Origin of the sequence: Mucilaginibacter sp. 5C4, from assembly GCF_034345625.1 — a bacterium.
GTDB lineage: Bacteria > Bacteroidota > Bacteroidia > Sphingobacteriales > Sphingobacteriaceae > Mucilaginibacter > Mucilaginibacter aurantiaciroseus.
In genome coordinates, this window is record NZ_CP133775.1 from 1,149,860 (window position 1) to 1,207,530 (window position 57,671).

Genomic DNA, 57,671 nt, shown 5'->3' on the forward strand with positions numbered 1-57,671 from the left:
CGAGAAGATATGATCTTCGTAGAATAACAATGCGCCATGCTCGCCTTTTTTAATGATCAGGTATTTTGGTCCCATAGTCAGGATCTTGTTAGCGGCTTTAACCAAAGAATACTCACCCGATAGCTGGCGTGCCTCTGCATCGTTAATGGTTAAAACATCAACCATTTTAATGGTTTCCAGCAAGTCGTCCATGGCAATGTCCATCCAGAAGTTCATGGTGTCCATTACAATCAATTTAGGGCGGTTTTTAAGGCGTTTAATAACTGTTTGCTGTACTTGTGGGGTAAGGTTGCCCAGCATTAGGTATTCGCAGTCCTGGTAAGCCTCGGGGATGATCGGGTCAAAATCAGCAAGTACGTTCAGCTCCGTAACCAAAGTATCTCGGCTGTTCATGTCGTTATGGTACTTGCCGCTCCAAAAGAATGATTTTTCACCCTGTTTTATTTGCAGGCCTTCGGTATCTATATGGTGGTTATTAAAGTCTTTAATTCCTTCCGCGGGGAAGTCGTCGCCTACTACAGCAACGATCTTTATCTTGTCGTAAAAGTAAGAAGCGGCCAAACTTGCGTAGGTAGCAGCCCCTCCAACAATTTTATCTGTCTTTCCAAAAGGGGTTTCAATTGCGTCAAACGCCACAGTACCAATAACTAACAAACTCATGTAAATTTTTTTTAATTTTTTTTGTGCAAATATTGTGAAATTACACCAGAAATCATACTTTTGCACCACTCCAATACGGAAAAACACTCCTGAGTAGCTCAGCTGGTTAGAGCATCTGACTGTTAATCAGAGGGTCCCTGGTTCGAGTCCAGGCTCAGGAGCCAGAATGGGCAAGCACGAAAATCGGTCGCTTGCCCTTCTTTTTTCTCCTATATTTTACTGTTAATCAAGTAGATACGAGAGTGCAATTCGCTCGTCTGAGCGGTTCGATGTTGCAATTCCTCGAAAGTGAATTTTTGGGGGTACATCGAACCAATTAATTCCCGTTTTTCAGAAGTTGTTGATTTTGAATAGATTGTATCCAGTTGCGTTAATTTGATAATCCCCTTCCTAAGTATCGGTTCTATGTTTTCAGCCTTTGAATTTACTGCTGCCGCCTCTGCTAATTTTGCTTCCAATACGTTTATCTTATATTCATTTTCAGACTTGATGGTTTTATAATCTGCACCGTCTATGTCACCCTTCAAAAGTAACTCCCTGGCTTTTGCAAGACGGCTGTTCAGGTCGTTGATATCTTTAAGGAGTTCTGATCGGGAGATCAGTTGCGGTGTGTTTTGGCTTTTATACGTATCAGCTATTACTTCCGTAAACAGTTCTGCATAATTTTCCCCGATGGTAAATTCCTCTATCACTTCATCAAATACCTTGTTCACTTCCTCGGCCTTATATCTGCACCCACAGGCAGACGAACAATGATAATAGTAGTAGTAACCGTTACGACCTTTGGATGCGCTGCCGCATAAGATACGGCTGCACTTTGAGTGCCTGATAAAGCCCCGTAGAGGCAACATTTCTGGTGAATGTACCTTTGTCTTCTCAACTCTCTTTTTGCCGCTTAGAACGTCCTGAACATCATAAAAAAGCGATTCCGAAATGATACCTTCATGCAGGCCTTTAACGGTGTGTGCAGCCTCGTCCTTATATTTAACAATGAATATCCGTCCGCAGTAAACGGGATTACGCACAGCAACGTAAAAGTTGTTTCGTTTACACTTTAAACCCATTTCTGCTGCTTTTCATAAACTTGTTGGATGGAGTATATTCCTTTTGCTATTTCTTTAAAAGCCCAAACTATAATTTTTGCCTGCGGGGGATCGATTGCGATAAACTTTTTCCCTGATACATCATGGCGGTTATTATAGCCCATTGGTGCATGCGATACCCAACGACCCTCTTTTCGCGCACGACGTAAGCCAAAAAACGTATTCAACGCCCTGCGGTCGTTTTCAATCTCCGGTGCTGTAAGATAGATGGCCAGCATCATCTTATTTTCCGGAACCTCCATATCTAAGGGCTGTTCGATAGCCTGCGGTTCAACTCCTAATATTTTAAGGGCATTAATCATTTGGTAAGCATCGGGGGCATTACAGCTAAACCTATCCCATTTGGTGAACAAGACCAAGTCTACCTTGCCACGCTGTTTTCTTAGGCTTAATAACAGCCCCTGCCATTGCGGCCTTACAAAGATTTTGGCGGAATGATCCTCAAAGATGGTTTTCCTGATACTGATGTTGTTAATGGGAATGTTTTTAATAGAAGTGAAATAACTAAGAATAGCTATACCTCTATAGAAACCCTTGTGAATACTACAGTCGATTACTGAATTTTGTTTCCCGATGCGTTAATATACCTTGCTTTATTTCAACTATTTGGGTTAATAACTAAGTTTATAAAACATTATGTGCTACCCATTGTAGTTCTAATATCCTCTATCTTGGCGACCGATTTTTGAATGGTCAAAATCTCTCGCTTTCCCTGTCGGCTTTCATTTTAGTTATAATATAGTTATGAAAAAGATAAGCATCATTTTAATCGCAGTCGGGTTATTATTAATCATTGGTGGTAACGTTTTTTATAAAAGCCACCAGAACCCTGATGACAGCGGAGGTTCTGCATCTATTACAACGTTTAATGGTGGCTGGTCTGTAAAAATACCAGCATATTTTGGTGGTGTTATGCTATTATTTGGTTCTATTTTCCTTTATATTTCAGTGGATATTAAAAAAATAAAGGTAAAGCGCATACATTAAATTAAAGAAAGTCGTTTGATAATAGACATAATATCAAATAAAATTGATATTAAAGATTACATCTGAGGGGGGCAATATCTGGCTTATAGATGAGACAATGCTTAGTGAATTCTTGATTAACTACTTTTGATCAACAAATAAAATGAGCATTGGAATTCATTATTGAAATTCAAGATTTGATAGCACCTTGTGTTAATTTTAAAACAATTAAGATTGTTGAGATCCATTCAATAAAGGCAAGTATAAATATGCCTTAAGGTGATGTAAATCTTTCCTTTTATTATATTTTTCATTAGCCCATGGAAGCACAATTAGTTCAAATATCAAGACAGCTACCCTTTTGGTTATGGAATTCAATAGTAATCGCGTTTGTACTATTAGTTGGTTTAGTTTTTAAGAGTATTATTACATTTACTTTAAGAAGATATGGAAACAAGAACGACCCCCGATATTCATTTCCGCGCTCCATCCTTAACCATTTAAGTCGTCCGCTAAACCATTTTATACCACTGTTAACTCTACAAGTCTTATTACCTTTTATTGCCTTAAAAAACACTTACACAGTTTTCGCCGGCAAATGGTTAAATATTATATTAATCATTTCGTTTTCCCATCTTCTGATGAGAGCCTTCAGCGTATTCGAAGATTACATTTATCATCTATACGACTTAAACAAAAGCGATAATTTAAAAGAGCGTAAAATACGTACCCAAATGCAGTTTATACGCCGCATTATTGTTGTGGCGGTGGTGTTGGTAGCTTCATCAATAATATTGCTGACCTTCGATAACGTCAGAAAGTTGGGCGCTGGGTTGCTAACAGGTGTAGGGATAAGTGGAATCATTATTGGCTTTGCCGCGCAAAAATCCTTAGGCAATTTACTTGCGGGTTTCCAGATCGCCTTTACACAACCCATCAGGATTGATGATGTACTCGTTGTAGAAGGCGAGTGGGGGCGGGTAGAGGAAATTACGTTAACTTACGTCGTTCTTAATATATGGGACCAGCGGCGATTAATTTTGCCGATCAATTACTTCATTGAAAAACCTTTTCAAAATTGGACGCGTTCAACTTCTCAAATATTGGGTACCGTATTCCTCTACATGGATTATGCAGTCCCAATAGATTTGCTAAGGGATGCATTAAGCAAGTATTTAGAAAATAATATTCTCTGGGATAAACGAGTAGGTATCCTTCAGGTTACGGACAGTAAAGAGCATACGGTAGAGCTTCGGGCGCTTATAAGCGCCCGAAATTCTTCAGATGCCTATGACTTAAGGTGCATGGTTAGGGAACACCTTATTAAATTTGTACAGAATAACTATCCCAATAGTTTACCAACAATCCGATATAGTAAAACAGTAGCCATTTCAGGTGATGAAAATTAAGGTTTTTTGTCACTAGTCGGTTCTGTAGGATAGGAAATAATAGTATCCAAAAAGGATTGCACAAGATAAGGCGACTGAAGATTAAATTGGGCGAAAGACGCTTCCTGGCCAACTTTAATAGTACACGCATTTTCAACACCTGTTAACACTTTGAACATGTCTTCGTCGGTCTGATCGTCGCCAATACATAATATAAAATCATATTTCTCTTTTAACAATAAATCTAATGTGGATATTCCTTTACTTATACCCTTGTTTCTTACTTCTATAACTTTATGCCCATTCAATACGCTAAGCGGCATTGTAGATGTATGCTCAATTAGATACTCGTATAATTCTTTTGCCCTCAATTCACCTTGGGATATATCGGCATTTCTATAGTGCCAAGCTAAAGCAAATTCTTTTTTTTCAATAAATGAGTTTGGGCATTTTGAAACATATTTATTCATAATGGCTTGAATAGCATTCATCCAGTGTTGGTTGTCAGCATGAGTTTTATTTTCCCAGCTAAAATCCTTAAGGCGAATTTTAGCACCATGCTCCGCAATTAGTCCCATAGGCAATTTTCCCAGCCATTTTTCTAACGTTACGCTATCGCGCCCGCTTATTATAACAACTTCGTTTTCCGGAATTGCAGAAAGTTGGCTTAAAATTTCAATCACCTTGTCTGGAGGGAACGCTAACGCGGGCTGCTTAGAAAACGGAACCAAGGTTCCATCATAATCAAATAATAGTAAACGCTTTTTGGCCTTCGCGTAACTTTTTAGAATTGCTGCACGGGAAAAGCTATCTATCATTTTTACATTAAATTCCATTTGTAACTTTTTAGTTTCCTGTAGTTGGTCAAAGAAATTTGTGGCCCAGATCACAACATCATATTGTTTAATTCGGGTTTGCATTGCCTGCATACGTTGCGCCTGTTCATCCGTGTCCATTTCAATCGCCTGCTTTATCATCGCCGCAATCTCTGTAATATCATTTGGGTTAATTAGCAAAGCCTCAGTTAACTCCCTGGCGGCACCCGCCATTTCACTTAGAACCAACACACCTTTCTCATCTTTTCTACTGGCTACAAACTCTTTAGCAACCAAATTCATACCATCGCGTAGTGGCGTAATTAACGCAAGGTCGCAGGTCGTATAAAGTGCTATTAACTCTTCGAAACTCAAATGGCTATATTGGTAAATTATCGGCTGCCAGTTTATGGTGCCGATAGTGCTGTTGAGATTTGAGATAAACTCATCTATCGCCCTTTTTCTTTCAGCATATTTTTTGATTCCATCTCTTGAAGGGACTACAATAAGGGCAAATACTACTTTACCAATATAGTCAGTATTTTTATCCAGAAACGTTTTAAAGCCCCTTAGTCTGTTTTGAATCCCTTTGGTATAGTCTAACCGATCTACTGAGAAAATCATTTTCTTATCGCCTTTAAGCATTAAATAATTTTGCTGCATTAGTTTCACTTCGTCTCTTTCTGCTGCGTTATTAAACAGTTCAAAATCGATACTTATAGGAAATGCCTCCACCTTAATTTTTCTATTTTGCCAAGTAATTGTATTGCCGTCGCTTTTTATTTTCATGGACATCTCAACGGATGACAGAAAATACGACGAATATTCTACTGTGTGGAAACCGATAAGATCCGCACCCATCATACCAGACAAAATTTCGCGTTGCCAAAGTTTAGGAATAACACGAAATATTTCATAAGCCGGGAAAGGAATATGTAAAAACAATCCGATTGTAAGACCTGGCATAATTTCCCTTAACATGGCCGCCAGCGGTAATAAATGATAATCATGTATCCAAACAACGTCATTTACTGTAACCTTGCCCGCCAGCACAGATGCAAATAATTTATTAACACTCATGTAAGCATCAAAATCAGTTGTACGATATTCAGCAAACGATGGGAAATAGTGAAACAGTGGCCAAAGCAATGAATTTGAAAAGCCATTATAATACAGATCGTATTTTTTAGCATTGGCAAATACAGGCAAATAATTAAAATCTCCTGTTTCGTGAACGGGTTTAATGTCGTTCCATATGGCCTCATTGCACTCTGGCACACCAGCCCATACTTTTTCGCTAAAAGCATCTTTGCCGTTTCTACCCAAGTATGTCGTTATAGCCGATACCAACCCACCTGACGACGGTCTATAAGTGTATTGATGTTCGCTATGTTCGATGGTAATTGGTAGCCTATTGGCTACAATATATAATTTCTTTTTCATTTTTTTATTTTTTGCCACCTTCAGATAAGAGGGGGGCATCAGTAATGTACGTTAGCATTGTCGCTTCGGCAATACAGTTATTTCCAGCCCCCTCCGGTTGCACGATATAAGTTAATGGCATTCAAAAAAATATCTTTTTTAGTATTGGCTAATTCCAATTCAGCATCAAGTACATTTCGTTGGGCAGTAATAATTTCCAGATAGTTGGCACGTCCTACTAAAAAAAGATCATTAGCCACATCAACAGCATTTTTTAAGGATTTTACTTCCTGCTTTTTAAATTGATAGTAATGGTTATAATTATCTATTCCCTTTAGGCTATTAGACACCTCCATAAAGCCCCTAAAAATGACCTTTTGGTAATTATAAAGAGCTTGCTTGCCTTCTGCTACTGTTTTAGCGTAATTTGATTTTATCTTCTTTCGATTAAAAATAGGAGCGGTTATTCCACCTAATAATCCATATACAAGAGAAACCGGGTTAAATAATACCGCCGTACTGAAAGCATTATATCCTATGTAAGGCGAAATGGTTAGCGATGGCAGAAAAGCTTTTCGAGCTGCATCAATATCTGCATTCATCGCACCAAGTTCAAGTTCAGCCTCCCTGATATCGGGTCTATTTAGTAATAGCTGCGATGGAACGCCTGCACTGAATATCGTTGGAAGTTTAAGAGAAGATATAGATGTATCCCTTTTTATCGGCTCATTAAACTTACCTGTTAAAAATTTAAGCTTGTTTTCGGTTTCTGTAATTAGCTGGTTTGTAACATAACGCAAGCCTTGGGTGCGAGCCAGTTGCGCCTGAAATTGTTGAACTGCCAATTCCGTAGCGCGACCACCAAGTTTTTGGATTTTAATAATTTCCAGGGCATTTTTTTGCAAAGTAATATTTTCTTCGATAATCCGACTTTCATTATCCAATGCCAAGAGTTGATAGTACGAGGTCGCGACTTGGGCAGTTAGCCCTGTCATTGCGAGTTTATATGCACTTCGGCTGGCCAAAAACCGGGTGAATGCCGCTTTCTTCTTATTGTGAAATTTCCCCCATAGATCAATTTCCCATGAGCTTCTGAGTCCTACAAAATATTCTGGCGTTGGATTTGGTATATGTTGTTTGTCAGTTATGTTAGGTGATAAGTTTGTATCATAATTACCCACTCCATTCATCGTGTAGTCGCCAAATTTTTCTATCCCGGCAGATGCGTTAAAGCTAACTTCAGGCATAAGCCACGACCTACTATATTGTAAATTCGCCCCCGCTATTTCCACCCGTTGAAGGGCTGATTGAATATCAGGATTAGCAATTCTGGCTGTTTTTATTAATTGAAAGAGGCAGCTATCTTTAAAAAATTGATCGAGCTTTAAGTTTGCAACTGTGCCTGTATCTTGATTGCCCAAATATGTTTGTGGTACGGCAATGTTTGAATTCAAAATGTGTCCTTTATATGTTTTGCACCCGGTTAAGATGTAAAGCATTATTATTATAAATATACGTGGTTGAAGAGATTTAAAACTTAGCATAGTTTCTTGCTTTATTAATTGTTATCTGATATGTCGACTTCTATGACGACCAGTTGCGGCTGTTTTTTCTTATTGGCTTTTTTAGCAAACAGGACATAAAGTCCGGGTATGAGTATCAGTCCGAATATAGTACCGAAAAGCATCCCGCCAGCGGCTGCGGTGCCAATTGAGCGGTTACCCATAGCACCGGCACCACTTGCAATGCATAAAGGGATCAAACCAGCTATGAAAGCAAGCGAGGTCATTAATATAGGGCGAAGTCTGGATACAGCTCCTTCAATGGCTGCGTTAATCACCGTGGCTCCAGCTTTTTGACGCTGTATTGCAAATTCAATTATAAGTATTGCATTTTTTCCCAGCAGGCCAATCAACATTACTAAAGCAACCTGTGCATAAATATTATTTTCAAGGCCTAATATCTTTAAGAAAAAGAAGGCTCCAAAGATGCCCGTAGGTAAGGATAGGATTACCGGTAGTGGCAGCAATAGGCTTTCATATTGTGCTGCGAGTAGTAGATAAACAAACAGTAAACAGATGAGGAATATGTAAATAACCTGGTTTCCGGAATTTACTTCCTCTCTTGTCATACCAGACCAGGCGAAAGTGAAATTTTTTGGCAATTTATCTTTTCCGATGCGCTGAATAGCTTTTATTGCGTCGCCGCTACTGAAACCAGTTGCAGCATCTCCCGTAATCATTGCTGAGGTGTACATATTATATCGGGTCAGCTGTTCTGGCCCAAATACTTTTTCCATCTTAATGAATGTTGAAAAAGGGACCATCTCCCCATCGTCATTCTTTACCTGTAGTTTAAGAACGTCTTCGGGTTTTGACCGGAACTCCGGTGATGCTTGCACCATGACTTTATACATTTGCCCGAAACGGATAAAGTTTGATGCGTAATAACTTCCCATTAAGGTTTGCAATGTAGACATGGCGTTATCAATGGTAATTCCTTTTTGCGCAGCTATCTGTTGGTCAATGGAGATCATGTATTGCGGAAAATTTGGATCAAAACTGCTAAATGCACCGGAAATTTCTGGTGAGGCATTGAGCGCTTTTATAAATTCATTGGTAACTATAGCTGTTTTCTGCAAATCACCACTTCCTGTATGGTCAAGCACCCTAATCTCAAAACCACTGGAGTTACCAAAGCCCGGAACAGTAGGTGGCGGGAAATATTGGATAGTTGCATCAGCGATGTTTTTTGTTTTTTGTTCGAGCTCTTGAATAATTTCAGTTATGGATTCTTTTCTTTCATCCCATGGTTTCAAATTAATCATCGCCATGCCATAGGATGCCCCTGCGATATCGTTAATCAGGCTATATCCAGACAATGTTGAAACCGTTTCAATTGCGCTTATAGATTTGGTTTCTTTCTGAATTTGATTAATAACCTGTTCGGTACGTTCAACAGTTGCCCCCGGCGGAGTAGTGACGTTGACGTAGATCATTCCCTGATCTTCAGTAGGTATAAATCCTGAAGGGAGGATAAAACTCATTCCCCAGGTGGCCGCAAAGAAGAAAATAAGCAATATGACAGTAATCATTTTGCGCCCTGCTATGCGGCTAATTAGCGATGAATACCGATTCGAAAGAATATCGTACCGAAAATTAAATCCTTTAAAAAATATCTTTACCCAGCTTTTTTTGTCAGAAGTTGGTTCGTGCCTAAGCATTAGTGCACACAAAGCCGGTGTTAATGTTAAAGCATTGATACCCGAAATAACAATAGCAATAGCCAGAGTTAACGAAAACTGTCTGTAAAATACACCTACCGGGCCTGACATAAAAGCAACCGGAACAAATACGGCTGACATGACTAAGGTAATAGCCACAATCGCACCGCTGATATCTTTCATCGCACTTAGCGTGGCTTCCATAGGAGGCAAATGCTCTTCTTTCATTTTTACGTGAACTGCTTCTACCACTACAATAGCATTGTCTACCACAATGCCAATAGCAAGTACTAGTGCAAAAAGTGTCAGGAGGTTAATGGAAAATCCCAGTAACTGCATAAAAAATAACGTACCAACCAAAGCCACCGGAACAGCCAAAGCCGGAATCAGCGTTGATCTGAAATCTTGTAAAAAAAGATATACCACTATGAAAACCAGGATAAAAGCCTCAATCAATGTGCGCAGCACTTCATGAATTGATGCGTCTAAAAAACGGGATACATCATAGTTAACATTATAGGTCATCCCAGCAGGAAAAGATGTGTCTTTTAATTCAGCCATCCGCTTTTTGATGTTGGTAATTACCTCCCTGGCATTTGAACCAGGCCTTTGTTTTATGAGGATAGATGCGGAGGGCTTTCCATCAGTTTTTGATACCATACCATAGGTAAGTGCACCAAATTCCACGTCAGCTATCTCCTTTAATTTCAAGACAGAGCCTTTCTTATCGGAACGAATGATTAGGTTTTTGTACTGATCCGGTTCGAAGAACTTCCCTGAATATCGTAATACATATTGCAGTACTTGTGGCGCTTTATCAGAGCTTTGCCCTGTTTTCCCTGGTGCAGCTTCTACATTCTGACTTCGTATTGCCTTAATTATCTCATCGGTGGAAACGTGGTATGCCATCATCCTATCGGGCTTTAGCCAAATACGCATGGAATACTCTTTAGCCCCCATAATCTCAGCCCGTCCTACGCCGTCAATACGCTTCAGTTCCTGCAATACATTAATATCTGTAAAGTTGTAAATGAATTTTTCATCGAGCGTGCTGTCTTGACTCATAATATTTAAGTACATCAGCATGCTGTTCACTTCCTTTTCAGTCGTTACGCCTGCTTTTATCACCTCTTCCGGTAATTCATCTATAATAGTAGAAACACGATTTTGCACACTAACTGCAGCCTGGTCCGGGTCAACACCAACATTAAAGTTGATTTCAATTACTGTGATACCATCGTTGCTACAAACGGTTGACATATAGGTCATACCAGGCACGCCATTGATAGCACGTTCCAGTGGAGTAGCAACTGCTTTGGCGCATACCTCTGCATTTGCACCGGTATAGGTTGCGGTAACGGTTACGGAGGGGGGAACAATATCCGGAAATTGAGTAACGGGTAGGGTTATCAACGCGAGTATCCCTAGTAGCGTAATAACCAAAGAAATAACCAACGACAATACCGGCCGTTTTATAAACAGATTAAACATAGAATGATAATTGAAAAATGATTAATAGGATAAAGGATATGCATTGGATGATATCCTTTGTTACTCCTGGTTTTATTTTTTCATTGCGAAGAGTGGCTCCTTTAAAGGTTGGGGTTGAATAACCATGCCATCATGAGCATTTTGAATGCCCTCATATAATATCCTGTCACCAGAATTCAAACCTGCTTTCACAATGTAACTATGTGACAATCTCATTAGCGGGGTAAACGCCCTCATATGAAGCTTGTTTTTTAGATCGACAATATAGACGTAGCTTTTGTCTTGAATGTCAAAAACAGCTTGTTGTGGTACCAGAATCACACTATCCGCTTTATGTGTTAAAAAAATCTTACCTGTAGCACCATGCCTAAGGAGTTTTTTAGGATTGGGGAAACGTGCACGGAAATTAATAGAGCCTGTACTTTGCTCTATTTCTCCCTCAACAGTTTCAATATCTCCTGTGTATTGATATTTACTGCCATCGGAGAGTACTAGTTTTACTTTATCACTTCCTTTATTTTTTGCGATATTTTTGGTTCTTTCATATTGCAAGTACTCGTTTTCAGGAAAACTGAAATAAGCGTACACAGAACTGATATCTGATAAATGAGTGAGTAACATACCCTCATCAATCAGACTGCCAGCTTTTAGCGGAATCCGATTAATAATACCATCAAAGGGCGCGTGAATAGAAGTATAGGCAATGTGATTTCGGGCGTTCTCTACTGCGGATTGTGCCTCTTCAATTGTCGCTTTGTCTGCGTGAAGTTTCGCTTTGGCTACTTCCAGTTCTGATTTAGATATTACATTTTTATTGACCAGCATGGTTACACGGTCAACTTCAAGTGCGGTTGCTTTGGCATCAGCTACAGCATTGCTCAATGCAGCATTTGCCTTTGATAACATGGTTTTAAATTCCTCGTCGTTTAGTTTGAATAGAAGCTGTCCTTTTTTAACAGACATGCCTTCATCTATATAGATCTTCTCCAAAAACCCCCTTACACGAGTTCTTATTTCTATATTTTTGATAGCCTGTATGTCTGCTACGTAGTCAGAGCTTATAACGGTATCTCTCGAGTTCAGTGTTATCACAGGCAATTTTATCGGGTTTTCCTGGGCACTAGTATCGTGCGCTGTAGAAGTGCAGCCGAAATATAAAATTGCTGTCGCCGCACCAAAAAGGTGCATCATTCCTTTAAATTTTAACATGGTTATGTTTCCTTAAATAGATTAAGCTTCATACCAGATGGTATGAAGTAGAGTACTATTAACTTTTAGAATTGGGATTAACACGAAAAACAGTTAGTCCCTTAAAAAGGAAACTCGATCAAAAGGGGGTAAAACGGAAAAGAGTATTGTAATGGGCTGGTAAGAAGACTTTATTTAACCACTCTCTTCCGAGAAAAGTAAATAACTTATGGCAAATATTGTCAGCAAAAAACTCCTGTTTTACAGGTATCTGAATATTAAGATCAAGTGCACGATTATTTAAAAACCTTTTGGGAGTCTTGATTTTATGGTAGTGTTTGCCCGGCGCTTCTGTATGATTGAAATAGCCGGAAAAAACATCAAAAACGGTATTGTACTCACAACATGAGTTGCCGTAAGAATGTCCCTCTGGATTTAGGCTTGGATTAGTTGCGTGAAAACAAACAACTACACTAATTAGCCATACAGAAAGGATTATATTAATATATTTTTTCAGCATCAATAATTGCAAATTACAAAAAATTAATCGTTCAGTCTAAAAAAACGGCGCTATTGAAAGTTATAAGACAGTATATGAGACATGTACAAGTGTTAGGTAACAAGATTTTTGCATAGGCCTATTTTTGCGATATTTTACAATTTATATAGAAATCTGACAAAAGTTTTGTCTGTAGCCGATCTGTTAAAGAAAAGACGGCACAATTTTATTAAACATATTTAATGGCTATTGGATACGGTGGAAGATCATACTTTTACCGATCCATTTAAAATGCCAGTAACCTCTTACCTTTAGCAAACCGCTTTTTTCAATTGAGGCAGAGGCATTCCATTCTTTGCCATGCTTGGAATCATAGACCATGCCATTTTCCCAGGTGCCTTTATCTGAATTGTATTTAAGATCCCGTAAAATGCTCATACCTAAAATAGTTCGATTACGCAGTTTCGGGTCAGGATTCTTTTTGTCCTTCCAGTAACCCATCGGCTTGCCTTCCGTATCGCTGAACCAAATGACTTTTGCTTTAAACTCGCTATTTTCTGTGTAAACCAGTATCCGCAAAGTTTTAGCCTGGCTTTCCCATTTGCCACATATCCGTTCACTTGCAGGTATCCGCTGAGAATAGGCTCGGGGAGAGAGAAAAGGAACGAAAAATATTAAGCCAAAAAGTGTTTTATAGATTACTAACATATAAAAACAGACGTGATCCCTGATTAAAGGTTTAATTTTGATGGTGTGCTATAAGCCATTTGCAACGGAACTCTAACGATTTTTTGCAACGGAATATCTTTTATAAACAGTACCGCAAATTCAGCATTACGTATCATTCGCTGTGTGAAATTTCCGAAAAAGAACTCTTTAAAATTTCTTTTGGTGTTTCCCTCAACAACGATAAGTTGTGCTTTTTCGTTTTTAGATATTCCCATGATGTCTTTTGACGAATTTAAACTATAAACTGATTTTCTGGTTACAGATCCGGAAAATGTTTTTGCCCTTCGTTTGATACTTTCTGAAAAATCTCTAACTGTACTTAACAGGGGTAGATCTTGTTGTTTTACTATCCCAACTACCGAAACGGTTGCATTATTTTTTTCAATTAGGCTACGGGACATTTTCAGTTTCGTTATTGCATTTTCCTGAATCAAAACAGGGAAGATTATTTTTTTGAAATTGTTAATTTCCTTACCAGCAGGCACGGTTAATACATGGCTGGTAGTGTTCTGTAAAATTTTGTATGCCAGGCTATCATTCAGGTAAGATTGATCTGCTATATCAGGAGCTGTTCCTAAAACAATTACATCAATATCTAATTCCTTAGACTTTTCGGTAATTATAGTTGATCGATACCCTATTTCTACGTGTAGGAAACAATTGATTTGATGAGTGTAAAAAATAGATTGCACAATTTTTTCAAGTAGCAGTTTGTCCTTTTCCAACACTTCTTCCAGCATTGGTTCCAAGGGGGCCATTCGCCCCATTTTTGGATAATAATCCATTATATCCTGCGTGTATAACAAATGCAACTGGGCATTATGACGTTTTGCCATCCGCATAGCCGTATTTAACGCATTCAAAGATGTTTCTGATAAGTCGATAGGAAGAAGTATTCTTTTAATTTGAGTGTTCATAACAAGTCCTTATTAATGGTTTAACAATTGCGAATGATTGATCAATCATCCGCGGAAGTACTATAATATACAAAAAATAAACGGGAATTGCAAATAAAATACGGAATAGTATTTAAAATACAGAAATTTCTTTAGGCGATGGCGCGTTAAATACCTAACTGTTTTTCATCATATCTGTTAAAGGCACGCCACCTTTAATGCCAAAATCTATCGTACGAATAGGGAAAAGAATCATAATATTATTTGCGTCGTAAGCTTTTTTGATGCGCATGATGGCCTGGCTTTTCACTTCTAAAAAATTAATTTGTTCGGTTGTACATAAGCCGATTCCCATTACAGGCCCCATAATAGGTGAGATTAGTATGGCGCCTATAATTACGGCTGTAGAATTCACATTCAGGCCGATAGAAGCAATAAAAATGGCAAAGATCAGCGCCCAAAGATTTGCTCCGCGGAAATCGACATTTTTTTTTGATGGAATTAATAATGATCGCTTCTTCGGCTTTGTCCTCCTGGGGGTTAAAACGGTGGGTAAGAAAATATCGGATGCGGTAGATTATGTCGCTCATACTTTACCTTGCGTTTTAGCCTGTAATTTCTGAGCCAGTTTTCCGATGGTCAATCCCTGAACTAAAATAGAGAATACAACGATGATATAGGTAATTAGGACAAATTTATCCCGATGCATGTTTGCACCAAGCGAAAGCGCTAATGCAACAGATATGCCACCGCGCAGGCCTCCCCAGGTCAAAATTGCTATTGCATTATTTTCGAATTTGATTTTATAACGCAATAAGAGAACTGGGAATATCACCGAGATCCAGCGGGCCAATAACACTATCAGGATAGATATTCCGCCGATAATCATAACCGTCGTCTCAATTTTAATAATCAGCATTTCTAGACCGATGAATAGAAATAATACGGCGTTCAATATTTCATCAACCAGATGCCAAAACTTGCCGAGGTAATCTCTTGTTTCATCCGACATGCCACCATCTCTGGCCTTGTTGCCTGTAATAATACCAGCAACTACCATTGCCAGTGGGCCGGATACATGTAAATGAGACGCTAGGTTGTAACCTCCCATTACAATGGCGAGGGTAATTAGAACCTCTACCTTGTATTCGTCTATAGATCGAAGGGCTAGAAAACCCAAATAACCTAGCACAGCACCAAAAGCGAGTCCACCAACAGCCTCATGAAGAAAAAGCTTCCCGATTTCCACAATGGAAAAAGCGCCACCGGGCGACCGTGCAATCTGCGCTATACTAATAAATATTACAACAGCCACTCCATCATTGAACAATGATTCGCCGGCAATCTTCACCTCCAGCGATTCTGGTATTTTGGCTTGTTTTAGAATTCCCATTACAGCAATTGGATCGGTCGGAGAGATGAGCGAACCAAAAAGCAGGCAATAAATAAACGGAATTGGCATACCAAAAAACCTAAATAATAACCAAGTCATACCGCCCACTAAAAAGGTAGAAATTAAGATGCCGATGGTTGCGAGCAAAAGGACAGGCCAGCGTTCCGCCTTGAGTTTACCGGCATCAATATGAATTGCCCCCGCAAAAAGTAAAAAGCTCAACATGAAATTCATGAGCACATCCTGAAAATCAACAGAGTTAGCCAACTGTATAGCTTTTTCAGATAATAATGATTTTGAATTTCCCAATGCCACCAGTACCACAGAGCAGATCAGCGATAAGGCCATAATGCCAATAGTTGGAGGCCACTTAATTACCCGGTAATTGATGTATGCGAATAGAGCGGCTAAAACTATGGTAATGGAGATGATTTCTTGGGTATTCATGCAAGGATCGGTGTAATGGTGAACGGATTAATCTAAATAATTAACCTGCATTTTTGACATCAGATCGTCGGTAATGACTTTCTATTTGGTGATTCTTAGTTAGGCGTTTAAAACCTGTTATTCTTTTGTATTCGTAATATCTGAAGAATGATCACAGTTATGTTAACGACGATCAGCACAATTCCTAAATTTCTGTTCATAATACAATATCACTACTTAAAATAAATTCAAATTGTTTGATTGTTGGAACGAAGTGTTAAGAATCTGCTATATAAAATCCCCCGGTCGGCCTAACAATTTGAAATAACTGGCTACTATTTTAGTATGGTACCGCTTGATATCTCTTTCATCTTTAACGCAAGTCGTAATTGCCTTTCCTTCTATATAAATCAGTTTACCCTTGGTTAGTAACCGGCAGGCAAGGGCAACCATTTTATCGGGTATGACGATGTTATGAGATTCCATTTCCCAGCTATTCTCGCCATTTTTTGAAAAGGGCGAATCTGTAATAAGGCGAAATGACAGTTTCTCACTTCCATCATTAGAGATAATCTCAGGTTCATTGCCTAAATATCCTATAAGTATAACTTTATTTAATCCCGCCAAATTACCAGTATTTAATTTTCGCTATCAGGTTTCTTGCTACGGCTTTCTGTTACAAATCCCGGTGCAATATAATCCTTCGGCAAATAATCTGAAGGAATAGTAGTCGCATTTCCGTCCCGAAGTGCTTTGTAATGTGGTGACATGATCTCTACGCTTGCTTTATTAAAATGATCCTGAATATTTGCATGAAGTGCAGAGTAAATAGCGGCCTGCCTGTTAGGCTCTTTAGTGAAAGCATTTATGCGGTAGCTTACATAGTAATCATCTAAGCTGGTTTGTAATACGTAAGGTTTTGGTTCAGCCTCGATCATTGGGGTGGCCATTGCCGAGTCGATAAGTAATTGATGCACATCCCTCCAGGGAACATCATAGCCGATAGTAACGGTGGTGTGTACTATCAAACCGTTTACCGGCGCATCGCTGCTGTAATTAATAGTGTGGTTCCCCATCACGGTGGAATTAGGGATGGAAATGATTTCGTTTTGAATGGTACGCACCCGGGTTACTAATATCGTTTTTTCAATAACATCGCCAGTTACTTCACCGATCTTAACCCTGTCGCCTATTTTGAAAGCCCGCATATAAGTAAGCACTAATCCTGCCACTACATTGCCCAAGGCACCTGCAGACCCAAATGTGAATAACACGCCCATAAATACCGATACCCCTTTGAATACGCCCGAATCAGATCCCGGCAAATAAGGGAAGATAACAATCAGCATAAAGGCGAGCACCAATACCCGGATGATCTGGTAGGTAGGATTTGCCCAGTCCGAATAAAAACCGGGCACGTTAAGCTGCCCTTTCTCGATCTCGGTAGTGATGAACTTAAAAAACTTCAAAACATATCTGAAAACAATAACCAAAATCAAAATCGTCATCAGGTTAGGTATATAATCCCATATGGCATGTGCGATTCTTTTGAGTGGGTTGATCAGATAGTTAAGCAACATATCTGAAACATCTTTGGTAAATGGAAATATGCCAAATAGGATGGGCAAGGCCAGGTAAACTACCAGTAAAATAACAGCCCATTTGATCAATGTGAGCGCTTTTTTGATAGCAGCAAGTTCATTCTCAGCATTCAGTAATTCATAATTTTTGATGTGAATGCCTTTATTCAACCATCCGGTTTGTTTCATTAACCTAATTTGGAGCCAATTGAACAACTTTCGTATGCCATAGATCAGCAAAACGGTAACAACTATCACCAAAAGCGCTAAAAGGCTTTCTACTAAGATGGTTTGCCAGCGTGTTTCCTGCTGATGTTTAGTTACTGCGGCACCTATTTTCTTCCTGATCGATGCGGCAAGTTGCTCTCTGCTGGTATTTTGCCACAGCGCATCCTGGTCGGATATGGAGATGAGCAATTGATCACGAAATAATATATCTGTTGTTTGTTCAGCAGTTACAAGCTTTAAAGAATCAACCCTAAAACCATATTTTGAACTAAGCTGGGCTATGCGATTACTGATCACTTCGGCACGGTCGCGAGCAGTAAAACTGCCCTGGCGGGTAAACAGGTAAAATAAAGTGTCGCGAAAAGGGATTACCGGGAACCCTTTAACGAACGCTCTAAGGGAATCAACCTGGTGTTTCTGATTCACAACCCGCAGCGAATCTTTCTGACGCAGGGTTTCCAGTTTTTTCAGCAACTCGTTTTTTTGAACGTTGTCTGCTGTGGAAAGCTGCTTCTGTAATTCTGCCCGTTTCAACGAATCTGCCATTCGCTCATCAGAAAGCTGTTTCACCTTCTTTTGCTGCTGTTCCAGTTGGACGGTCAACAACGAATCTTTCTTATGCTGAACGGTATCCTGCTGGGCAAAAACCGGCTGAATAAAGATGAAGCATATAAATAAACCCAAAAAGTACTTCATAGAAATTGCAGGATTATGAATAAATTTAAATGTAAGAATTTATATCAAGCCAAGACAATAATACCTGCTCGAAATGTACTCTTGCCGCAAGCAAACATAAATACTGGTAAATTGTAAGTTTAGTAGTAATAGTAAATCAGACAAATCCTATGAAGAATCTAAAGATACACCTCATGCTCTTATTGGGGATGGCCCTATTTGGCAGTGCAACTCCCTTGAGCAAACTGGTAACCAAGGATTTTCCGGTTTTTATTGCCGGTGGGTTCAGAGTATTACTCGCCTTTATTGTGCTGGCTCCCTTTGTTAAACTTTCTAACATAAAAAAATATAAAAGAAAGGATGCCTGGCTTTTAGGAGGTATCAGTTTGATAGGTGTATTGGGATTTACTGTTTTGATGCTCTATGGAATGCAAATGATTTCCGGGGTTACCGGAAGTGTAATCATGAGCGCCACGCCTGCGCTTACCGCGGTATTATCGGTGATTTTTTTCAAAGATGATTTTAACTGGAAAAAGGGAATCGCTATTGCGCTTGCCGTTGCAGGAGTGGTGGTTATGCAATTGGGCAATGTTGCGGATAAACATGGAAAAAACGAAATACTGGGGATTGTATTGGTTGCGGCTGCCATTTGTTGCGAGGCAGGGTATACCTTAATGGGCAAGGCGCTGACCAAAGATTATCCGCCGGAAGACATCGCCACGTTTTCGGCCATTATTGGGTTCTTCGGATTTGTTCCTTTTATGTTCTGGCAGTTCCATGAGTTTTCGTTTGCTAACGTTTCTACCCAAAGCTGGATCTATCTTGCGTTATACGGAGCCGGTACCATGGGCCTCGGCTCGATGCTCTGGTATAAGGGTATCCAACAAGTAGAGGGAAGTACAGCCGCAACCTTTATGGGCGTAATGCCAATCAGTGCTTTAGTCTTGTCCTACGCACTATTAGGCGAAAAGTTCAGGTGGGTTCATCTTATTGGGTTTGCCCTTGTGTTTTCTGGCGTGTTGCTTATTATTAGCGTTCACAGGCAAATGAAGATGAAAAAAATGTAATATAATTCACATTCGGCAATTATCAATTTTGTACTTATATAGCGTGATAACAGGCTGATATTAATATATTCGATAATACACATTTACTATACAGGTCAGTTTATAATTGAAATTTCCGTATCAGCGATTCTATTTAAATTTTGCAAACGGTTTTATCGCTTCTAAAAAGTCGATCAAGTGTTCAAAGAATTTGTCTTTTGGGCTGGGCTGTTATCTAAAATCATATTTTCATTAGCACATAGGGGAATCGAACCCTGTTTATGCAACTTTTAAATCATTCAATAGCTTCAATTGTTCCACCAGGTGGTTCGAATTATGTCCAGTCTGGGGGAGTTGTAATAATGGCGTTGTGAATTGCCTTGCTCCCAAGATTGGGCTCAAACCACTTTTTAGATATTAGCAAATTTTTGTAAAACTGCAAAAAAACGATTCGAGTTTAGTCCCGTTGAGGCTTTGTGTAAGCCAGCAAGGAGCAAGACTCGAACCTAGAATTAAATAGCTTGAAAAACTAAAAATTAGCTCCCCGGGGAAAGTCTAAACCAAAAGCTTTTTCACTCATTATGGGCTCGATAATGTTATTAATTCATATAGATAAAGCAAATTATTTGTGTGAATGTCAACTAAATTAAAGAAAGAAAGGTTTCCATGTAAACTTTTTAAGACGCGAAGAAAAACGCTCGAAATCTTGGCTTTTTTATATTAGTTCGCCCTAAAATACCTATGTTAATAAGGATATAAAATACCACTGGTTCATGATTAATAATATTCATTATTAATCATGAACTTAATAATTAAACGTGGCCGCCAATGACTTCAAATCTGTTAAAAAGGGAGTCGAAATGCTTCCCCTACGGACTGAGGCGTTTGAATGTTAGCTGTATTAAGTTCAGCCCGTAGGTGATTAGGCACCGTGAACATGGCGATTTGGACTCCTGGAGTAAAGGCCTTTTAGCAGATCACAGATCCGCAATCACTTAAGTCGGGTTATAATCCGGACTACCATCTTAAATATAGGGTTTAACGATGGTTTACAGCCATTTTGAGCGTCCTTGTAATCGCCTACCCCGCGTTTTACCCACAAGTTTCGTAGTGTGTTCAAAATAACATGAACATCATGACGAATACCTATTTAGACGGAACAACTTTACATGGCGACGATTTTGCCTTTGAGCAAATAAAGTGCTGGTACGAAGAGGAAAAGGAGGCGTATGCTAACCTGGGGAGCGAAAACATAGCAAACTATCGCTATGGTTATCACGAATTGAATAAGATACATGGATTCAATTATCTAAAAGCCAGGCATTTTGAGAACGTATTAGGCTTAGGGGCAGCCTGGGGGCACGAGTTTTATCCAATTATCAAGCAAATAACTAATCTGCATATTATTGAACCATCTGATAAATTACGATCTGAAAGCATTGCCGGTATTAAACCCGTTTACAAGGTGCCCGCCATTTCAGGATTGATTGATTATCCGGATAACCACTTTGACCTGGTAACTTGTTTCGGAACTTTACATCATATACCCAATGTATCTTATGTAATTGCCGAGCTATACCGTGTAACCAAACCCGGCGGCATCATATTATTACGAGAACCTATTATTTCAATGGGTGACTGGACGAAGCCAAGAGCAGGGCTTACACGTAATGAGCGGGGCATCCCTTTACACCTCTTCAGAGAAATAGTAAACAAGCATCAGCTACAGATAATACAGGAGGGACTGTGCTTTACCATGACTGCTTTTATTCAACGCAGGTGGATCCGGTTTTCAAAACGCCCCGTTTATACCTTTAAAACTTATATTATATTTGACAAGTGGCTGTCGAAACTTTTTGCCCGTAATTTAACATACCATGCCAGGCACATGTTGAAAAGAATAGCACCGCAGAGCGTTGCTTATGTACTTAAAAAGGTTTGATGCACTTACGCCAAAATTATTTTTGTATCGACCCAACGTTTGGTTACCTTTCTACGAAGTAAGTTTTGCGGGGTAGCCTGCTATCTATTTATCTGATGAATATTTCCAGAAAGTATACTGAAAAGCTGGTAAAACAATGTAGTAATAACGACCGCAAAGCGCAGGAGGAACTGTATAAACTATTTTATGCTGATATGCTGCGCGTATGCCACAGTTATCTGCCAGATACTAGTTTGGCAAAAGAGGCTTTCAACATCGGTTTCCTCAAAGTATTTCAATCCATCAATAGTTTTGATATAGAGAAAGGCGAGTTAGGCGGATGGATAAGGAAGATCATGGTTTATACGGCTATTGACCTGTGCCGGAAAGAATTGAAGTTTGTTACAACAACGGACCATCCGCCCGATAGCAAAGAATATTTTATTCCGCCGGATGTTTTAGATAAATTATATTTTGAGGGTATCCTAACCCAAATCCGGATGCTGCCTACCGCCACCCAGATGGTTTTTAATCTGTCGGTTTTGGATGGTTTCAGTCATAAAGAAATAAGTGAACAATTAAACATAGGCGAGGGTACATCGCGCTGGCATTTAGCTGAAGCAAAAAGAAAATTAAGAGATATAATCGGATCAACAGACAAAAGCCCCGATTTGCCAGAAGAAAGGAGTGTAAACACACGATGAAGAATTCATCACAGTACCTTAAACTTTGGCAAAAGAAACGTAACGAGTTGCCGGTTGATATTAATTTGGAAGCCGATTGGCGAGATATGCATCGGGTTTTGGATCAACATTTACCTGTTTCAAAACCCATTATTGGTAAGGGTATATTAGCTAAAGGCCCGGCGTTTAAATTACTGTTAAGTGCCCTGATCATAGTTTCCTCCACTGCGGTAATTTATTTTGCGGTAAATAAAAATCATGTAAAATTACGAGTCAATAAAATTCCATCTAAAAACAGCATAAACCACCTAATAGTTGCAGACAGTGTAAAATCTTATAACAACGAACTTCCGGCTAGCTTACCATATACTTTGTTGAAACTTAACGGCGCAACTACAGCAAACGATAGTGGTATTACCAAAAGTCCGCCTGAGCAACTTTCAAGCACTCACATTAATAGCGATCAGCCTTCTGTACTAACTAAAAGTGCTGATGGATTGCAAAGTCGGGGCAAAGAACACCTGATAACAAATGGCGGAAATAATCGCAATAAACCTTTTGGCAATACCACCTCGAGCCCAAATAGTATAAATCAATCAATTGAATTTGGCAGCAGCGCTACAACGGCTGATACTAATAAAGCTATTCCGCAAAAACAGGCAATTGTTGTAACGGAAGATAAAAATTACGGGCAAGGAAAACAGCGGCCGCAAAGTTCAGGAAATACGGTTACTACGCGCTCAGCATCGGCTTTATCAACAGATACATCTTTAACATTTAACAAAAAAAACCGGTTAACTAAAACAAACACCGCGATTGGTTTTAGCAAAATAAAAGTCAATAAACTTAGGCAAGGTAAAAGCAGCAAAATCAGAAAACCTAAAGATGGTATCCGGGTAAATAACGAATGGGGGATTTTGCTGGGCGCTAATACATCGGGCACATCAAAATTACCAGGCGATTTGTTTTTTGGTGCGTTCACAACTTTTAATATTGATAAGAATTGGTCGGTTAATGCACAAGTGAGGCTATATAGCCCGCAAAGTATTAGCGGTGGCTACACTCATGCAAACGAAAGTAAAAAGGACACCAGCCTTAAGACCATCAATATAAAAGATTCAAGAAACACATATTCAGTGCAGGTGCCTGTTTATTTAGAGTATAAAGCCTCCAGCGCCATCAGGCTAAAAGCGGGGCCAGTGATTAGTTTACCTATCCGGCAGGATAACGGAAATAGCTTTTTGCAGCCGGATAGTATCCGGAAAGACACGGCTTACCATGCAGCGATTCAAAGTCAGCTAAAGAATACAAAGTATCAGCAAAAAATAAATTACGGATTCTCTGCGGGCGCAAGTGTTACTGTTAACCGATTTATTATTGAAGCCACTTATTTGAAACGATTCAACGCTCAAAAAATCATTTCACCATTGGGTAGCTATAGTTCATCTGGGAACACTATTCAAATATCTGTGGCCTTTAAATTAAATAAAGCTAAACGATAATATGGCGTCGAAGAAAATAGCAAGGAAAAGGGTCGTTGAACAGGCGGATAAAAGTATTCCCGGCAAATCAGAAGCAAAAAGGGGCAAACAATCATGGTCATCACTTGCCCCTATAGGTGAACCCATAGGATTTTTTCGAAAGAATTTATGAAGGAATTGAAAGTTATACATTATTACAAATAAGTCATTATGTCCAGTCTGGGGACCAAAATCGGAAAAGCCGGTAGCGGAAAAGTTATCGGCTTTAATTTGGGTTAAAGAAAGAACTCGAATGAGTGAAATTGCAAGAAAAATTGAGCGGGATACTTCCTATAAGCCCTTTCTCATTTTTCTCATTTATATAAAATTAAATCAATAACCTGTAATTCAATTGTTTTATATGAATTACAATTCGTGTTTAGTGTCTATGTCCAATTAAACTTTGGGGGAGCATTGGAGTTAGTTTATTGAGCTTGATGGCGATGACATATCTATTAGCATGGCGTCAAAGCCTTTTTTTACGTGTGTCGAAATCACTGAAGATCGTATTGTAGGTAGAAAAACAAAGTCGCTTTTGGATATATGAGATTATACTATCGAATAAACAATTGGCAGATACGTTACCTTAATAAATTTATCTTAACCGTTCAAGAATCCAGCTTAGGTCAAGACGAAACGGCCACCGATTTAATCAAAACACATAATTGATCTAAAAATTGGTTCGAAAAACGTCCAGTCTCCGGAGCCTCAAAATCAATAAAAAAACCCCACTCTGGCGAGTGGGGTTTTTTATTCGCATAGTTTTTCCTTATTCGCATAGTTTTATGGAAAACAATACCTAAACAAAATGCCTTTTTGAACGCCTGATGCAAAACGTTTAGTCGCTGGTTCGAGCCCATTCTTTTGAGCAAATGCCATAAATTGAAGAATTGATGGCATTTTTTGCTTTAAAGATAATTTCAACAGATGAAGAATCATCCAATTATAAGATTTGTAAAATAAAGGGTAAAATCGGTTCGAGCCCAGAATGTATGAATTGTAGGAAAGTGTTGAAATTTTGAATTAAAATATTTAATAATTGAAATAATCTAAAATAGTGGCTTGGGCCAGTCAAATGCTGTAGATTCATTCAGGCTGGTGCAGCCACAGTGTTGTCTGGTCGCCATGACAAAATGTTGCAACCGCAACGAAATTTCACACCGAATTGAGATGTATAGTAGCGATTAGTTACCCTAAACCGAAGAGTGATATTAACATAATAAAGGGTTGGGATAATTGTCGCTCTGGTCTTCCGCAACGGTATCCAGGCAAACAAAGTCTTTCTCCACCAACAGGTATATTGTGCTATTGGTGTTTTCGAATCCTACCCGGTCAGAATACGCCCATTCATCTATCATATTACCCGGCATGTAAACGGTGATGGTGTTATCTTCAAAACTTGCAGATAACGAATTAACCATGCCGCGGCGTAAGGCGTACCTTAATACTTGCGAACCAAAATGGGTACTTTCTTCTACAAAGCCTTTGGCCGCAAGATTGTTCACATCGCTTTTAGTAAGCCTGTACCGCAGCGAATTGCCCTTTATCCTTATCTTCATAACATAATATTTCTTGTGATTGAACGGTTACCACATCGCCTATAATAATAATGGCAGGGTAGGTTAATTTATGCTGCTCTGCCAGCCACTTCAGGTTGCGGACCATGCCAACCGCGCTGCGCTGGTTAGGTAACGATGCATGCTGTATAATAGCAGCCGGGGTATTTCCCAAACCCGCATCCATATAGGTTTTAGCTATCTCCGTCAGTTTTTTCATACCCATATATATTACTACAGTTGCATTGCTTTGCATGGCCAGTTTCAGGTCGGCCGATAGCCCGCCATCCTTCTTGGTGCCGGTTATCATCCAAACGCTTTCGCTTACGCCCCGATGGGTAAGTGGGATGTCCTCAAAACCCGATGCCTGCATGCTGGTAATACCCGGGATAAAATGTGTTTTAATGCCATGCTGCCTCGCATAAATGATCTCCTCGAAACCTCGACCGAAGATGAACGGGTCGCCGCCCTTAAGCCTAACTACCATGCCTTTGGTAAAAGCGTAGTGGCGTATCAGCTCGTGGATGTTTTCCTGCGGGGTGTAATCGCCGTAGGGGCGTTTCCCCACATAAACCTTTTCGCAATCTTCGCTACAAAGGGCCAGCAATTCGGTATTGGCCAGGTTATCATATAATACTACGTTGGCTTGCTGCAGTATCTTATATCCTTTTACCGTAATAAGGTCCGGGTCGCCAGGCCCCGCTCCCAGCACAAATAATTCTGGTTTTGTTGATTTATTTTGCATTTTATCAATATTTAGTAGTAAAAAAGAGTTTTTTATTGATTTATTGGTGTGTTTTCATTCAAATTATGAAAAAAACAATTAAACCATCATTTAATGTGATATAAAATATATTAATACTCTAAATTATGAATTTTAAACATTAATTATATGATTTATTTAATATTAAATTGAATTTTTATTTCTTTTTGATGATTATTTGAATTATAATTGTGATGTAAATGCATTTAATGTCGTAGTTTGATGTATTTAGTTCTGAAAAATCGCTTTAACAATTAAAAAATATCACAATGTCAAAACCAACCATTATAGTTGCAGGCAACGGCATGGTAGGCTACAAGTTTTGCGAAAAGCTGTTGGCCCGCTCATCACAGTTCCGGATAATTGTTTTTGGTGAAGAACCCCGCCATGCTTACGATAGAGTGCACCTTAGCGAATACTTCAACGGCAAATCTGCCGACGATCTTTCGCTTTCCACGCACGCATGGTATGCCGATAATGACATTACACTGCACCTGGGCGATCCTATCCAGGAAATTAACCGCGCTCAAAAAACCATTCACTCCTTAAAAGGCGTATCCCTGCATTACGATTACCTGGTTTTGGCCACGGGCTCTTCTGCGTTTGTGCCCGATATACCGGGAATAGAAAAAGAAGGTGTGTTTGTTTACCGTACCATAGAAGACCTGGAGCTGATAAAGGCGTGCGCTGCCACGGCAAAATCGGGCGCGGTAATGGGCGGCGGCTTGCTTGGGCTGGAGGCTGCCAAAGCATTGATGGATCTGGGTATAGCCGAGCCGCATGTAATTGAGTTTGCGTCGAGGCTGATGCCAAGGCAGATAGATTCGGCAGGTAGCAATATGCTGCAGCTGAAACTTAACCAACTGGGCCTGCATATCCATTTAAATAAAAGTACTGCCGCCATTGTGGGCGATAAAAAAATTGATGCCCTGCGTTTTAACGATGATAGCCTGTTGCCGGTAGATATGCTGGTGATTTCGGCAGGCATCCGCCCGCGCGATGAGTTGGCTAAGCTGGCTGGCTTGCAGGTGGGTACACGCGGCGGGATCATGGTGAACGAAAAAATGCAAACCAGCGACGAGCATATTTACGCCATTGGTGAATGCGCCCTTTACGATGGCATGATATATGGCCTGGTTGCACCCGGTTACGAAATGGCGGATATTGTGGCGGCCCATTTGACAAATGCAGATAAATCTTTCTATGGTTACGATATGAGCACCAAGCTAAAGCTGATTGGTGTTGATGTAGCTAGCTTTGGCGATGCCTTTATTACCGAGCCCGATTGCCGTACCATATTGTTTGAAGATACGCATAAGGGTATTTACAAACGCATTAACATCAGCAACGATGGGAAGCAACTTTTGGGCGGTATTTTAATTGGCGAAGCAGAAGCTTACAACATGCTGCTGCAAACCGTAAATAATAAAATTGTGCTGCCACCCGATCCGGAAGACCTGATCTTGGGTTCGCGAGGTGGCGCGGCAAGCGAGGGTGCAGGTGTAATGAACCTGCCCGACGACGCGCTCATCTGTTCTTGCGAGGCGGTTACCAAAGCCGCTATCTGCGGCGCGGTGAACGAGCAAGGTATCACCAATATGTATGGCATGAAAAAATGCACCAAAGCCGGTACCGGTTGCGGTGGCTGCGTGCCATTGGTGAAAGACCTGATTGTCGGAACCATGAAAGTCAATGGGCAATACATTAAGAACGTGGTGTGCGAGCATTTTGATTATTCGCGCCAGGAGCTTTTTGACCTGGTTAAAATAAACGGCCTGAAGAATTACGACCTGGTGCTGGATCATTATGGCAAAGGCGATGGCTGCGAAGTTTGTAAGCCGGTTGTAGCCAGTATCCTCTCCAGCCTTTGGAACGATGTAATTGTAAAGCAGGAAGTGATACAGGACAGTAACGACCGGTTTTTGGCAAACATCCAAAAAGGTGGTACGTATTCTGTAGTGCCGCGCATCCCCGGCGGAGAAATAACGCCCGATAAACTGATCGTAATTGGGCAAGTGGCTAAAAAGTATGCCCTTTATACCAAAATAACCGGAGGCCAGCGTATTGATATGTTCGGCGCGCATTTGAATGATCTGCCGGCAATTTGGGAGGAACTGATCGATGCCGGCTTTGAAAGCGGGCACGCTTATGGCAAGGCTTTGCGCACCGTTAAAAGTTGCGTGGGCAGTACCTGGTGCCGCTTCGGCTTGCACGATAGCGTAACTTTTGCTATCGAAATAGAGGATAGGTACAAAGGCATTCGCGCACCACATAAAATAAAGGGTGGCGTAAGCGGCTGCGTACGCGAATGCGCCGAAGCGCAAGCCAAAGATTTCGGCATCATTGCCACCGAAAAAGGCTGGAATTTATACGTATGCGGCAATGGCGGCTCCAAACCGCAGCACGCGCAATTGCTGGCCACCGATATAGATAACCAAACCGTTATCAAATACCTCGACCGCTTTTTGATGTTCTACATCAAAACGGCCGATCAGCTTACGCGCACCGCAACGTGGTTGAACAAACTGGATGGGGGGATGAGTTACCTCAAGAATGTTGTCGTTAACAATAGCCTGGGTTTGGCAGAACAATTGGAAGAAGAAATGCAGGCATTGGTAAACACCTACCATTGCGAATGGAAGGAAGTAATAGAAAGCCCGACTATGCGCAAACGCTTTTCGCATTTTATAAACGCTCCCGAAGAAAAAGACCCCACCGCACAATTTGAACCCATGCGCGAACAGGCGCGGGCTAAAGAGTGGTAGAGAGGTTTTAAGAAAGAAAAAAGCGGTGGGTATGCGCGATTCCCCTCTTGAGAGGGGCGGAGGGGTGTGTTTGCCAGCATGAAACAACGCTATAACGTGTCGATTAATAAACAAGAGGCATTCTGTCTTATAAATATTTAACACAATGGAAACAACATTAACAATCAACTGGATACTGGCCTGCTATGTAGGTGATGTGCCGGATAACGGCGGGTCGTGCATTAAGCATGGCGACAAGCAAATCGCCATATTTAACTTCAGCCGCCGCGGCGAATGGTATGCTACCCAAAATCTTTGTCCGCATAAACAGCAAATGGCGCTTTCGCGCGGCATGATAGGCAGTGCCGGCGAAAGCTGCGAACCTAAAGTGGCTTGTCCGTTTCATAAGAAAACATTTTCGTTGCTTACCGGCGAATGCCTTGGCGAAGATGATATGACAATCAAAACCTACCCGGTAAAAGTAGAAGATGGTAAGGTTTTTATAGGCGTAGCTTAATTACATGTTAGTATCCTGTGTTAAAGCAAAAAGCTTATCGGTATCGGTAATGCTTATTTTTTTACCGTTAGCAATAATGGCTTCTTCCTGTACCATCTCATTCACTACTCTAAAAACGGTTTCGTAGGTAGCGCCTGCGTAGGATGCCAGATCCTGCCGGGTTAGCTCGATATTTACGTGCCCTTCCTTATTTGTCCCAAATTGTTCTTGAAGAGAAATCAGCGCCTGGGCTACCCGCCCTTTCACCGGCATGTGGGCCAGGTTACGCATTTTGCGTTCGGCCTCTTTTAGTTCCTCTGCAAAAAACAGCATCAGATCATAAGTAAAGCCCGGGTTTACTTTTAAGCTGGCATCAAAAAATTCCATATCTACGTAGCATATCAGGCTTTCTTCTAAAGCGGTAGCTGATATGGGGTAATTAGTAGCCTGCTTACCCAGTACCCTATGCCCGAAGATAGCACCCTTATTAGCAAAGCGGATGATGAGCTCTTTATCGGCGCCCCATTTCTTATGCACCTTTACGTTGCCATCGTAAACAAAATAAATCCCGGTAACCTGATCGCCTTCGCTGAAAATTACCTGCCCTTTTTTAGCAACAAAGTTCCTTTTGTTGGCGGCAATTGCTGGCAGCCACTCTTTCACGCAACTTCTACACAAAAAGCAAGACCGGTTATCGCACTGGGTGTTTTTTTTCATTTATCGGGGGCTTTTTTTGCTTTATTTAATCAAAACTATGATAAATATGGATTTATTTACGCTCTGGCATAATTAAAGTTACATTAATATTAATTTAATCATGTAATTATTATTGAAATGGAATTATTGCCTAAATAAAATTATCAAAACTATATTTTGAGTAATTTTTGTAGGCATTATTTCAATTTTTATTAAAAAATAGTTTGTTTTATGATTTTAATCATAAAAATATATTAAAAAAAAGTTAAATATTGCATTTAATCATTAATTATGATATATTTATAATAATAAATCGTTCGAAAAACAACAACCGCCACTGCCTATGATAAAAATAGAAAAACAATAAAAAAGCCCTGCCGGGAGGTCGCATTCCCAGGCAGGGTTAAACAGTTTTTAATCGCTTTAACAAATAAAAAACTAAACCAAATGTACAAAAATGTATTAAACCAATACACTTTAGGCAAAATTCTATTAATTGTATCATGTTTCGTTTCCTATACTGCTTCGGCACAGCTAACCTTAACCGGGCAGCTAAAAACAAGGGGCGAATTACGCGACGGTTACGGAACTTTAAAGCCTATTGGTAGTAGTAATGCCGCCTTCGTGTCGCAACGAACGAGGCTTACCTTTAACTATAAAAGCAGCAAGCTCATTTTTCAAACCTCCATACAGGATGTGAGGCTTTGGGGGCAGGATGCATCAACCATCACCATAAACGATGGCAGCCGTTTAAGCTTACACGAAGCGTGGGCAGAGCTGATATTATCCAACAAAAAAGATACGGCCTTTAAAATATCCCCGGTAGACTACTTCGCGATTAAGATAGGCCGGCAGGAATTAAGTTATGATGACGAACGATTATTAGGCGCATCAGACTGGCTGCAGCAGGCCCGCCGCCACGACGCGATAGTGTTAAAACTGATCCAGAAGGGATGGCAGGTAGACCTGGGCGGCGCTTTTAACCAAAGCAGCGACGCCGTTAATTACAACGGCACATATTATACACCCGCCAATGTGCCTGCTACCGTAAAGGATAGCAAAGGCAACCTAGCCAACACGCCTGCGGGTTTTATCCCGCTGGTAAATGCAGCCGGGCTGAGCTCAAAAACAGGTACCCTCGCATTTTTAAACCCACCGGGAACCAACGCGCTCAATCAAAATTATAAGGCATTAGAGTATATTTACTTCTCCAAAAAGTTCAACAAAACAAAAGTATCCGGGCTGTTCCTGGCCGACCAGTTTGGCAAGTATAAGCTCGATTCTGTAAAAAATATTAGTGGTACCGATGAGGGTTACGTTTACGGCAAACGTTTTAATCAGTCGGGCGTAAACGGCAGGTACACCACCGGCTTGTTAATAAACCCCGTATTTGGCGCAAAAGATAAATGGGGCATCAACGGCGGTTTTTACTACCAGGGCGGGCATGATAAGGATGGTTTGGCGTTGAGCGCCTACACTTATACCATCGCCCTGCTATATAAAGGCAGCAATTTAAGCTACACAGCGGGTTGGGATTACCTATCGGGTATCGATGCATTTTCGGCATCTAAAACCAACCACCGGTTCGATCCGCTTTACGGTACCCCACATAAGTTTTGGGGCTATATGGATTATTTTTATGCCGGTAGTGGCTCGCCAACCGGCGGCCTAAGCAACCCATACCTAAAACTGAAATACGTATCCAACAACAAACGCTTCAGTACAGAACTCGCCGGGCATGGTTTCCTGCTGGCTAATGATCAAAAAGGTACCGATGGGCAGGCAATTGAAAAATACCTGGGTACCGAATTTGATCTCACCACGGTGTATAAGCTCAATAAATTCACCAATGTAGATTTGGGCTTATCGTACATGGCAGCCACCCGCAGCATGGAATACGCCAAAGCCTTAACGCCCGGCAGCAGCAAACTACACCCCGTTTGGGCCTACCTGCAGCTGAATATCAAACCCGAATTTTTGAATAAATAACAAATCGTAAACGCTTTTATTTAAAACGGTCATGGAAAAACAACTTACCAAACTCAATATATTTTCGCTCAAAGGCGTGCAAATGCGCACCTTCCACACTACCTGGCTTATGTTTTTTGTGTGCTTTTTTGGCTGGTTCGGCCTGGCACCACTCATGCCAACCATCCGCACCGAACTGCATTTAACCAAAGGGCAGGTGGGTAATACCATCATCGCATCGGTAGCTGCTACCATCATTGCCCGTTTGATCATCGGCAAACTTTGCGATACCTGGGGGCCACGTAAAACAGCCGTGCGCTTACTGCTTGTTGGTTGCCTGCCCGTGTTTTTGGTAGGCCTTGCGCATGATTATACGTCTTTCTTGCTATTCAGGCTGGCTATCGGCGTTATCGGCGCATCGTTTGTAATTACCCAGTTCCACACCTCTATGATGTTTGCACCTAACATAAAGGGTACGGCTAACGCGGTAACCGGCGGCTGGGGTAACCTGGGCGGCGGTGTAACCAATATGGTGATGCCCTTAATTTTTGCCGCAATAGTAGGTTTCGGCTACACCAAGGCAGAGGCATGGCGTTATGCCATGATCGTACCCGGTGTAATGATGCTGGTTATTGCCCTTTTATACTGGAAATACACTAAAGATACCCCTAATGGCAACTACGATGAGGTAGGATACGCAAACGCAAACCCTTCAAAAACAGAATGGTCTATCCTTGGCGACTGGCGCATCTGGGCGCTTACGCTTGCCTATGCTATGTGCTTTGGTATGGAGATTACTTTTGATAACGTGGCCTCGCTGCACTTTGTAGATACGTTTAAACTCTCGCAAAGCTCGGCAGGTTTTTGGGCCGGCATCTTCGGTTTAATGAATATTTTTGCCCGTGCACTGGGCGGTATCGTATCAGATAAAGTAGGCGGCAAATTCGGCATGCGCGGCAAGGGCTTGCTACTGGCCGGTGTGCTGTTGTTGGAAGGTGCCGGTTTGGTGCTGTTCGCGCATTCCGGCTCGCTGGTAATAGCCATTGTTTCGATGCTAACATTCGCACTGTTCCTCAAAATGTCTAACGGTGCCACTTATGGTATTGTGCCTTTTGTAAACGCCAAAAACGTAGGGCTGGTGAGCGGTATAGTGGGCGCCGGCGGTAACCTGGGCGGCATGATGTTCGGCTTTTTATTCAAGTCGGAATCTATTACTTACGTGCAGGCATTTACTTATATAGGTTATGCAGTTATGGCGGTATCGGTAATTGTACTTGTCACCCGGTTTCAGAAGCAAGCCCAGCCAAAGCAGGCCGAAGAGCTTGTTTTAGAGGCAAACATAGCTTAACATGAAAGCATTATTATAACAATGGCCAATACCAAGCTATCCTCCAATACACAAAAAAGTACCTGCTGCTATTGCGGGGTGGGTTGCGGCGTTGTTATCAATAAGCAAAAAAACGGCAGCATCACTTTAGAGGGCGATAAAAGCCACCCGGTAAATAAGGGGATGCTGTGCAGCAAGGGGCTAAACCTGCATTACACCGTTAATGATAAAACCGACAGGCTGCTGTACCCGCAAATGCGTTACAGCAAAAGCATGCCCATACAAAGGGTAAGCTGGGACGATGCATTGGCGCGTACAGCAGCCGTTTTTAAAACCTTCATCCAAAAATACGGGCCCGATTCGGTGGCGTTTTACGCCTCCGGGCAATGCCTTACCGAGGAGTATTACGTGGTGAACAAGCTGATGAAGGGTTTTATCGGTAGTAATAATATCGATACCAATTCGCGCCTTTGTATGAGCAGCGCGGTGGCGGCTTACAAAATAGCTTTGGGCGAGGATAGCGTACCGGTTTGCTATGATGATATTGAACTGGCCGACTGCTTTTATGTAACCGGCGCCAACCCGGCCTGGTGCCACCCTATTTTGTGGCGAAGGGTGGAGGCGCATAAGGCGGCTAATCCCGGTGTGAAGATCATCGTGGTAGATCCGCGTGCTACCGATACCTGCGGCATTGCCGATTTGCATCTGCAGCTAAACCCCGGTACCGATATTACGCTTAACCATGCCATTGGCCGTGTGCTGATAGAAAATGGTGACATCGACGTGGATTTTATCAACAACCATGCTGATGGGTTTGAGCAGTATAGTCGGCTGGTATTTGAACGCAGCGTGGCCGAAGCGGCACAGATCTGTGGCGTAGCCGAGCATGATATTCGCCTTGCTGCCCAATACATCGGGCAGGCCAAAGGCTTTATCTCTATGTGGACGATGGGGCTTAACCAGAGCACCGTAGGGGTATACAAAAATTTAAGCCTTATAAACCTCAATTTAATAACCGGGCACATTGGTAAGCCGGGCTCGGGCCCGCTATCATTAACCGGTCAGCCAAATGCAATGGGCGGGCGCGAAGTTGGCGGTTTAGCCAACCTGTTGCCTGCTCATCGCAACCTGGCCAACCCGCTGCATCGGGCCGAGGTGCAGAAGTTTTGGGGCGGAACGGAAATTGCCGCCAAGCCCGGCCTTACCGCCACCGAGATGTTCGAGGCCTTGAACGATGGCCGCCTGAAAGCCATCTGGATAATGTGCACTAACCCGCTTACCAGTTTGCCCAATGTACGTTTGGCAGAGGAGGCCCTTAAAAAAGCAAAATTCGTGGTAGTGCAGGAGATAAGCAACAAGCCCGAAACGTTGGCGTACGCCGATGTGATACTCCCTGCTGCTGCTTGGGCCGAAAAGGAAGGCACCATGACTAACTCCGAGCGGCGAATTAGTTACCTGGAGAAGATATTAGACGCACCGGGTGAGGCCCTGCCCGATAGCGAGATTATTTGCCGCTTTGCGCAAAAGATGGGCTATCACGGTTTCGATTTTAAAAATGCAGCCGAAATTTATGCCGAACACGCCAAACTCACCTCAAAAACTACGATTGATATCAGCGGATTGAATTATGAGATATTGAAACGCGAAGGCACTGTTCAATGGCCCTATAAATCGAAGAAAAACACCGGAACACCCCGATTATTTACCGATAAACGCTTTTATACCGAAAGCAAGAACGCCCTCATCAGCGCCGTGCCCGATGCTCTTAACAGCGAACTCCCGGATAACGACTACCCCTTTATCCTCACCTCCGGCCGCATCCGCGATCAGTGGCACACCATGAGCAAAACAGGTAAGGTTAATAAACTGAACCAGCACGTTAAACAGGCTTTTTTAGAGATACACCCTCAGGATGCCGCACAACTGGGTATCAAAGAGGGGGATGTCACCGTTATTACATCCCGCCGGGGCGAGGTGCAAGTGAAGGCGAAACTGTCCGCAGAAATAAAACAAGGCGTAGTATTTATGCCCATGCATTGGGGCAAAATATTGGGTAACGACCTTAACCGCGTAAACAACTTAACCAACGATGCGGTAGACCCCATTTCCAAAGAACCGGATTTTAAATATTGCTCGGTAAGCGTTCAAAAATATAAAAAACCGTTTCAGCGCATCGTGGTGGTTGGGGCAGGGGCGGGGGCCTACGGCTTCGTTAAATCGTACCGCGAATTGAATAAGGAAGACGAGATTACCATTTTTAGTAAAGAAGATTTTCCGTTCTACAACCGTGTAATGCTGCCCGATTACATCAGCGGCGAGCAGCGTTGGGAGCAATTGGTTAAAATGACCGATGAGGAAGAACCTGGCTACAACATCCGTTTGCTGCGTGGCGTAAGCGTAGAAAAGATAGACCGCGCCAACAAGTTTGTGATTGACAGTCGTGGTGTAAAAACTTATTATGATGTACTGTTGCTGGCAACAGGCAGCCGGGCATCTATCCCCAAAAACGTACCGTCGCTGCCCGGCATCTTCAGCATGCGCAGCCGTAACGATGCCGATAACTTTAAAAAGCACGTGCCAAAAGGCGGGCATGTGGTTATAGTCGGCGGCGGTTTATTAGGCTTGGAAATGGCCGCTTCGCTCCGCGAGATAGGCATTACGATTACCATCATCCAGCGCACATCCCGGTTTTTAAACCGGCAGCTTGATGAATTGGGTAGCCGCCTGTTGCACGAGGAAATGGTCGACCAGGGCTGCGATATCTTTTATGATGACGAGGTGCAACTGTTCTTCGGCCGCTCCAAACTAACCGGCATAGGTTTACGGAGCGGGCGCAAAATAAACTGCGATGCCATGATACTGGCCATTGGCACCACGCCTAACCTGGAGATAGCCAAAGATTGCGGACTGGATTGCAAGCGCGGCGTTTTGGTAAACGAACGCCTGCTCACCAGCGATCCATACATCTACGCCATTGGTGAGATAGCCGAATTTAACGGCATCCTGTACGGCATCACCGCCGCCGCCGAGCAGCAGGCAGAAGTGGTTGCCGCTTACATGAACGGCGATATTGCCAGCTATTACAAAGGCAGCTTATTTATGAATATCATCAAGATCCACGGGTTCGATCTGTGCAGTATTGGTTTGTCAGACTGCCCGGATGATATGGACTACGAGGAAATTGTATTTATTGATAAGGCCAAACGCTACTATAAAAAGTGTATCATCCACCAGGATAAACTGGTGGGTACTATTTTGATAGGCGATAAGAGCGAGTTTTTAGAGTTTAGGGAATTAATCGCCAACAAAACCGAACTGAACCATAAACGGCTTCAGTTGCTTCGTAGCGGCAAAACTGCCGAGCCAGTTTTAGGTAAATTGGTATGCAGTTGTAATAATGTGGGCGCGGGCAATCTCCGCAACAAAATTGAGGCTGGCTGCGATAACCTTGCCAGCCTTTGCACGGCCACCGGCGCCGGCATGGGCTGCGGCAGTTGCAAGCCCGAGGTAAAACGGTTATTGGAAAAAATGCAAACGGTAAATGCGGTATAATGCAAAACAACGGTAAAAAGCAGATCAAAATAAATTTGCCGGGTGGCGTTGTGGCAGCAGGTGACCTGTATGAAATTTTGGTATTGGCACAAAATGCCGGTGCCACACAGATTCGTTTTGGTAACCGCCAGCAATTGTATTTTGAGATTGATGCCAGCGAGTTGGATGCCCTGGATATTGAGCTGCTGAAAGCCGGTGTTGATTACGAAGCGGATGCTGCAGAATATCCCAACATGGTAAGCTCGTACATTGCCGATGGTATTTTTAACCAGGAGAACTGGTTGAAGGAGGGTGTCTACAAAGATGTTTTCGACCTGTTTAATTATAAACCGCGCCTGAAGATCAATATTGTGGATGGCAGCCAAACATTCGCCCCGTTTTTTACCGGAAATCTCAATTTTATATCATCATCGGTAAGTAATTACTGGTACTTGCAGCTCAGGTACCCTAAAACCAATATCCTGTACAGTTGGCCCTCCTTAATTTACTCTGAGGATATCCCCGCGATAGCCAAAGCGATAGAGGAAGTGGTTTTTGCGAATAAGCAGATGTTTTACGATCAGCCGGAAATTGATTCAAACCTCTTGCATCAAATGGTATCAGCAGGTGAAGATTTTGTGATCCAGCAGATAGACCAGCCTTTAAAGCTCCCCGATTTTCAATTACCCTACTACGAAGGTTTTAACAAGCAGGGTAACAAATACTGGTTGGGTATTTACCGCCGCGATGAGCTTTTTGCCATTGAATTGCTCCAAGAGGTCTGCAACTTATGTATGCAAACCCGCGTTGGTCAATTATACGTTAGCCCCTGGAAATCATTATTGATCAAAAATATAGGAACAAAAGACCGCCCATTGTGGGGTAATATACTCGATAAATACCGGATCAATGTACGCCATGCTTCCAACGAACTAAACTGGCAGGTAGAGGACCTTTGCAACCAATGCCTACAGCTTAAACAGCAACTGGTACGAGAGTTTGAAGAAGCGGACCTGCGGACCTACCGCCTTAGTTTTGTGGTTAAGCGGTCGCCAAAAGCGGGGCTGTACGGCTCTATTATAATCCGCGAAGAAGCTAAGAACTTATATGTAATTGCCCATACCCAAGATTTTAACCCCAACACCAAAGAAGTTGTAATTTATCAAAAGGGTATTTTAAGGGAACAATTAAGTAAGCATCTTATTGCTCTATGCGACAGGTATTATGCTGAGCAAACTAATATTACGCAACCGGACAAACCGGTTAGAAAAAGCGAACTAAAAATCGAGCAAAAGCAAGCACACCAATGCAGTTGTTGCTTAACCATTTATGATGCGGCTTATGGTGATCAACAAAATGGGGTTGAGCCGGGTAGCCCATTTGAAAGTTTGGATTATTACAGCTGTCCTGTTTGCGAATCGGGTAAGGATAAGTTCAATATGGTTTTAATGGCAATAGCTATTTCAATTTAACAACCCTCCTTATTAAAATTGTTCTTCTAACAGTACCATTGGTTTGAGATCTACACAGTTTCCGTTTCATCAATGTCTTTTAATTCGCTCAAAACGCGCATTTGATCAATAAATTGGTTCGAATTCTGCCCAGTCAAGGGAGCTTAAAAATCAATGATTTAACCCACACTTCGGCAAGTGTGGGTTTTTTGTGCACAGAATTTGCACAAAAACGCATCGTTTTTCATTAATGCACTTAGTGCTGTGAATCTTTCCTCGATAAGCTATCCAGGCTTAACCAATCTCTGCTATTATTGGTCAAAATAGAAACGATCTTATAACCGGTGCAGACGAATTAGATCTTCAGGAACTGCTGATCGAGAAACAAAGGCAATTTCAGGAGCTGCTTACTTCAAAAGAACTAACGGTGCAAACAGCGTTAGTTTCTAAGGAGCTAACTGTTAGTAAATATTTAATAGACATTTTATTTAATAACCTTTTTAGTAACGCCATCAGGCATAATGTAAATAAGGGTGATATTACAATTGAGTTAACAAGCACCCGGCTTGTTTTTCTTAACTCAGGGAATGGTAATGCCCTTGATCCGCAGACAATTTTCAATCGTTTTCAAAAAGGAATAGTTCCGATGGCGCAGGCTTGGGTTTAACCATCGTAAAAAACATCTGCAGCGTTTACGGATGGGCGCTCACTTACGAATATTCTGATTCCCTGCACAGGTTTACTATTGTATTTTAGTTCTTTGCTGTCAATCCAGATTGTCTTCAGTATGTTGCTTTAAAATTGCTTTAAGTTAGATTTATTAATGCAATTACTATGAAGACGTTTATTTACATGGCAGCAGTATTTGCTGCGTTTAACATTTGCCAGGTGCCGGCTCAGGGCCAAACTGTAAGTGAAAAAAAAATAAGTGATAACTGGAAAAAGAACCGGAAAAGTGACAGCCTGCATAAAGCTACAAAAGAACCTGCTAAGGCTAAAAAATCCAATCAGCCGGTTCCAAAAAAGATAATGAAGCCAGCTCGATAGATTCAATCAATAAAAATTTTCACGTTGATTAAATCTGTTTATGATTGACCGTATCATTGAGTTCTCTGTACGCAATAAGCTCATTATTGGGTTATTTGTATTAATCCTTATAGCCGCAGGTGTTTATTCAGCTTCTAAGTTACCTGTTGATGCTGTGCCTGATATTACCAATAACCAGGTACTGATCATTACGGTTTCTCCGTCGCTGGCAGCTCCCGAGGTGGAGCGCCTGATAACCGCTCCAACCGAAAGGTTGATGGCTTCCTTGCCGCAGCTAAAAGAGATGCGTTCTATCTCCCGTTTCGGACTGTCAAATGTCACCGTGGTTTTTGATGACGGCGTAGATATTACCAAAGCCCGGCAACAGGTAAGCGAGCGTTTAAATCAGCTTAAGGGAATGATCCCGCCGGGTATTGGCGAGCCGGATATGGGGCCGGTAACTACCGGCTTAGGCGAGGTATATCAATATTATGTAGTACCCAAGCCCGGCTACGAAAACAGGTACACTTTAACCCAGTTGCGTACCCTGCAGGAGTGGATAGTGCGCCGCCAGTTACTTGGCGTGCCGGGTGTGGCAGATGTGAGCAGCCTCGGCGGGAAGTTGAAACAATATCAGGTAGTGGTTGATCCCGCTAAGATCAAAAGCTTAGGCATCACGCTCGATCAGCTTTTTAATGCTGTACAGCAAAACAATGAAAACACCGGTGGAGCCTACATAGAAAATGGCCCCAATGCCTATTACATTCGCACCGAAGGTATGGCTTCTTCTATAGAAGACCTGCAAAGCATCCCAGTAAAAACCTCCCGCGGCATACCTATGCGGCTGGCAGATGTTGCCGAGATTAAAGAGGGCAGCGCCATCAGGTTTGGTGCCATGTACAACAACAAATATGGCGAAGTGAGCGGCGCGGTGGTATTAATGCTCAAAGGTGCCAATGCGATGGATGTGGTAAAAAATGTGAAGGAAAAAGTTGAGCTCATCAAAAAACGCCTTCCTGAAGGGGTTACCATACTCCCCTACTACGAACGCAGCAAGATGGTTGGTAATTCGATATCAACGGTAAAGCGCAACCTGATAGAGGGGGCGTTGATCGTAATCTTTGTGTTAGTTGTATTCCTCGGCAATTTTCGCTCGGGCTTAGTAGTGGCGTCCGTTATCCCGCTCGCGATGTTGTTTGCGCTCATCGTTATGAATATCTTTCATGTATCTGCCAATCTGATGAGCTTGGGCGCTTTGGATTTTGGTTTGATTGTAGACGGTGCGGTGATCATAGTAGAAGGCGTAATGCACCGTTTCAGGGACAAGATCAACAACCATCTTAATGAAAATGAATTTTCGCAGAACGAGGTTGATGATGAAGTCAAACAATCAGCCTCCCGGCTGATGAGTGTGGCCATTTTCGGTCAGATCATTATCTTGATTGTTTACCTGCCCATATTGAGTTTAGAAGGCATAGAGGGTAAAATGTTCAGGCCGATGGCAGAGACGGTAGCTTTTGCATTATTGGGTGCATTTATACTATCGCTTACTTATGTGCCCATGATGACGGCGCTTACCATGAGTAAAAAAACCAAAAAGAAAACTAATCTTTCCGATAAAATGATGGCCGCAATCCAGCGGCGCTACGAACCCTTATTAAAAGCGGCCATCGCGCACACCAAAATGGTTATATTGATTGCGGTGTTATTATTTGGATTGGCCTACTGGGTTTTCAATGGCTTAGGTGGCGAATTTATCCCGCAGTTGGAAGAAGGAGACTTTGCCTTAGATGCCCGCTTTTTGCCCGGTACATCCTTAACGCAAACCATTAAAGGGATGAAGATGGCAAGCGAGGAACTAAAAAAGTTCCCCGAAGTGCAACAGGTAACCTGCAGGATTGGTTCAGCAGAGATCCCCACCGACCCGATGTCGCTTGAACAATGCGACGTTTTTATAACCCTTAACGATAAATCGACTTGGACCACCGCCAAAGACTACGCGGGTTTACAGGAGGCAATGAGTAAAAAACTGTCGCAGATCCCCGGCTTAAATGTAGGTTTCGAATATCCGGTACAAATGCGGTTCAATGAACTGATATCCGGAGCTAAGCAGGACGTTGTAGTAAAAATATTTGGCGACGACCTTACCCAACTGGCAAAACTTGCAGGTAAACTAAGCGGCTTGGTGGCGGGTACAAAGGGTGCAGCCGATGTTTATTCTGAAAAAATTGGTGGCTTGCCGCAAATCGTAGTTCATTATAACCGGGCAGCACTGGCACAATATAACGTAAGCATTAGCCAAGTTAACCACACCGTAAACGCAACTTTTGCAGGGGAAAAAGCCGGCAACATGTATGAGGGCGAAAGACAGTTTGACATAATGCTGCGTATAGCAGATACCGCGCGTGCAAATTTCGATCATATTGGTGAGTTGCTTGTTAATACGTCAAATGGCAACCAGGTTCCGTTAAGCCAGTTGGCTTCGATAGAAATAAAAGATGGGCCCAACCAGGTACAGCGCGAAAATGGCGAGCGGAAGATCTCGGTTTCATTTAATGTACGTGGGCGGGACGTAGAAGGGGTTGTAAAAGACCTTCAGGCGCAGGTACAGCAACAACTAAAATTGCCGCCCGGTTATCATGTTGAATATGGCGGGCAATTTGAAAACCTAAATTCGGCTAAAGCGCGGTTAGCTATAGCTGTTCCGGGATCATTATTCTTCATATTTATCCTCTTGTATTTTACCTTTAATCAATTCAGGGAAGCATTAATTGTGTTTTCTGCCATACCATTAGCAGCAACTGGTGGTGTGTTTGCATTATGGATACGCGGCATGGCCTTCAGCATATCTGCCGGCGTTGGTTTTATTGCGCTTTTTGGCGTAGCGGTACTAAATGGTATTGTTTTGATAAGTGAATTTAACCGCCTCAAAGAAGATGGCGACGATGATGCAGACGAGCGGATAAAGAAAGGTACGGCTAACAGGCTTCGCCCGGTGTTGATGACGGCTACCGTGGCTTCGTTAGGTTTCTTCCCGATGGCCATATCAACCCATGCGGGGGCAGAAGTGCAAAGGCCGTTGGCAACGGTTGTAATTGGTGGGTTGATAACCGCTACGTTATTAACGCTGGTTGTATTACCCGCTTTGTATAAACAGTTCGCATCTAAACCAAAAGCTGATGGTGGCGGGAAAGGCAAAGCTAAAAAAAGCACTATCATAACCGTTTTGTTATTATGCTTTGTGCTACCGCTTAAAGCACAAATAAACATAGAAAAACGCATTACTGTAAATGAAGCAATTACGCTGGCGTTAAATAATAATTTAACTTTGAAAGCAGCCCAGAACCAGACATTGGCGGGTAAGGCAAACGTGGGGAGTGCCTATGACATTGCCAAAACACAGTTGTCTTACGATGCTGGCAATATTAATAGTTCAAATACCGATAACCGCTTCTCTGTGACCCAAAACTTTGCATTGCCCGGTTATTACACCAATCAGCGTAATTACTATAATGCAGAGGCCGGGCTATCAGCGTTGCAGGAAAAAATTTAAGAAACCAATTGGCCTACCAGGTACGGGATGTGTACCTTCAACTCACCGCCTCAATCGCTAAATTACAGTTGTTAAAAGATCAGGATTCTGTTTATACAAATGTGATCAAACTGGAACAACTGCGGTTTAAAATGGGCGAAACTTCCAGAATCAATTTAACAAGTGCGGAGGCTAAAGCAGGGATGCTCATTAATCAGCGTCAATTAGTTGAATCGGAAATTGGAGTGCTGCAAAATAAGCTGATGCTCTTAACCGGCGGAAGCGTGGCGTATTTACCAACAGAACAAGCCCCACCCGCATGGCAAAATATCTTTTTACCTGATACTGCTAAAGCATTGGATAACCCCGAAGTAAAACAAGCGCAACAACAGGTGTTGATTGCCGGGTGGAAAGTGAAAGTAAGCAAGGCCAAAGCCTTACCGGATTTGAGCCTGAGTTACAGCAATCAAAGTCTTGCAGGCCCGGATATACGCAATTCCAATCTAATGCTCAATAAGGGCGCGCGGTTCTCCTCTTATATGGTTGGATTGAATATTCCTCTATTTTTTAACCAATATAAAGCTGCTGTAAAATCGGCCGGCTACCAAAAAAAAGCATCAGAATATACTTACACGGCAAAGCAACTGGAATGGCGCGGGCAATGGCTACAAAGTTATCGGCGCTACAGTCAACAACTTAAGGCACTCAACTATTATGAATCTGCGGCGCTCAAACAAGCTTCAGAGTTAGTGCGCACAGCCACGTTATCATTTAATAGCGGCGGTATTAGCTACCTGGAGTGGGCCAACTATTACAATCAATCTATTCAATTACGAACCGACCGGCTTGATGCGCTGCTGCAATTAGACCAAACCATTAATCAACTCTGGTACTACCAGGGCGAAACAGAGAAACCATGAAATTATTATATCTATTAATTGTCGCAGCCTTGCTTACCGCGTGCGGCGGAAAAAAAGATGACAAAAAGGACGGGGGTAGTGAGCCATTGCAACAACAAAATAAAGCAAAAGGTAACACCATTAGTTTTACACCTGAGCAAAACAAAAATGGAGGGATTGACACTGGTAAACTACCTATGCGTCTGCTTAACGCCAAGATAAGCGTTAACGGGCAGGTAGATGTACCACCAGAAAATTTAATAGCGGTCAACGTCCCCATGGGCGGTTTTTTAAAACGAACCACGATGTTACCGGGCGAGCATGTGGTTAAGGGGCAAATAATAGCACAGATAGAAAATCAGGAATATATTACTATCCAGCAGGATTATTTAACTTCCGTAAGCAAGATCACCTTTTTAAAACAGGAAATGGAGCGCCAAAAAGTACTGAGCCAGCAACAGGCAAGCCCGCTCAAGCTTTACCAGCAGTCACAATCCGAATATAACAGCGAGTTGGCCCAGGCAGCGGGTTTAGCACAAAAACTCCGAATGATAGGTATTGATGCAAAGAAATTAACGCCGGCAACAATCCGGTCGGTTGTTAACATTCCCTCACCCATAACCGGTTACGTGTCGAAGGTAAATGTTAGCGTCGGCAAATTTACCAACCCTACAGATGTTTTAATGGAATTAGTGAATACAGACGACATCCACGCGGCACTGACTGTATTTGAGCAGGATATATCGAAAATAACTATTGGCAATAGTGTAGATATTAAATTACCAAGCGTCCCCGGTAAAACATATCCCGGCAAAATAATCTTGATCGGTCGAGTGTTGGACTCAACACGCAGCGTGATGGTGCACTGTCACTTTTTGAAAACAGATAAAAATCTGTTGCCCAATATGTTTATCCAAGCTACCATAAACACCAAACCACAAAATACTTTGGCGGTACCTGATGCGGCACTGGTGAATTATAGCGGGCAAAAGGGCATCTTCATAGCAACAAAACAAGGGCCTAATATTTTCTATAGCCTATTACCTGTAAAAATTGGGATTCAACAAGATGGCTGGAACCAAATTTCATTGATCAAGCCGGAGTTAAAGGATCATACTTTTGTTCTAAAGGGGGCCTTCTCTATTTTATCGGCAATGAAAAATACGGGTGACGATAGTGAATAGATAATACTCATTCATAATTGTAATTATAATTATAATCAGTTTCTAATTAAGGCTGTTGCATAAAATAAGATTAGGTTTTTTACTTTAGACAATCTTCGACCTACATAATTCATTAAAGGGTTTTAATTAAATATAATCAAAATAATATTTCAAGGTCAATACATGGTGGCAAAATCGCTTTTTTAAGTTCCTTTTATTAACAGGGTAGTATGCTTTTATTGTTATGCAAAGAATCCTGAAGATTAAAAAACATAATTACTGTAAACGCACTAAAATATATTAACCACTTTATTAGCCATAGGGGAATCAAAGGCCTTATCGCCATCTGGATGAGGGGCATTATTTTGAGAGCTAAGAGTATTAACTGTAAAAGCGAAAGCTCTGCAAATTTGCAGAGCTTTCTTGTTTTGATTTAGCTTTGCCGATAATATTTCTTTTAAATAAAACAGGTTGGTTTAGGGGATAAGGCCTTCAATTGCATCTTATAGTAAATCGGCGTACACCAATTTCGCCGCATAAACCTATGATAAGCAAATTTACAAAGTCTATTTTTTTAGCGTCGATGGCGTTATTAACCTTCGGGAACGCGGCAAATGCTCAAACAGTCCAATACACCAAATACGTAAACACCTTTATCGGCACCGCGCCGCTTAATGACCCTAAAATATTGGGGTACGAGTTACCAAAAGACTGGCGCTCATGGGCGGGGTTAACCTTCCCCGGTAGTTCATTGCCGAATGCGATGGTACAGCTAAGCCCGATGACGGCGTATGGTTCGGGGGCCGGTTACCAGTATGAGGACTCGGTGATCCTTGGGTTTACCCACACCAATAAAGGGCACTGGAACCTTTGTAATATCCCAATCCTGCCCATGACCAACCCAGGCAGCAAATTTGGCTCGAGGTTTAGCCATAAAAGGGAAAGCTCATCCCCGGGCTATTACCAGGTTTATTTGGATGACTATGGCATCAACGTAAGTTTAACATCAACCTTAAGGGCGGGCTATCATAAATATAAATTCAAGAACAATAAGAGCCGCCAGATCCTTTTTGATCTTGGCAAAGCCAACAGCCGGGTAACTACCTGGAAAATTGAGCAGGCAGGTACTTCCGCGGTGCAGGGCTTCCAGGGCGGCGAGAACGTATATTTTTATGCAAAGTTGAATGCCAACATCGAAAAGCTGGATAAAACAGACGAAGGTAAACGAACAGGTTACGCCATACTGCATTTAGCAGATGGTAGCACAGCACCGGTGGAGCTAAAGATAGGCCTATCCTTTGTAAGCGTAGAAAATGCCAAGCAAAACCTGGAGGCCGAGATAGGTAACAAAAGTTTTGAGGTGATCCGCAAGGAGGCTAACCAAAAATGGGAAGCTTTGCTATCAACCATACAGGTTAAAGGCGGCACGGCTAAACAGACTAAGATGTTTTACTCATGTCTGTACAGGTCGTTCTTATGGCCTGCTTTACGCAGTGATATAAATGGCGACTATACCGACGCCAAGCATAAAGTGGGCAAGGTTGATTTTAACTATTATACCGAGCCATCCCTGTGGGATACTTACCGCAATAAAGATGTATTGTTAGGCTTGGTAACGCCAAAGGTTACTCTCAACGTTATAAAATCTATGAAGGATGTGGGCGATAAAACAGGGTTCATCCCAACGTTTTTCCATGGCGACCATGGCTCATCATCAATTGCCGGGGCATACCTGAGGGGCATTGCCGATTTTGATATCAAAGGCACTTATCAGATCTTATTACGGAATGCCAATGTGGAAGGCGGTGCCCGCCCATACATTAAAGAGTATATAGAGAAGGGTTATATCTCCGATCCCGACATCGTACATCCTGAAGTCGAAACCAAGGCGAAAGCTGGTGTTTCTAAGACGTTAGAGTACTCTTACGATGATTATTCGGTAGCACAGATCGCCAAAAAACTGGGTGATACGGCTAATTACCGCATCCTGATGGCACGGTCAAAAAATTATAAGAACATGTTCGACCCATCTACCCGTTTTATGCGCGGCAGGTTGGATAATGGCGATTGGATAAAGCCTTTTAACCCCGAGCAGCCTTATTACGAATACATGTACCGCGAGGCAAACGCCTGGCAGGTATCGTTTTTCGCGCCGCATGATATGCCGGGGTTGATAGCCCTGTACGGTGGCCCAAAGAAGTTTGAATTGAAGCTGGATTCGTTGTTTACCCTACCGTGGAACCCTAAATATATTGCCCGTAATGTAGAAACTATGGTAGGCCAATATTGCCAGGGTAACCAGCCAGATCACGAAGCGCCTTTCGCCTATACTTTTATCGGAAAGCCGGAGAAAACGCAGAAGGTATTGGATAACATCCTGAATAACCTATATGGCATTGGCGACGAAGGCCTGGAGTTAAGTGGGATGGATGACGCCGGCGAAATGTCGTCATGGTATGTGTTTAGTTCGATGGGTTTGTACCCGTTCTCGGCTACCGACCCTAAGTATATCGTGACCGCGCCACTATTCGATAAAGTGACATGGAAAACCAGCAGCGGTAAAATCCTCACTATTACTAAACCGGGTAAGGGCAGGGGCATCACCGCCATAAAAGTGAATGGCAAAAAGATAAACGGCTACTTTGTATCGCACGATCTGTTTAAATCAGGAGGGAATATCAACGTGGTAACCAAATAATTCATTGTGAATTGTAATAACGGCCTGCTGATTAAAAATCAGCAGGCCGTTATTTTTTAGGGGATATTACATTTTACTGCCTTTTATGAGTACTACCGATTCTATCGATTGTTCTTTAAGATGGAGGAATTTCTTCCGCTCCTCATCTTTCATAAAGTTTTCAAGGTCATGATCGCTATTGAACTCAACGATGTGGATTTCATAGGGGGGCTTAGTATTGCTTTCGATAACCGCCTCTTCATTTGGCCTTATCCTTAATAATAGCTTGCCATTGTATTTGGCTATTAGCGGGATCGCAACATCTTCAAATTGATGAAAAATTTCTTCCTGACCGGGTTTTATGTGGATGAGCTGTGTAATGTAAAGCATAACTGATTGTTGATTGTTATAAAGTTATGAAAACGGAGGTGGAGTGCAATCAAATGTTCACGTTCACGTTTGTGAACACACGCGGTAATTTATAAATAGCTGATGGCCAATAAGTTCAAGTTTTACTAACTGACAAAATAGTGCCACCACCGTTATCAAAAAAGTTTTAGCCAATAATGCCTGCTGCCGATAAACAGATATAAAAGTTTATCACCATAAAAATGAAAGATGGCAGTGATGCCCAAAAGCCATCTTTCATTTTTAACCGCACGCCAAACCCAATCAGCATCAGTAAGGCCAGCCCGCCCGATGCTAAAAGTAAAGCCGGCACCCAAAACAGGCCTATAAGCATACCAAAACCACCCAGCAGTTGTAACCCACCTATCAGTTGCCTGTACCTATCTAAACCATACCGCTCAAACTCCAGCTTCATGGACTTGGTTGCGAAGAAAGTGGAACCATAATATAAAAACGACAGTGCTGATATGAGTGTTAATACGATCAGTAGCATTAAATTTTTAATAAACCCGAGTGTACCCAGGCAGTAAATAAACTAAGGGCCAATAAAAGGGCCGAGGGCATAAACTTATACCACGGGTTTTTGACCCGGAAATGGGCGATTTGCGCGCAAATCATTAAGGCTGCCATTAACAAAGCGGGTATCAATACTAATGAGGGGTACCAAATACCGGTAACCAACAGTGTAGATAAGGCTATTTTGCTTGCTCCTACAAAACTTCGTAATACATCGGGGATGCCGTATTGTTTAAATTCTACTACGATGTTATCAAAACGGATGATCCAGACATAGCCTATTGATAGTGCTATAATTACTTGAGCACAATTAGCAAGTGTATTCATTTTTTGGGATTTAAAATGGTGGACATTAACCGGAAAGAATAAACTCAGTTTTGGTCTTTATGGTGTTGTTGTTTGGTTTGGGCAGAAAACAAGGTAACGGCAAAGCCCACATACAAAACCGTAACAATAACCGTTAGGATGATCAGATCTAAATTTCCCATCTTAGTTTTGTTTTTTTTGGTTAAAGTAAACGAGTAAACCGATCATTGTTGGTGGCCACAAGCCAATAAATATGGCCCGGTCATGTTCTTTTAAAAAGATGTAATAGTACTCGGAGATGAAAATGATGGCTATCACCATGGTGAGGATAGCAAATTCAATTTTGGAAATTTTGTTCATTTGAATGTTATTTTAAAATGTACAGATGAAAAATAAGTTATAGCAGGTTCCATAAAGCACCAGCAAAGAAAACATCAGGACTTAGTTATGCCTGTAATATCAAAAGAAACGCTATAAAAGAGTAACGGGAGGCGGAATATTTATAGTGCAATTTAGAAATAAATTATCGCTAAACGTTGTTTATTTACTTATATCTGAGTTGCAGCTTTAAATGATTAAAAGCGGTTACCGCCTTTATTAAGTGTACCTTACCACAATTTGGAAATTATCTTCAACGAACTCATCGATAGTTACCTGGCCACGAACGTGGGCACGGTTAAAAACTTCCTCACCCAAGCTTTATCTGCCCATTTGGTAAATAATATCGATGCGCTATATGCAGCCGATAAATTGCTTGCTGCCGGCACGGGCAACAATAAACTAATAAATCACGATATGTTGGTGCGCAGCGATAAGATCTATTGGCTGGACAGGCTCCATAACGATGTTCATGAGAATAGTTTTTTTGATTTGATGGATAGCTTTGTAGCCCATCTAAACAGTAGTTGTTATGCAGGCATAACCGGTTACGAGTTCCATTACGCGCTTTACGAGAAAGGGAGCTTTTACAAACGCCACCTGGACAACTTTAAGCAGAACGGTACCCGCGCATTTTCGATGATCATCTACCTGAATACCGAAGTTGATGGCGGCTCGTTGCGCATTTACCAGGGGGATGAATCACAGGATATCAGCCCAAACTCGGGCAAAAGCGTGTTCTTTAAAAGTACCGAACTAGAGCACGAGGTTTTGGTAACCAACCTGCCGCGCATGAGCATCACCGGTTGGTTAAAGGTTGCCGCTGTAAATTAGCGGTACACATTAATCTTCGTCGGTTTTTAGCTTTTTAACCAGCCACAGCAAACTTAAGCCCTGGCCAATGAGGGTGAACACCACCACCCCCACTACCGAGATGAAAATGATGGCATTACGCTCGGGTAAGGAAAATAGCACTAATCAAACAAAATGACTATTTTTAGCTTATACCTCAAAACCAGGTACGGCAATGTTAAAACGTTTCTTATTAGCAGTTACTTTTACAATTGTATTTTTTAGCCAGGCCGCGCAGGCGCAAAAGGAACGCCCCGATACCGTAAAAGCAGGCATTTATATCACCAGCATCCACGACATCAATTTTAAGGATAAAGAGTACACTGTTAGCATGTGGCTGTGGCTGAAATATAAGAACAAGAAATTCGATTTTTTGCATAACCTGGAAGTGCCGCAGGCCAAAACGGTTACGCAATCCTATTCTACGGTAGATTCCAGCGATAACAAGGTCTACATACTGATGAAGCTGCAATGCGTAATGAAAGATTCCTGGGCGATAGATAACTTTCCGTTCGACCAGCAAACGCTTAGTTTCTCTATCGAGAATTCGCAGTTCGATTCTAAAGCTTTGGTGTTTGCCCCTGATACTTTGGGAAAAGAATTTGACCCGAGATTTACCCTGCGGGGATGGCGGATAGATAGCCTGAAAGTATCTACAGGCATTAAAAAATATGAAACCGCTTTTGGCGATGACAGCGCACCCAAACCCCATACCGAATACAGTAATTTTAAAGTTAAGATGACCATTGCCCGCGATGCGATGGGCTTATTCTGGAAAATGTTCCTGGGGATGTATGTGGCTTTCCTTATCGCATACATGTGTTTTTACATCCATACAGATAGCATCGACTCGAGGTTTGGGTTGAGTGTAGGGGCACTATTCGCCGTAATTGGTAACAAGTATATTGTCGATTCGGCGCTGCCGGAGTCTACCACTTTTACCCTGGTAGATACCCTGCATGGCATCACGCTGCTGTTTATTTTGTCGGTTATCATCGGTACATCCTATTCGCTCAAATTAATCAAGCGCAATGAAGTAGAGAAAGCCAAAAGGTTTGATTTTATAGCCGCGCAGGTTTTATTAGGCACCTACTTTGTGCTGAACGCCTGGTTTATTTTTGAAGCGACACGGGGTAGCTAACGGCTATTTCTTACCCTGTTTTCTAAGATATATAAAAGCTAAAACTACGCCTATTAAAGCGCCTATTGCCGCGCACCAGTAAACCTTGTTTGTGGTTGCCTGCAAAAGCACCGGGTTGTTCGTGCCCATCAATATCAGGCTGTCCCAGTAGTAGGGCAGGTAAATTGCATCGGCTGTTTGGTTGGTGTTTAGCCAGGCCAATTTGGCAAGGTGCAAGACCTGGCCGCTGCTTTGCCCATCAAGCAAAAATTTATTCATATTGGTGATAATTTGCGATACGGTTTCATCATTTACATTCCATAAACCGGCTATTGTTGCGGTTGTGCCAATGGCGCTAAACCCACGCGAAAGACTAATTACCCCTTCGCCCTTTGCCAACTGCCCGTCGCCGGTACGGCAGGCACTAAGTACGATCGGGTTCGGTTTATTGCGCCTGGCTAATAGCTCGAACAGGAAAAGTTTTTCCTTCCCAAAATCAAGAGTAGGTTCCTTATTTACACCAGACAGGTACGCATGCGTGCTGATATGTAACGTGCCCGAATTTTCAAAGCTATTAAAGAAAGCTTTGGTATTCACCTCGTTATTGTACAAGTAATTGCCTTTGATCAGTTCGTAGATAGCCGCGGTTTCTTTCTTTACCGCGATGATGGGCGTTTAAGAAAAGCCTTTACGAGGAGTATAGCATAAACGGCAGCATGTGGGTTACCGAGCGTGGTGAGGGCACACAAACCAACCTGGAAAAGGCCGCCGCTTATTACAATAAAAAGGATTACGCGGAAGCCGGGAAGCTACTGGCTAAAGAATACGCCGCTAACCCTAAGAACAGTATGGCAGCCTGCTACTACAGCATCACACTGATGCAGGATAAACAGGAAGCCAAAGGCCGTGCGATATTGCAGCAATTGTACCAGGGCGAGTAGGCGTTTAAGTATGATGCGGCATACCAGATCGCCCTGAGTTTTGTGAAACAAAAGCAGCCCAAAAACGCCAAAAAGTGGCTTAAAAACGTCCCGCACGGCACTTCAAACTACAGTAAGGCGAAGGAACTGGAAGGGAAGTTATAAAAGAGGAGGGTTAGCAAAATGCTAACCCTTTTTTGTTTTTAATTTAACCGTGACTGGGATAACATTGGTTTTACTCAAGGCTGCCAAAGTGAACGCGCCGCAACTAAACGCCAGTGCTTCAAACGCGCTTACTATTTCGTTGCCGTTAAGGCTATGCGGATCGGCCATAGCACGGGGGATGTGGAGCATCACAAACCAGATCAGGATCATAATGCCCAACAACTGTGCTGCTAAACGGCGCTTGATATTTAGGATGATACCAAGCCCTGCAGCAATAAGTGCTGCGCCGGTTAGGTAGGTCCAAAACAGGTGACCCGGCAGGCCTTTGGGCACCAGGTTCTTCACAAAATCGGCATAAATAAAATGTTCCGCACCAAAAACAAGCATGGTTATGGCCAGGAAGTATTTGCCCGCCGGTAGGATGCCCCCGAATCCGGTGGTATAATTTCCCTTAGGTAAGGCTGATGCGATTATTAAAGCGCATCCGCTTAGTGTTAATATTTTGAGTGAGTTTGCCCAGCTGCCTAAAAACTCCGGCTTGTTTAAGAATTGATTGGGTATATGGAAGATGATTAGTAACAGTAAAAATATTAAACCCAGGTAGATGGCCGCAGGACGTGCTTTGCCATCAACAAAAATGAATGCGCTTGTAAGAATCAGTACCGCGCTGCCTGTATAAACAGCTAATTTTGACGTGGAGAGGTCGGCGGGCCAGGGAATAATTACAGGCATAAATACCGAGAACAACAGCTGCTGTACGGCAATAGCGATAATGGCAAGCGCAAATAGCATGCGCCATACTTTAACAGGGTTTTGCATGAAGAAGGTTTATAAAATTGTTTACTTACGCAATTTACAAAATAGCCAAACTATTCATAATTAAATGTTGCTTATTGGCGGTGCTTTTTTTCGCCTGTAAACTTTTTCTCACCGGCTTCAGCCTTAAGTTTTAAGTTATTTTCTTCGGGTGGCATAGGGCATTGGTAACCATCGCTGTAGGCGCAGTAGGGGTTGTAGGCTTTGTTAAAGTCTACAACAACTTTGCCGTTTTTGATGTCGCCGGTTTTAAGGTCGATGTAGCGGCCGCCGCCATAGGTTTCAGCGTTATTGGTATCATCGGTAAAGGGTAAAAACAGGTAATCTACCAAAGAGGGTACATTACTAAACGATACATTTTTGTAGATATACAACTGATATGGCTTACCCTTTAGCGCGAATTTGATGAGCGCGAATTTTACGTAGGCCTGCCTGGCACCGTCAAAGGTCGGCATCTGGAAGGTGAGCTGGTTAGCTAAGATCTCAGCATCCGCATTCACCCGGTAAGTGCTGTCGGCATCATAAAACTGTAGGTTGGCAAGGTCGGCTTCTTTTATGGGCGAGTGTTTATCTGTAGTAAAATCTTTTTTATAGCTATCGCGATGGGTGGCAAGCTGCGTTTTATAATCCTGCGCTAATGTGTTTGCGCTAACAAAGATCAATAGGTAAAAAAGGTATTTCATGGGGCTGTTTTAATAGGTGCCTAATTTACAAACACGGCATTAAATGCTGAAAGTTATTAACTTCATAAAAATAGCAAAGTATGCGGTATTGACGAAACTGTTGCTCTGTTACACTTTATTGTTAGCAGGTTGACTGGCAGAACCACCCGCTTTTGTTATTTTAGTACATAACCCTACGTCATTTAATTGTCACATGATATTCTTGAAGGTTTTACATTTTAATAGTTGCATTGACTATTACTTAACAGTTGCATCAAATTGTAGCTTAAGTTATCTTTGCGTATGCTATCTGTTCACAAGTTTTTAAAATGCTTTCTTGGTGGTTAACTTTTCTCATAAGGAAACCTAAAGGTTAAAAATATAAACTGCGTAAAAATGCACGCAGTCTAAACCACGTATTTCTACGCAATTTCCCCAAACTTTTAACAACGGCCTTGCGTTATTGCAAAGGCCGTTGTTGTTTTGTAGCAAATGGCAAATTGTTAGCTTTACAATTAATATAGTACATTAGCCAATAAGTACTGCTCCACCAGCAACACATGTCCAACAATAAGTTACCCACTATTAAAGAGATAGCCAAGCGGCTCAATGTATCTGCATCTACCGTATCGCGGGCGCTGCACGATCATCCGAGCATTGGTTTGGTAACTACCATGCGGGTACACAAGGTGGCAAAAGAACTGGGTTACGAAGCCAATAAAATGGCCATCTACTTTAAAGAGCGTAAAACCTATACCATAGGCGTAATCATCCCCGATCTTTCCGAACCTTTCTTTTCTGCCGCGCTAACCGGGGTAGAGGATGCTGCTGAAGCCAGTAACTACAACGTGATCATCGGGCAATCGCTTGATAATTTTGAGCGCGAGAAAAAGATAGTAGAGAACATGAAAGACCACCGCGTAGATGGCGTGCTGGTATCGCTCACCAAAGAAACCTCCACCTACGAACATTTTGATAGCCTGAAAAAGTACAACATCCCCGTGGTGTTTTTTGACAGGGTACCCAACCGTAAGGATATAAATTATGTAGCCTGCAACCTGGTATCGGGCATGCTGCAGGCCATAACCAAACTGGTTGGCATTGGGCACAGCCGGATAGGCCTTATAAATGGCCCGGCCAAATTGGCTGCCACTCTGCAACGGTTGGAGATCTACTGCCGATGCCTGAAAGAGAATAACCTACCGATGGACCAGGATATTATTGTATCTACCACTTTAGCTAAAGCAGACAACGTTAAGGCTATAGGCAAATTGCTTGCGCTTGAAGAACCGCCAACCGCCATTATTGTATTTAACGATTACGTTTTGCTGGATTGTATCGCCGCGGTTAAAGCCGCCGGGTTAGTGGTAAACAAGGATATCAGCTTTATCAGTTTTGCCAATTTGCCTATTTGGGAGTACATGGATAGCGTGCCATTAGGATCGATAGAACAATTTGCGAACAAACAATCGTCTATGGCAGCGGAGTTCCTGTTCCAGATGATCAACAATGCCAATAAGCCCAACTCGCCCGAACTCCCATTATTGCAGCACATCATCGATTCGGAGATGATAGATTACTCATCTGCCAAATAATTAACCCTCCTTATTGTGTTAACCAAATATTAAATGGTGTTTTAGATATAAAACAGCCAATAATAATCTGCTAATCAGCACTTAAGTAAATTTTACGCAAACGGTTGCGTAAAATAGCGCAAACGGTTGCGTAAGTCACGCAAACGATTGCGTAAACGTGTTTGCGCTTTTGCGTTCTGCTGCACCCTTTCGTTAACAATAATTTTACATCACTTTTACAATAAGCAACAAACTAAAGATTACCTAATAAAATAAATTACAGAATATGACCAGGAAAATTTTACTTATCTGTTCTTGCGCTATGATGTTTTGCCTGCAGGGTTTCTCGCAAACCCTACAGGTTACAGGGCATGTAGTAGCCGCGCTTGACAAGCAGCCAATGGCAGGCGTAACCATCTCGGTTAAAGGCACAACCAACGGCGCCATGACAAATGTTAACGGAGATTTCTCTTTAAACGTGCCGGCGGGCAAAGCAACATTAGTTGTACGCTTTGTAGGCTACCTGCCTAAAGAGATAGCAGTAACCGGTGGCCAAACCGGCATACAGGTTCAACTAACCGAGGATGTGCAGCAACTTAACGATGTTATTGTAGTAGGTTACACCAGCAAAAAACAAAACGAGCTAACCAGTGCGGTTACCGTGGTATCGGCCAGTAAACTTAAAGACGTTACCTCTAACGACATTGGTACCATGCTGCAAGGTAAAGTTGCAGGTTTAAACGTGGTGAACAGTTCGGGCGCGCCGGGCGCGGTTGCCGAAATCAGGCTGCGTGGTGTATCATCTGTTAATGCAAGCCAAAGCCCACTTTTTGTGGTTGATGGTATTATTGGCGGTAACTACGACCCTAACGATGTTGAAAGTGTTACGGTATTGAAAGATGCAGGTGCTACCGCTTTATACGGTTCGCAGGCAAACGCGGGTGTTATTATCATCACCACAAAAACTGCCAAACAAGGCGAAACCAGGTTTGAGGCTAAGCTTTCAACAGGTTTTAGGACTGCCGATTTTGGTAAACTGAACGTGATGAACAGCAACGAGCTTTACGATTACCAAAAAGAGTTTTACCGCGATTACATTGTAGGGGCTACTGATAACTCTTACAAAATAGACTTAGCGAAGTTTTACGCAGAGCGCCCTTTATCGCTACGTAATCAGGATTATAACTGGTCTAAACAATCATTTAAGAAAGCTCCTGTATATAACTTCTACCTATCTGCCAGTGGCAAAACAGAAAAGAATGATTATTACATAGGTGCATCATACTATAAAGAAAAAGGTACGTTCATTAACACCAATTTTGAGCGGGTTAACTTACGTGGTAACTCAACTTACCATTTCTCGAAAAAACTGGATGTAACCAATAACATCAACATAAGCGCGTCGCAAGGCAAAAGCTACGATTACATGGATGTGTATTACTCGTTCCTGAACATGCCTTGGGATAACCCGTACGATGCAGCAGGCAACCCAATTTATGTAGATGGTAACTCGGCATTTAAATGGTGGTCGAGGGATAAAATAAACCCTATTAACACCGTTCAAAATTCCGATCACTCTTATAAAGGTTTTAACCTTAACTACGATTTAAATATCAATTACCGCATCACCAACTGGTTAACTTTTGCAAGTACCAACAGGGTGGCAGCATCGTTTGATAAAAGCAGGAATTTTGTATCGCCATTAGCGGCAGGTACTTATCATGGTACAGGTTACCTGGATGAGTTAAACACGCTTAACTACGGCCTTATTAGTAACCAGTTATTTAAATTCGATTTCAGGCTTGGCGATCATAACATCAGCGGTTTTGTTGGTGGCGCGTTCGAGAGTAGTAAAAACGAATATTCGGGCGGTTCAGGTAAAGGCTTACCCGAGGGGCTTAGCGTGCTTAACGTAGTATCAAACAACCAATTGGTTAATGGCGCTTATAACAAATACATTTTACAATCATTAATATCACAGGTTAACTACAGCTACAAAGACAGGTATTTCCTTTCGGGCTCTTACAGGTATGATGGTTCATCAAACTTTGCACCAAGCAAGCATTATGGTGGTTTCCCATCTGTATCGGCAGCATGGTTAGCCAGCAGCGAGGAGTTCCTGAAGGAAAATAGTGTTATAAATAACTTAAAGCTGCGTGGTAGCTTCGGTATTACCGGTACACAAGATATTGGCGCATCACGTTTCCTTGGTCTGTTCTCGTTAACTACCCAATACAACGGGTTGGTAGGTGCAATACCTTACCAAATAGAAA

General features: G+C 42.1%; 48 protein-coding genes and 1 tRNA gene (2 of these 49 running past the window's edge). 24 read left to right on the forward strand and 25 right to left on the reverse strand.

Going from position 1 to position 57,671, the window contains the following annotated elements; all coding sequences use genetic code 11:
• Window positions 1–660, reverse strand: the 5' portion of a protein-coding gene (locus RHM67_RS05375; RefSeq protein ID WP_322231086.1) for a PfkB family carbohydrate kinase. The gene continues 255 nt to the left of window position 1, outside the view; the window shows 660 of its 915 coding nt (coding positions 1–660); the start codon lies at window positions 658–660; its stop codon lies off the left edge, out of view.
• 87 nt (window positions 661–747) lie between these two features.
• On the opposite strand from RHM67_RS05375, the gene RHM67_RS05380 reads away from it, so the two are divergent.
• Window positions 748–824, forward strand: a tRNA-Asn gene (locus RHM67_RS05380).
• Between the two features lie 45 nt (window positions 825–869).
• Here the strand turns inward: RHM67_RS05380 and RHM67_RS05385 are convergent.
• Both RHM67_RS05385 and RHM67_RS05390 read right to left on the reverse strand, forming a co-directional pair.
• On the reverse strand, window positions 870–1,685 hold the full coding sequence (locus tag RHM67_RS05385; RefSeq protein WP_322231087.1) for a recombinase family protein: 816 nt from the start codon (window positions 1,683–1,685) through the stop codon (window positions 870–872).
• 29 nt (window positions 1,686–1,714) lie between these two features.
• The gene (locus tag RHM67_RS05390) at window positions 1,715–2,338 is read right to left on the reverse strand and encodes a recombinase family protein (protein ID WP_322232173.1); all 624 of its coding nucleotides are present in this window, start codon (window positions 2,336–2,338) and stop codon (window positions 1,715–1,717) included.
• 169 nt (window positions 2,339–2,507) lie between these two features.
• Here RHM67_RS05390 and RHM67_RS05395 point away from each other — a divergent pair, with 169 nt between their 5' ends.
• Together RHM67_RS05395 and RHM67_RS05400 are read left to right on the forward strand one after the other, a co-directional pair.
• Entirely contained in the window at window positions 2,508–2,750 is a 243-nt protein-coding gene (locus RHM67_RS05395; protein WP_322231088.1) for a hypothetical protein, read from the forward strand.
• Between the two features lie 299 nt (window positions 2,751–3,049).
• The gene (locus RHM67_RS05400) at window positions 3,050–4,138 is read left to right on the forward strand and encodes a mechanosensitive ion channel family protein (protein WP_322231089.1); all 1,089 of its coding nucleotides are present in this window, start codon (window positions 3,050–3,052) and stop codon (window positions 4,136–4,138) included.
• Here the strand turns inward: RHM67_RS05400 and RHM67_RS05405 are convergent.
• The 11 genes from RHM67_RS05405 to RHM67_RS05455 all read right to left on the reverse strand — a co-directional run bounded on the left by RHM67_RS05405 (window position 4,135) and on the right by RHM67_RS05455 (window position 18,703).
• Window positions 4,135–6,375 carry a bifunctional alpha,alpha-trehalose-phosphate synthase (UDP-forming)/trehalose-phosphatase gene (locus RHM67_RS05405; RefSeq protein WP_322231090.1) on the reverse strand — a complete coding sequence of 747 codons (2,241 nt, stop codon included), beginning with the start codon at window positions 6,373–6,375 and terminating at the stop codon, window positions 4,135–4,137. The two genes, RHM67_RS05400 and RHM67_RS05405, sit on opposite strands and share 4 nt — an antisense overlap.
• A 77-nt stretch (window positions 6,376–6,452) precedes the next feature.
• Window positions 6,453–7,853, reverse strand: coding sequence for a TolC family protein (locus RHM67_RS05410; RefSeq protein ID WP_322231091.1), 1,401 nt, complete (start codon window positions 7,851–7,853; stop codon window positions 6,453–6,455).
• A 59-nt stretch (window positions 7,854–7,912) separates the two neighbouring features.
• The gene (locus RHM67_RS05415; protein ID WP_322231092.1) at window positions 7,913–11,068 is read right to left on the reverse strand and encodes an efflux RND transporter permease subunit; all 3,156 of its coding nucleotides are present in this window, start codon (window positions 11,066–11,068) and stop codon (window positions 7,913–7,915) included.
• Between the two features lie 72 nt (window positions 11,069–11,140).
• The gene (locus tag RHM67_RS05420; protein WP_322231093.1) at window positions 11,141–12,277 is read right to left on the reverse strand and encodes an efflux RND transporter periplasmic adaptor subunit; all 1,137 of its coding nucleotides are present in this window, start codon (window positions 12,275–12,277) and stop codon (window positions 11,141–11,143) included.
• A gap of 118 nt (window positions 12,278–12,395) precedes the next feature.
• Window positions 12,396–12,788, reverse strand: coding sequence for a hypothetical protein (locus RHM67_RS05425; protein ID WP_322231094.1), 393 nt, complete (start codon window positions 12,786–12,788; stop codon window positions 12,396–12,398).
• 213 nt (window positions 12,789–13,001) lie between these two features.
• Entirely contained in the window at window positions 13,002–13,463 is a 462-nt protein-coding gene (locus RHM67_RS05430; RefSeq protein WP_322231095.1) for a DUF2147 domain-containing protein, read from the reverse strand.
• Window positions 13,464–13,486: 23 nt separating this feature from the next.
• Window positions 13,487–14,401 carry a universal stress protein gene (locus tag RHM67_RS05435; RefSeq protein WP_322231096.1) on the reverse strand — a complete coding sequence of 305 codons (915 nt, stop codon included), beginning with the start codon at window positions 14,399–14,401 and terminating at the stop codon, window positions 13,487–13,489.
• Window positions 14,402–14,555: 154 nt separating this feature from the next.
• On the reverse strand, window positions 14,556–14,747 hold the full coding sequence (locus RHM67_RS05440; RefSeq protein ID WP_322231097.1) for a hypothetical protein: 192 nt from the start codon (window positions 14,745–14,747) through the stop codon (window positions 14,556–14,558).
• 219 nt (window positions 14,748–14,966) lie between these two features.
• Window positions 14,967–16,220 (reverse strand): sodium:proton antiporter, encoded by a 1,254-nt coding sequence (locus RHM67_RS05445; protein WP_322231098.1) that lies wholly within the window; start codon window positions 16,218–16,220, stop codon window positions 14,967–14,969.
• A 267-nt stretch (window positions 16,221–16,487) separates the two neighbouring features.
• Window positions 16,488–16,826, reverse strand: a complete 339-nt coding sequence (locus RHM67_RS05450) for a single-stranded DNA-binding protein (RefSeq protein WP_322231099.1) — start codon at window positions 16,824–16,826, stop codon at window positions 16,488–16,490.
• 11 nt (window positions 16,827–16,837) lie between these two features.
• A complete protein-coding gene (locus RHM67_RS05455; RefSeq protein ID WP_322231100.1) occupies window positions 16,838–18,703 on the reverse strand; it encodes a mechanosensitive ion channel family protein in 1,866 nt (621 codons plus the stop codon).
• 149 nt (window positions 18,704–18,852) lie between these two features.
• Here RHM67_RS05455 and RHM67_RS05460 point away from each other — a divergent pair, with 149 nt between their 5' ends.
• The 4 genes from RHM67_RS05460 to RHM67_RS05475 all read left to right on the forward strand — a co-directional run bounded on the left by RHM67_RS05460 (window position 18,853) and on the right by RHM67_RS05475 (window position 23,834).
• Entirely contained in the window at window positions 18,853–19,749 is an 897-nt protein-coding gene (locus tag RHM67_RS05460) for a DMT family transporter (RefSeq protein ID WP_322231101.1), read from the forward strand.
• Between the two features lie 1,114 nt (window positions 19,750–20,863).
• The gene (locus tag RHM67_RS05465) at window positions 20,864–21,670 is read left to right on the forward strand and encodes a class I SAM-dependent methyltransferase (RefSeq protein ID WP_322231102.1); all 807 of its coding nucleotides are present in this window, start codon (window positions 20,864–20,866) and stop codon (window positions 21,668–21,670) included.
• 95 nt (window positions 21,671–21,765) lie between these two features.
• Window positions 21,766–22,353, forward strand: a complete 588-nt coding sequence (locus tag RHM67_RS05470) for a sigma-70 family RNA polymerase sigma factor (protein WP_322231103.1) — start codon at window positions 21,766–21,768, stop codon at window positions 22,351–22,353.
• Between the two features lie 47 nt (window positions 22,354–22,400).
• Window positions 22,401–23,834, forward strand: a complete 1,434-nt coding sequence (locus RHM67_RS05475) for a hypothetical protein (protein ID WP_322231104.1) — start codon at window positions 22,401–22,403, stop codon at window positions 23,832–23,834.
• 1,229 nt (window positions 23,835–25,063) lie between these two features.
• Here the strand turns inward: RHM67_RS05475 and RHM67_RS05480 are convergent.
• The gene (locus RHM67_RS05480; protein ID WP_322231105.1) at window positions 25,064–25,411 is read right to left on the reverse strand and encodes a DUF7009 family protein; all 348 of its coding nucleotides are present in this window, start codon (window positions 25,409–25,411) and stop codon (window positions 25,064–25,066) included.
• Window positions 25,365–26,153, reverse strand: a complete 789-nt coding sequence (gene cobA, locus RHM67_RS05485) for a uroporphyrinogen-III C-methyltransferase (protein WP_322231106.1) — start codon at window positions 26,151–26,153, stop codon at window positions 25,365–25,367. Before cobA ends, RHM67_RS05480 begins: the two co-directional genes overlap by 47 nt.
• A gap of 287 nt (window positions 26,154–26,440) precedes the next feature.
• On the opposite strand from cobA, the gene nirB reads away from it, so the two are divergent.
• Both nirB and nirD read left to right on the forward strand, forming a co-directional pair.
• Window positions 26,441–28,936, forward strand: a complete 2,496-nt coding sequence (gene nirB, locus RHM67_RS05490) for a nitrite reductase large subunit NirB (RefSeq protein WP_322231107.1) — start codon at window positions 26,441–26,443, stop codon at window positions 28,934–28,936.
• Window positions 28,937–29,081: 145 nt separating this feature from the next.
• Entirely contained in the window at window positions 29,082–29,432 is a 351-nt protein-coding gene (gene nirD / locus RHM67_RS05495; protein ID WP_322231108.1) for a nitrite reductase small subunit NirD, read from the forward strand.
• Here the strand turns inward: nirD and RHM67_RS05500 are convergent, their stop codons facing one another.
• Window positions 29,433–30,128 carry a Crp/Fnr family transcriptional regulator gene (locus RHM67_RS05500; protein ID WP_322231109.1) on the reverse strand — a complete coding sequence of 232 codons (696 nt, stop codon included), beginning with the start codon at window positions 30,126–30,128 and terminating at the stop codon, window positions 29,433–29,435.
• Window positions 30,129–30,554: 426 nt separating this feature from the next.
• Between RHM67_RS05500 and RHM67_RS05505 the strand changes: the two genes are divergently transcribed.
• The 10 genes from RHM67_RS05505 (at window position 30,555) to RHM67_RS05550 (ending at window position 47,702) form a co-directional block, all read left to right on the forward strand.
• The gene (locus RHM67_RS05505) at window positions 30,555–32,096 is read left to right on the forward strand and encodes an alginate export family protein (protein WP_322231110.1); all 1,542 of its coding nucleotides are present in this window, start codon (window positions 30,555–30,557) and stop codon (window positions 32,094–32,096) included.
• A gap of 31 nt (window positions 32,097–32,127) precedes the next feature.
• Window positions 32,128–33,423 carry an MFS transporter gene (locus RHM67_RS05510; protein ID WP_322231111.1) on the forward strand — a complete coding sequence of 432 codons (1,296 nt, stop codon included), beginning with the start codon at window positions 32,128–32,130 and terminating at the stop codon, window positions 33,421–33,423.
• A 21-nt stretch (window positions 33,424–33,444) separates the two neighbouring features.
• Complete coding sequence (locus tag RHM67_RS05515) at window positions 33,445–36,954, forward strand: molybdopterin-dependent oxidoreductase (protein WP_322231112.1); 3,510 nt, start codon at window positions 33,445–33,447, stop codon at window positions 36,952–36,954.
• On the forward strand, window positions 36,954–38,405 hold the full coding sequence (locus tag RHM67_RS05520; protein ID WP_322231113.1) for a rubredoxin domain-containing protein: 1,452 nt from the start codon (window positions 36,954–36,956) through the stop codon (window positions 38,403–38,405). The genes RHM67_RS05515 and RHM67_RS05520 overlap by 1 nt, the downstream gene beginning before the upstream one ends.
• A gap of 406 nt (window positions 38,406–38,811) precedes the next feature.
• Complete coding sequence (locus RHM67_RS05525; RefSeq protein ID WP_322231114.1) at window positions 38,812–39,051, forward strand: hypothetical protein; 240 nt, start codon at window positions 38,812–38,814, stop codon at window positions 39,049–39,051.
• 167 nt (window positions 39,052–39,218) lie between these two features.
• Window positions 39,219–39,431, forward strand: a complete 213-nt coding sequence (locus RHM67_RS05530; protein WP_322231115.1) for a hypothetical protein — start codon at window positions 39,219–39,221, stop codon at window positions 39,429–39,431.
• Window positions 39,432–39,471: 40 nt separating this feature from the next.
• Window positions 39,472–42,963, forward strand: coding sequence for a CusA/CzcA family heavy metal efflux RND transporter (locus tag RHM67_RS05535; RefSeq protein WP_322231116.1), 3,492 nt, complete (start codon window positions 39,472–39,474; stop codon window positions 42,961–42,963).
• A gap of 8 nt (window positions 42,964–42,971) precedes the next feature.
• A complete protein-coding gene (locus RHM67_RS05540; RefSeq protein WP_322231117.1) occupies window positions 42,972–43,862 on the forward strand; it encodes a TolC family protein in 891 nt (296 codons plus the stop codon).
• Complete coding sequence (locus RHM67_RS05545) at window positions 43,859–45,025, forward strand: efflux RND transporter periplasmic adaptor subunit (protein ID WP_322231118.1); 1,167 nt, start codon at window positions 43,859–43,861, stop codon at window positions 45,023–45,025. The genes RHM67_RS05540 and RHM67_RS05545 overlap by 4 nt, the downstream gene beginning before the upstream one ends.
• A gap of 523 nt (window positions 45,026–45,548) precedes the next feature.
• Entirely contained in the window at window positions 45,549–47,702 is a 2,154-nt protein-coding gene (locus tag RHM67_RS05550) for a GH92 family glycosyl hydrolase (protein ID WP_322231119.1), read from the forward strand.
• 66 nt (window positions 47,703–47,768) lie between these two features.
• Here the strand turns inward: RHM67_RS05550 and RHM67_RS05555 are convergent, their stop codons facing one another.
• The 4 genes from RHM67_RS05555 to RHM67_RS05570 all read right to left on the reverse strand — a co-directional run bounded on the left by RHM67_RS05555 (window position 47,769) and on the right by RHM67_RS05570 (window position 49,271).
• Window positions 47,769–48,071 (reverse strand): hypothetical protein, encoded by a 303-nt coding sequence (locus RHM67_RS05555; RefSeq protein ID WP_322231120.1) that lies wholly within the window; start codon window positions 48,069–48,071, stop codon window positions 47,769–47,771.
• A gap of 166 nt (window positions 48,072–48,237) precedes the next feature.
• Window positions 48,238–48,582 (reverse strand): DoxX family protein, encoded by a 345-nt coding sequence (locus RHM67_RS05560; RefSeq protein WP_322231121.1) that lies wholly within the window; start codon window positions 48,580–48,582, stop codon window positions 48,238–48,240.
• Window positions 48,582–48,932: a DoxX family protein gene (locus RHM67_RS05565; RefSeq protein ID WP_322231122.1), complete on the reverse strand. Its 351-nt coding sequence runs from the start codon at window positions 48,930–48,932 to the stop codon at window positions 48,582–48,584. The genes RHM67_RS05560 and RHM67_RS05565 overlap by 1 nt, the downstream gene beginning before the upstream one ends.
• Before the next feature lie 162 nt (window positions 48,933–49,094).
• Window positions 49,095–49,271, reverse strand: a complete 177-nt coding sequence (locus tag RHM67_RS05570; RefSeq protein WP_322231123.1) for a hypothetical protein — start codon at window positions 49,269–49,271, stop codon at window positions 49,095–49,097.
• Between the two features lie 258 nt (window positions 49,272–49,529).
• Between RHM67_RS05570 and RHM67_RS05575 the strand changes: the two genes are divergently transcribed.
• Window positions 49,530–50,123, forward strand: coding sequence for a 2OG-Fe(II) oxygenase (locus RHM67_RS05575; RefSeq protein WP_322231124.1), 594 nt, complete (start codon window positions 49,530–49,532; stop codon window positions 50,121–50,123).
• Between the two features lie 9 nt (window positions 50,124–50,132).
• Here RHM67_RS05575 and RHM67_RS05580 read toward each other — a convergent pair whose 3' ends face one another.
• The gene (locus RHM67_RS05580) at window positions 50,133–50,264 is read right to left on the reverse strand and encodes a hypothetical protein (RefSeq protein ID WP_322231125.1); all 132 of its coding nucleotides are present in this window, start codon (window positions 50,262–50,264) and stop codon (window positions 50,133–50,135) included.
• Window positions 50,265–50,316: 52 nt separating this feature from the next.
• Here RHM67_RS05580 and RHM67_RS05585 point away from each other — a divergent pair, with 52 nt between their 5' ends.
• Entirely contained in the window at window positions 50,317–51,282 is a 966-nt protein-coding gene (locus tag RHM67_RS05585; protein WP_322231126.1) for a hypothetical protein, read from the forward strand.
• A gap of 3 nt (window positions 51,283–51,285) precedes the next feature.
• Here RHM67_RS05585 and RHM67_RS05590 read toward each other — a convergent pair whose 3' ends face one another.
• On the reverse strand, window positions 51,286–51,930 hold the full coding sequence (locus RHM67_RS05590; protein ID WP_322232174.1) for a CHAT domain-containing protein: 645 nt from the start codon (window positions 51,928–51,930) through the stop codon (window positions 51,286–51,288).
• Between the two features lie 47 nt (window positions 51,931–51,977).
• Here RHM67_RS05590 and RHM67_RS05595 point away from each other — a divergent pair, with 47 nt between their 5' ends.
• On the forward strand, window positions 51,978–52,202 hold the full coding sequence (locus RHM67_RS05595) for a hypothetical protein (protein WP_322231127.1): 225 nt from the start codon (window positions 51,978–51,980) through the stop codon (window positions 52,200–52,202).
• Between the two features lie 165 nt (window positions 52,203–52,367).
• Here RHM67_RS05595 and RHM67_RS05600 read toward each other — a convergent pair whose 3' ends face one another.
• Together RHM67_RS05600 and RHM67_RS05605 are read right to left on the reverse strand one after the other, a co-directional pair.
• Window positions 52,368–53,165 carry a DoxX family protein gene (locus RHM67_RS05600; RefSeq protein ID WP_322231128.1) on the reverse strand — a complete coding sequence of 266 codons (798 nt, stop codon included), beginning with the start codon at window positions 53,163–53,165 and terminating at the stop codon, window positions 52,368–52,370.
• 71 nt (window positions 53,166–53,236) lie between these two features.
• Window positions 53,237–53,845: a DUF1684 domain-containing protein gene (locus tag RHM67_RS05605; RefSeq protein WP_322231129.1), complete on the reverse strand. Its 609-nt coding sequence runs from the start codon at window positions 53,843–53,845 to the stop codon at window positions 53,237–53,239.
• 539 nt (window positions 53,846–54,384) lie between these two features.
• Here RHM67_RS05605 and RHM67_RS05610 point away from each other — a divergent pair.
• Together RHM67_RS05610 and RHM67_RS05615 are read left to right on the forward strand one after the other, a co-directional pair.
• A complete protein-coding gene (locus RHM67_RS05610) occupies window positions 54,385–55,419 on the forward strand; it encodes a LacI family DNA-binding transcriptional regulator (protein ID WP_322231130.1) in 1,035 nt (344 codons plus the stop codon).
• A 265-nt stretch (window positions 55,420–55,684) separates the two neighbouring features.
• Window positions 55,685–57,671 carry the 5' portion of a SusC/RagA family TonB-linked outer membrane protein gene (locus RHM67_RS05615; RefSeq protein WP_322231131.1) on the forward strand. Its footprint extends 1,028 nt past the window's final position, so only the first 1,987 of its 3,015 coding nucleotides appear in the window; its start codon is at window positions 55,685–55,687; its stop codon lies beyond the right edge, outside the window.

Coding starts and splice junctions, on each gene's coding strand:
- RHM67_RS05595 (WP_322231127.1), top strand. CDS start 51,978: ATGTGGGTTACCGAGCGTGGTGAGGGCACACAAACCAACCTGGAAAAG.
- RHM67_RS05465 (WP_322231102.1), top strand. CDS start 20,864: ATGACGAATACCTATTTAGACGGAACAACTTTACATGGCGACGATTTT.
- RHM67_RS05460 (WP_322231101.1), top strand. CDS start 18,853: ATGAAGAATCTAAAGATACACCTCATGCTCTTATTGGGGATGGCCCTA.
- RHM67_RS05410 (WP_322231091.1), bottom strand. CDS start 7,853: ATGCTTTACATCTTAACCGGGTGCAAAACATATAAAGGACACATTTTG.
- RHM67_RS05395 (WP_322231088.1), top strand. CDS start 2,508: ATGAAAAAGATAAGCATCATTTTAATCGCAGTCGGGTTATTATTAATC.
- RHM67_RS05435 (WP_322231096.1), bottom strand. CDS start 14,401: ATGAACACTCAAATTAAAAGAATACTTCTTCCTATCGACTTATCAGAA.
- RHM67_RS05535 (WP_322231116.1), top strand. CDS start 39,472: ATGATTGACCGTATCATTGAGTTCTCTGTACGCAATAAGCTCATTATT.
- RHM67_RS05480 (WP_322231105.1), bottom strand. CDS start 25,411: ATGAAGATAAGGATAAAGGGCAATTCGCTGCGGTACAGGCTTACTAAA.
- RHM67_RS05440 (WP_322231097.1), bottom strand. CDS start 14,747: ATGGGGCCTGTAATGGGAATCGGCTTATGTACAACCGAACAAATTAAT.
- RHM67_RS05505 (WP_322231110.1), top strand. CDS start 30,555: ATGTACAAAAATGTATTAAACCAATACACTTTAGGCAAAATTCTATTA.
- RHM67_RS05500 (WP_322231109.1), bottom strand. CDS start 30,128: ATGAAAAAAAACACCCAGTGCGATAACCGGTCTTGCTTTTTGTGTAGA.
- RHM67_RS05570 (WP_322231123.1), bottom strand. CDS start 49,271: ATGAACAAAATTTCCAAAATTGAATTTGCTATCCTCACCATGGTGATA.
- cobA (WP_322231106.1), bottom strand. CDS start 26,153: ATGCAAAATAAATCAACAAAACCAGAATTATTTGTGCTGGGAGCGGGG.
- nirD (WP_322231108.1), top strand. CDS start 29,082: ATGGAAACAACATTAACAATCAACTGGATACTGGCCTGCTATGTAGGT.
- RHM67_RS05605 (WP_322231129.1), bottom strand. CDS start 53,845: ATGAAATACCTTTTTTACCTATTGATCTTTGTTAGCGCAAACACATTA.
- RHM67_RS05405 (WP_322231090.1), bottom strand. CDS start 6,375: ATGAAAAAGAAATTATATATTGTAGCCAATAGGCTACCAATTACCATC.
- RHM67_RS05415 (WP_322231092.1), bottom strand. CDS start 11,068: ATGTTTAATCTGTTTATAAAACGGCCGGTATTGTCGTTGGTTATTTCT.
- RHM67_RS05510 (WP_322231111.1), top strand. CDS start 32,128: ATGGAAAAACAACTTACCAAACTCAATATATTTTCGCTCAAAGGCGTG.
- RHM67_RS05470 (WP_322231103.1), top strand. CDS start 21,766: ATGAATATTTCCAGAAAGTATACTGAAAAGCTGGTAAAACAATGTAGT.
- nirB (WP_322231107.1), top strand. CDS start 26,441: ATGTCAAAACCAACCATTATAGTTGCAGGCAACGGCATGGTAGGCTAC.
- RHM67_RS05445 (WP_322231098.1), bottom strand. CDS start 16,220: ATGAATACCCAAGAAATCATCTCCATTACCATAGTTTTAGCCGCTCTA.
- RHM67_RS05560 (WP_322231121.1), bottom strand. CDS start 48,582: ATGCTACTGATCGTATTAACACTCATATCAGCACTGTCGTTTTTATAT.
- RHM67_RS05515 (WP_322231112.1), top strand. CDS start 33,445: ATGGCCAATACCAAGCTATCCTCCAATACACAAAAAAGTACCTGCTGC.
- RHM67_RS05585 (WP_322231126.1), top strand. CDS start 50,317: ATGTTAAAACGTTTCTTATTAGCAGTTACTTTTACAATTGTATTTTTT.
- RHM67_RS05545 (WP_322231118.1), top strand. CDS start 43,859: ATGAAATTATTATATCTATTAATTGTCGCAGCCTTGCTTACCGCGTGC.
- RHM67_RS05520 (WP_322231113.1), top strand. CDS start 36,954: ATGCAAAACAACGGTAAAAAGCAGATCAAAATAAATTTGCCGGGTGGC.
- RHM67_RS05530 (WP_322231115.1), top strand. CDS start 39,219: ATGAAGACGTTTATTTACATGGCAGCAGTATTTGCTGCGTTTAACATT.
- RHM67_RS05420 (WP_322231093.1), bottom strand. CDS start 12,277: ATGTTAAAATTTAAAGGAATGATGCACCTTTTTGGTGCGGCGACAGCA.
- RHM67_RS05550 (WP_322231119.1), top strand. CDS start 45,549: ATGATAAGCAAATTTACAAAGTCTATTTTTTTAGCGTCGATGGCGTTA.
- RHM67_RS05430 (WP_322231095.1), bottom strand. CDS start 13,463: ATGTTAGTAATCTATAAAACACTTTTTGGCTTAATATTTTTCGTTCCT.
- RHM67_RS05600 (WP_322231128.1), bottom strand. CDS start 53,165: ATGCAAAACCCTGTTAAAGTATGGCGCATGCTATTTGCGCTTGCCATT.
- RHM67_RS05400 (WP_322231089.1), top strand. CDS start 3,050: ATGGAAGCACAATTAGTTCAAATATCAAGACAGCTACCCTTTTGGTTA.
- RHM67_RS05610 (WP_322231130.1), top strand. CDS start 54,385: ATGTCCAACAATAAGTTACCCACTATTAAAGAGATAGCCAAGCGGCTC.
- RHM67_RS05455 (WP_322231100.1), bottom strand. CDS start 18,703: ATGAAGTACTTTTTGGGTTTATTTATATGCTTCATCTTTATTCAGCCG.
- RHM67_RS05555 (WP_322231120.1), bottom strand. CDS start 48,071: ATGCTTTACATTACACAGCTCATCCACATAAAACCCGGTCAGGAAGAA.
- RHM67_RS05565 (WP_322231122.1), bottom strand. CDS start 48,932: ATGAATACACTTGCTAATTGTGCTCAAGTAATTATAGCACTATCAATA.